We start from the raw sequence: 57,671 nt of genomic DNA, 5'->3' as shown, positions 1-57,671 counted from the left end.
TGCCGGGCATGTGCACGCGGTCGACGCGGGTGGTGGTCTTCGCTCCGCGGTAGGCCTCGCTGCTGCGCTCGACCTCCCAGACCTCCGGGCGGTCGGTGAGCTCGCCGGAGGTCTCCGCCTGGAAGGGGGTGGGCTCGCCGGTCATGCCCGCTCGGCCGTGTCGGCGGACTCGGCGGCCTCCGCGGGCGCCTCGTGCGCGGGCACCGCCTCGGCCGCTGCGGTGTCGGTCCCCGCAGCGTGGTCCAGGGCTGCCGCGACCAGCCCGCGGAACATGGGGCTGGCACGGGTCGGCCGGGAGCGAAGCTCGGGGTGGGCCTGCGTGGCGATGAAGAAGGGGTGCTGCTCACGGGGCAGCTCGATGTACTCCACGAGCCGGCCGTCGGGCGACAGGCCCGAGAAAACCATCCCGGCCTTCTCCAGGCGGGCGCGGTAGGCGTTGCTGACCTCGAAGCGGTGCCTGTGGCGCTCGTGGGCGCGGGCCTCGCCGTAGAGCTCGCGGGCGATGGAGCCCTCGGCCAGCTCGGCCGGGTACAGCCCCAGCCGCATCGTGCCCCCCATGTCGCGCTCACCGGCGACGACGTCCGTCTGGTCGGCCATGGTCGAGATGACCGGGTGCTCGGCCTTGTCGTCGAACTCGGCGCTGTTGGCGCCGGCCAGACCAGCGGCGTTGCGGGCGTACTCGATGACCATGCACTGCAGGCCCAGGCAGATGCCCAGGAGCGGGACCCGGTTCTCGCGGGCGTAGCGGATCGCCCCGAGCTTGCCCTCGATGCCGCGCACACCGAACCCGCCGGGGATCAGCACGCCGTCGGCGCCGCCCAGCTCGCGCTCGGCTCCCTCGGGGGTGGCGCAGTGGTCGCTGGCCACCCAGCGCAGCTCGATCCGCGTGTTCTCGGCGAAGCCTCCGGCACGCATCGCCTCGGTCACCGACAGGTAGGCGTCGGGCAGGTCGATGTACTTGCCGACGAGGGCGATGGTGATCTCGCGCTCGGGCTGGTGGACACGGCGCAGCAGGTTGTCCCACTCGGTCCAGTCGACGTCGCGGAAGGCCAGGCCCAGGCGGCGCACGACGAAGGCGTCCAGGCCTTCGCGGTGCAGGACCTTGGGGATGTCGTAGATCGAGGGGGCGTCGGGGGTGGAGACCACCCCGCCCTCGTCCACGTCGCACATCAGGCTGAGCTTGCTCTTCAGGCTCTGCGGGATGGGCCGGTCCGCGCGGCACACGAGCGCGTCGGCCTGGATGCCGATGTTGCGCAGCGCGGCCACCGAGTGCTGGGTGGGCTTGGTCTTCAGCTCACCGGAGGGGCCCAGGAACGGCAGCAGCGAGACGTGCAGGAAGAAGCAGTTGTCGCGGCCGATCTCGTGGCGGATCTGGCGCACCGCCTCGAGGAAGGGCTGGGATTCGATATCGCCGACCGTGCCGCCGATCTCGGTGATCACCACGTCGACGTCGGCGGAGTCCATCGCGTAGATGCGCGCCTTGATCTCGTTGGTGATGTGCGGGATGACCTGCACGGTGTCCCCGAGATAGGCGCCCTGGCGCTCCTTGGCGATGACGCTTGAGTAGACCTGGCCGGTCGTGACGTTGGCCGAGGCCGACAGCTCGGTGTCGAGGAAGCGCTCGTAGTGGCCGATGTCCAGATCGGTCTCGGCCCCGTCGTCGGTGACGAACACCTCACCGTGCTGGAAGGGGTTCATCGTGCCGGGGTCGACGTTGAGATAAGGGTCGAGCTTCTGCATGGTGACGCGGAGGCCACGCGACTTCAGCAGCCGTCCGAGGCTGGATGCGGTCAGACCCTTGCCGAGGCTGGAGGCGACCCCGCCAGTGACGAAAAGATGTTTGGTGCTCGCGGAGGTTGCCAAAGATTGCTCCCGTGGTCGTACGGCGACGGGCCGCCGGTTCGGCTCGGAGGCCCGTGCGGTGCCCGGCGCCGAAGGGGCTCGGCCCCGTCCGCGACCTCGGACTCCACGGGCCACCAGGATAACAGCGCCCGACCCCCGCCCCGGCACGTGCCTCGCTCGGACCGTGCCGCTCGCCAGCGGGGCTGCCCTGCCGCGACGCCTGCGTGCGGGCGCCGACGGGCTCTGCGCACAGGGGGCCGCGGCGGGGCCGCGGACCCCGGCAGCGCAGCGGCACGGTTCCGCGAAGCGGCGTGCTGCGCCTACCCGTGGTGGACCGCCCCTGCGGCGATCGGTCGCGTGTGCGTGAGGCGCCGCGGAACACGGGCTATCGGCCTGCGGGACCGCCGTGAGGAGGCTGCGGCCGCTGCGGAGCGGGGGCAGACTCCTGCCAGGACTGCTGCTGCCACTGCTGCTGGGGATGGGGCCGCTGCGGGATCGGCTGACCGGGATAGGGCTGCGGACCGACGTAGGGACCGGCCTGCGGGGCGCGCCCCTCGTCACGGCCGAGCAGGAAGGACGTGGAGAGGAACACGAACACCAGGGCGGTCGCCCCGAGGGCACCGTAGAGCAGGCCCACCGGCGGGGCGTCCCGCAGGTTCAACAGTCCTGCCAGGCACATCCCCGAAGCGGTCACCAGCGCGAAGGCGAAGGCGAACCTGCCCGGCCGCCGGATCAGCCACGCCGTGGACCCGGCGAAGACCAGGGCCAGTGCGGGGCCGACGCCGAAGTAGCCGAGGACGTAGCCCGGTTCCTCCTCTCCCGCGGACAGCGCCACCGCGATGGAGACGAGTCCGCGCACGGCGGCCACGGCGACGAAACCCAGGCAGACCGCTTGGGCGACGCGCACTGCAGAAGGGACGGGGGCATCGGGCATGGGGGAGCTCCCGGTGTCGGGGTGGAAAGGCCGCGGTGAACGCGCTCGGACACGCTCCGGCTACAGAGAGGCTACCGACGGTCGCCACCCGGACGCACCCCGCTTGCGCCGAATCCTCGGGGGGCGCCGCCGCGGGCGGACCCCCGGGTCTCAGCCGCGCCCGGCCGGGAACACGCCGGCGCGCCCGAGCAGGGCCGTGGGCGCGGCGCCCAGAACCGAACCGAGCCACATGCCGCTGCGGGCGGTCTCGGTGACGTCGATGCCCGTGTGCCGGCCGCTGCGTTCGAGCTGGAAGACCAGGTCCTCGGTGGCGATGTTGCCCGTCGCGCCGGGGGCGAAGGGGCAGCCGCCGAAACCGCCGACGCTGGAGTCCAGCACGGTGACGCCGTGTGCGACGGCGGTGTGGGCGTTGGCGTAGCCGGTGTTGCGGGTGTTGTGGAAGTGGCAGCGCAGCCGGGCGCCGCCGACGACAGGGCGGACACGCTCGATCAGATCGGCCACCTGGCCGGGCACGCCCACGCCGATGGTGTCGGCCAGGGCGATCTCGACGGCGCCGGCGTCGGCGGCGCGCCGGGCGACCTCCACCACCTGCTCGGGGTCGGTCTCGCCGTCGAACGGGCACCCGAAGGCGGTGGAGACCGTCGCGCTGACGGGCATGCCGGCGTCGGCGGCGACCGCGGCGATGTCGGCGAAGGCGTCGTTCATCTCCTCGACCGAGCAGCCCTGGTTGCGCCGGCAGAAGCCGTCGGTGGCGGGAATGGCGACGTTGACCTCGTCGACTCCGGCTTCCAGCGCCCGGTCCAGGCCGCGGCGGTTGAGCGCAAGACCGATGTAGGAGACGTCCTCGCGGCGCGGGACGCCCGCCATGACCTCCTCGGCACCGGCCATCTGCGGCACCCGGCGCGGGTTGACGAAGCTGACGGCTTCGATCCTGCGGGCGCCGGCGCCGATGAGCTGCTCGATGAGCTCGATCCTGCGGGGCGGCGGCAGCGGGGTCTCCTCGTTCTGCAGCCCGTCCCGCGGTCCGACCTCGACGATCTCCACGTGCTGCGCGGCCATTGCGCCACTTCCCGTCTTCACGACTGCTGGCTGCGCCGCCGGTGCCGGGGCGCCTCACGTGCGCGCGAAGGCGCGCGAGCCGGGTCTGTGCCCGCACCGCCCAGGATAGTGCGGCGACCCGCGCACTGACCCGGAGGCGGTGACGGGATCATCCCATCCGCACGGGCACACGCGTCCAGCCGCCTCCGCATCCGGCTTCAGGCTGTGTCGACGGGGGCACGCGCCGCCCCCGTCCGCACTCAGCGCAGCGCCAGCGCCGGGCGGACCTCCCATGTGGTCCACACCGGCCGGTAGCCCATGCGGTTCCAGAAGGGCCCCGAAAGGGGGTTCATCATGGCGTAGTTGAGGACCGTCACCTGCACGTTGTGGGCGTCCAGCGCCTGATGGGCCTCACTGATCAGGGCCGTGCCGATGCCGCGGCCGCGCTCCTCCTCGGCCACCACGCCGTAGCCGATGTGGGCGGCCGGTGCAGCCCGTACCAGCGGGGCGGCCCAGCGGGCGCGGTCGGGCGGGGAGACCCAGACCAGGCCGACCGGACGCCCGCGCCGCTCGGCCAGCCACACCCACGAGGGCGAGCGGCTCAACGCGCGGGCGGCGACCCGGCGGGTCTGCTCAGGGGTCTCGGGCTGGATGAACACCCCGCCGAAGAACTCCTCGTAGCGGTGCTCCTCCATCAGCAGGCTGACGATCTGAGGGAGGTCCTGCGAGTCGGCCAGGCGGATGGTGACGTCGCGCGGCGGCAGCGAGGGGGGCACCCCGCGGCGCCGCTCGCGCGCGGCCAACACGCTGTAGGGCTGCAGTCCGTGCGCCTGCAGCGCGGGTACGCCCAGGACGTCGCGGGCAGGCCAGGTAAGCTGCGCGGCCGATTCCGAGCCGGTGCCGGTGGGCAGCTGCTGCAGCTGTTCGCGCCAGCTCGACAGCAGCGAGTCCAGCGCGCGCCCGGGATCGGGGCCGCCCACGATGGGCGTCAGCCAGTGCTGGTCGGGCATGCCCCAGGTCCGGCCGATCTCGCCGGGCTGGTACCAGGAGTAGCGCATGGTGCCCGTGGCCACCGGTCGTCCGGCCTCGTCGCTGACCGTCAGCAGTGGATAGGTGCTCTTGCGCGGGCGCGTCGGCGCCGGCAGCAGAGGATCGACCTCTCGCCAGCGCGTGGCGACGGAGTCGACCAGCAGATCGAACTCCGTACCGCTGCCCGGAAGCTCGTCGTTCCGCACCCGGGCGACATAACCGCCCATCCCACCTCCCAGGCCGCGCATCCCGCACACACCCGCCCTCGGCTCGCCGGCGCGGCTGTCGGGAGCCGATCAGTGGTCACGTACCGTCGCAACACGGACACAAAGACCGTAGCGCCTCAGGAGTCGCTCCGCTCGCGATTGCGGCGAGAATTTCCCTGATCGTTTTGAAATTGTCGCTATGCAATTTCATGGCCGCAAAGCCCGATCGGTCCAACAGTAACCGATTCGCCCGAGATCACGACGTGCGGGGTGAACCTGAACACAGGCCACTGACCGCGAAGGATGCGCGTTAAACGGCCGATGCGGCTGCCGTCGGCGATTGCACACTGGCCGCCCGACGGGGGGCGTACGGACGGCCGCGCTGTCGGCGCGCGTGCATCGGCACCGCCGCGATCGCGCGTGCGGCCGCGGGCGAGGCGCCGTCGCCTTCGCCCGGTTTCGACGCCGGCGGCCCCGGCGAGAGCTCAGCTCACCCCTGCGGCGTCCATTCCGCGCAGCTCGCGCTTGAGCTCCTTGATCTCGTCGCGCAGCCGGGCGGCGAGCTCGAACTGCAGATCGGTGGCCGCCTGGTGCATCTGCTCGCTGAGCTGATCGATGAGCTGGGCGAGCTCGGCCCTGGGCATCCGGGTGACGTCCTCGGAGCGCTCGGAGCCGGCCGACTTCAGGTCGGGCACCGGGGTCTTGGCCTGCTGGTCGCCCTGCCGGTAGCCCGAGCCGATCAGCTCCTGGGTGTCGACGTCCTCGCGCGCCAGCGAGTCGAGGATGTCGGCGATCTTCTTGCGCAGCGGCTGCGGGTCGATGCCGTTGGCCTCGTTGTAGGCCAGCTGCTTGGCGCGGCGCCGGTTGGTCTCGTCCAGGGCGTTGCGCATGGAGTCGGTGACGTTGTCGGCGTACATGTGCACCTGGCCGGCGACGTTGCGCGCCGCTCGCCCGATGGTCTGGATCAGCGCGCTGGAGGAGCGCAGGAAGCCCTCCTTGTCGGCGTCGAGGATGGCCACCAGCGACACCTCGGGCAGGTCCAGGCCCTCGCGCAGCAGGTTGATGCCCACGAGGACGTCGAACTCGCCGGTGCGCAGCTCGCGCAGCAGCTCGACCCGGCGCAGCGTGTCGACCTCGCTGTGCAGGTAGCGCACGCGGATGTTCAGCTCGGCGAAGTAGTCGGTGAGGTCCTCGGCCATCTTTTTGGTCAGCGTGGTGACCAGCACGCGCTCCCGGCGCTCGGCGCGCTCGCGGATCTCGTGCACGAGGTCGTCGATCTGGCCCTCGGTCGGCTTGACGACGACCTCGGGATCCACCAGTCCGGTGGGGCGGATGACCTGCTCGACGACGTCGCCGCCGCTGCGGCGCAGCTCGTAGGGACCGGGCGTGGCCGAGAGGTAGACCGTCTGCCCGATGCGCTCGGTGAACTCCTCCCACTTCAGCGGGCGGTTGTCCAGCGCCGAGGGCAACCGGAAACCGTGGTCGACCAGGGTGCGCTTGCGCGAGGCGTCGCCCTCGTACATGCCGCCGATCTGCGGCACCGTCACGTGGGACTCGTCCACGACCAGCAGGAAGTCCTCGGGGAAGTAGTCGAGGAGGGTGTTGGGGGCGCTGCCGGGCTCGCGGCCGTCGAAGTGGCGCGAGTAGTTCTCGATGCCCGAGCAGCTGCCCACCTGGCGCAGCATCTCGACGTCGTAGGTGGTGCGCATGCGCAGACGCTGGGCCTCCAGCAGCTTGCCCTGGTTCTCCAGCTCGGTGAGGCGCTCGCCCAACTCGGTTTCGATCGCTCCGACGGCGCGTTCCAGGCGCTCGGGGCCGGCGACGTAGTGGGAGGCCGGGAAGAGGTAGACGTGTTCGTCCTCGCCCAGCACCTCGCCGGTCAGGGGGTGCAGGGTCAGCAGCCGCTCGATCTCGTCGCCGAACATCTCGATGCGGATGGCGAGTTCCTCGTAGACCGGGATGACCTCGACGGTGTCGCCCCGCACGCGGAAGGTGCCCCGGGTGAAGGACACGTCGTTGCGGCTGTACTGCATCTCGACGAGCTTGCGCAGCAGGTCGTCGCGGTCGACCTGCATGCCGACCTCGAGCTCGGCCATCCTGTCGACGTACTCCTGCGGCGTGCCCAGGCCGTAGATGCAGGAGACCGAGGACACCACGATCGTGTCGCGCCGGGTCAGCAGCGAGTTCGTGGCCGAGTGCCGCAGCCGCTCGACCTCGTCGTTGATCGAGGAGTCCTTCTCGATGTAGGTGTCCGTCTGGGGGACGTAGGCCTCGGGCTGGTAGTAGTCGTAATAGGAGACGAAGTACTCGACCGCGTTGTTGGGCAGCATCTCGCGCAGCTCGTTGGCGAACTGCGCCGCCAGGGTCTTGTTGGGCTGCATGACCAGCGTGGGCCGCTGGAGCTGCTCGGACATCCACGCCACGGTCGCGGTCTTGCCGGTGCCCGTGGCGCCCAGCAGCACGGTGTCGGCGTCGCCCGCCTGCACGCGGCGGGTGAGCTCGGCGATGGCCGCAGGCTGGTCGCCGGCGGGGCTCATGTCCGAGACCACCTCGAACGGCGCCTTCTTGCGCTGAATATCGGTCACCGGCCGCACGTCGCCTCAGCTCCCCTCGCGTTCCGGATGTCTGCCCACGCTATAACCCGCCGGTGACAACACAGCCCGCACGCGGCGGATTCCGAGGTCAGTGGCTGCGTCGTGGGGACCGGGAGGACGGTGTGCACCGTCAACCTACGAGCCTACGCGTGCCGTTCCCAGCGCTCGATCCTGCGGGACCGCGCCGCTGCCGAGGCCCTGGATCGGATCGGGTCGCGCGGCTGCCCACCCGGATCCCCGATCGCTTCGACTCGGGTGAGCTGGTCTTCGACGGGATCACCTGAGGGATGCCGCGCGGGTCAGCACGCTCCTCCGTCGGAGTATCCGCGACGGCCGCGACGCCGAACGGCTGAACCCGCGCCTGCGCCGCCTCGTCGAGGCCTCGCTGACGCAGTACGCGGAGCTGATCCCCGTACGGCGCCACCGACGGAGCGGCCGCCTGATGAACGCTCTGCCCGTGCCCAGAAAGGTCGCCCGGCGGTTCCGGTTCGCCCTCCAAGGTCAGTCGCGCCCCAGTTCGGTGCAGATGCAGGCCTTGTTGCCGTCCGGGTCGGCCAGCACGGTGAAGGCCGGGGCACGGCTCTCGTCGACGACGCGGCCGCCCGCAGCCACCGCTGCGGCGATCCGCCCCTCGGCGGCTTCCGGCGGGACCGTGACGTCCAGGTGGAAGCGCTGCCGATCGGGCGCGGTCGAGTCGGTCGCCTGGAACCACAGCGGCGGAAGCCCTCCCGCCGGGTCGACGACGTCACCGCCTGACTCACCACCGCCGAGAACGGCTGCCCAGAACGGCCGTGCGGTTTCGGTCGCAGGCGTGTCCAGGGCGACCTCCAGCACCTGTACCCGCCCTGGCCGCGGGACCAGCCCATGGTCGGCTGCGAGCGCGCTGATCCGCTCGGCCAGCCGGACGTCCCGCTCGGTGACCCCACCGGCGTCGTGACTGCGCAGGACGAGCTGCACATGCCCAGCACGCAGATCGACGTCGGGACGGTGACCGGCCTCAGCGGCGAGCCGTCCCACTGCCGCGACGAACGCGGCCCCCGCCTCGAACGAAGGGGTCTCGAACCGAGCGCGCAGCGCCCCCAGCAACCACCGCCAATCCGCCAGATCGACCTGCCGTACCCCGAGACGCGTGGTCTGCTGCACCATGACTGCACGGTAGTCCACGGACCCGCCGCCGCGTCGCTCGCGATCCCCTTCCGCGGACCTCGTCGAACACCGCGGCCCGCCTTCAGCACCGCGCCCCGGCGGCGCACTGCCCGGCGGAGCCGCTCCCTCAGGCGCGGGTGCGCAGGTACTCCCACACCTCGGCAACCCGGGCGTCCAGGTCCTCGGGGGTGCCGGAGTTGTCGACGACGATGTCGGCGGCGGCGCGGCGGCGGTCCCGGGCGGCCTGGGCGTTGATGCGGGCGCGGACCTGGTCGGCGTCCATGCCGCGATTGTGCACGACCCGGGCGACCTGCTCCTCCTCGGGCACGTCGACGACCACGACGACGTCGTAGAGGCCGCCGAGGTCGTTCTCCACCAGTAGCGGGACGTCGTAGACGACGACCGCGTCGGCGGAGGCCCCCTTCATCAGCTCCTCGGTGCGTGCGCCTACACGCGGGTGGACGATCGCGTTGAGCTTGGCCAGTTTCGCGGTGTCGGAGAAGACGATCTCGCCCAGTCTGGGCCGGTCCAGCCGGCCCTCCTCGGTGAGCACGTCGTCGCCGAACTCGGCGGCGATCTCCTCCAGTCCGGAGGTGCCCGGCTCCACCACCTCGCGGGATATCTGGTCGGCGTCGACGATCAGCGCGCCGTGGCCCTCCAGCCTCCGGGCCACCGCGCTCTTGCCGGATCCGATTCCTCCGGTGAGTCCCACACGCAGCATGCCGGCGAGCCTAAACGCCGGCCGGGCGGGGCTCGCGGCCGGGGACCGCCTTGCGCATGTGCACCAGCGCCAAATGGTCGGACATGCGCTCGCGGTGGGTCTCGGCGTAGCCCAGGCCGCGGTAGAGGCGCAGGTCGTCCTCGTTCTGCTGCCCGGTGACGACGGCGAACGCGGCGACCTCGGGATGGGCGTGTGCCAGGCGCTCCTCCAGCGACCGCATCAGCGCCCGGGCGATACCCCGGCCGCGCCGGTCGGGTGCCACGCACAGCCGGTTGACCAGCCCGGTACCGCCCTCGACGCGCCCGCGCACCGCGCCGACGATCCGCGTACCCTCAACGGCCGTGAGCACGTGCCCGCGGGTGATCGCGCTGCGGACGTTGTCGAGCGTCTCGGCCAGCGCGAGGACGAACGGGTCGCCGTACAACTGGGCCTCGTCGACGAACGCCGCCCGCTGCAGCGTCCAGATCTCGCCGGCGTCCTCGACCGCTGCGGCCCCGATGGTCGGCTCGGGCGGGGTGGGCATCGCTGCTCCCGTGGTCCATGGACGAACGCGGCTGCGGCGAGCATAGCGAAGGGCCGCCCCCGTTCCCGGGCGCGGCCCTCGGCGATTCGCGTGCCGACCGTGCGGCGGGGGCCTTAGCCCTCGTTGCCGCCGGCGAGCTTCTCGCGCAGCGCGGCCAGCGCCTCGTCGGAGGCGAGGGCGCCACCGGTGTCGGGCTCGGCCGCGGGGGCGCTCGGCGCCGCCGCGGGGGCTGCGGCGGCCTCTTCCTCGCCACCCTCGTACGGTGCCTCGGGGCCGGCCTCGGCCTCGGCGGCCTGGGCCTCCTCGACCTGCTTGCGGTGCGCCTCGAAGCGGGCCTGAGCGAGGGCGTACTGGCGCTCCCACTCGTCGCGCTGAGCCTCGAAGCCCTCGAGCCACTCGCCGCTGTCGGGGTCGAAGCCCTCGGGGTACTTGTAGTTCCCCTGCTCGTCGTAATCGGCCGCCATGCCGTAGAGCGTCGGGTCGAAGTCGACCTGGTCGGGCGAGACGCTCTCGTTGGCCTGCTTCAGCGAAAGGCTGATGCGCCGGCGGTCGAGGTCGATGTCGATGATCTTGACGAAGATCTCGGTGCCGACCTGGACGACCTGCTCAGGGATCTCCACGTGGCGCTCGGCCAGCTCGGAGATGTGCACCAGGCCCTCGATGCCCTCCTCGACACGCACGAACGCGCCGAAGGGGACCAGCTTGGTGACCTTGCCCGGAACGACCTGGCCGATCTGGTGCGTGCGGGCGAACTGCTGCCAGGGGTCTTCCTGGGTCGCCTTGAGCGACAGGGAGACGCGCTCGCGCTCCATGTCGACGTCGAGGACCTCGACCGTGACCTCCTGGCCGACCTCCACGACCTCGCTGGGGTGGTCGATGTGCTTCCAGGACAGCTCCGACACGTGCACGAGGCCGTCGACACCGCCCAGGTCGACGAAGGCGCCGAAGTTCACTATCGACGAAACGACACCCTTGCGGATCTGGCCCTTCTGCAGAGTGTTGAGGAAGGTCTGGCGGACCTCCGACTGGGTCTGCTCCAGCCAGGCGCGGCGGGAAAGCACCACGTTGTTGCGGTTCTTGTCGAGCTCGATGATCTTGGCCTCGAGCTCGCGGCCCACGTAGGGCTGGAGGTCGCGCACACGGCGCATCTCCACGAGCGAGGCCGGAAGGAAGCCGCGGAGTCCGATGTCGAGAATCAGACCGCCCTTGACGACCTCGATCACCGTGCCGGTGACGACGCCCTCCTCTTCCTTGATCTTCTCGATCGTGCCCCAGGCGCGCTCGTACTGCGCGCGCTTCTTGGACAGGATGAGGCGGCCTTCCTTGTCCTCCTTCTGGAGGACGAGGGCCTCGACGTGGTCGCCGACCGCCACGACTTCGCCTGGGTCGACGTCGTGCTTGATCGACAGTTCCCGGGACGGGATAACACCCTCGGTCTTGTAGCCGATATCGAGCAAGACCTCGTCTCGATCGACCTTCACGATGGTGCCTTCGACAATGTCACCGTCGTTGAAGTACTTGATGGTCTCGTCGATCGCCGCGAGGAAGGCTTCCTCGGACCCGATGTCGTTGACCGCTACCTGGGGTGTCGAGGTTACCTCTGTGCTGCTCGTCATGTGTGGGTGGACTCCGGATACGGACATTGGCAGAATAGGTGCGCCGCGGAATCACGCGGCCGAATCACCACCGTCCGAATCGACTTCGGACCCGCAACCGAAGCTCGGGTCTTTCCGCGAATCCCAGGTGCCGACCAGCCACCGCTCCCGAATCCCCGGGGGGTCGAGTCGAGTATGCGATCTGGCTGTCACACCGGCACGATCTCCGAGGTCGAGTTGCGCACGCGAGTCCACAACGCTCTTGCCACAATATGAGACGCGGGCGTCCAGGTCAATCGGAAGCGGCCCGGCGAACCGGCTCCGGACACAGGTCCGACGCGTTTCCGCCGCGCCCCGACGACTGGAGTGCGGGACCGGTTCCGGCCGGCGGCGCACCCATCCCGAGCGATGCGGCCACGGGCGGCCGAGCGGAAACTACTCCTCGCCGCCACGCCCGCGCATGCGTTTGACCTGGCCACGGCGCTTCTTGGACGCCAGGCGACGCTCGGTGGACCCGCGGGTGGGCCGGGTGGGACGCCTTGAGCGAGGGCCGGAGGCGGCTGCCCGGGACAGCAGGGCGGCCAGCCGCTCCCGGGCGAGATCGCGGTTGCGGGCCTGGGAGCGGTGCTCCTCGACGGTGACGGTCAGCACAGTGTCGTTCAGCCGTCCGGCGAGCCGGCCCAGCGCGCGTTCGCGCTGCTGGGGACTGAGCGACTCCGTGGCGGCGACGTCCAGCGACAGCGAGACCCGGGTGTCGGCGGTGTTGGCGTGCTGGCCGCCCGGCCCGCCGGAGCGGGTGAACCTCCAGGCGAGTTCGCTCTCGCGCAGCTCCACCCGCGGGCCGCCGGACCCGCGCTCGGATGCCGGCATCGCCTTCACCTCCGCTGTGCCCGTACCGGTACCCGATCGCCGGGGCCGCGGGCGTTCGGGCGTTCGTCTTCTCGGAGTCGGCCTGCCCGCCGGTGCCGCGGACGACACACGCCGCGGTGCGGGCGGGCCGAGTACTCAGTGCGCGGCGTCGTGCCAGTCGCGCCCCACGCCCACCGAGACGGCGAGCGGCACCCGCAGATCATAGGCGCCCGACATCCTCTCCGACACCAGTTTTCGCACAGCGTCGAGCTCCTCCTCGGTGACCTCCAGCACGAGCTCGTCGTGGACCTGAAGCAGCATGCGGGAGCTGTAGCCGCCCTCGGCCAGTCCGGCCTGGACGTCGAGCATGGCGACCTTGATGATGTCGGCGGCCGAGCCCTGGATGGGCGCGTTCAGCGCCATGCGCTCGGCCATGTCGCGGCGCTGGCGGTTGTCGCTGGTGAGGTCGGGCAGGTAGCGGCGCCGGCCCAGCATGGTCTCGGTGTAGCCGTCGCGGCGGGCGCGCTCGACGACGGCGCGGAGATAGTCGCGGACCCCGCCGAACTGCACGAAGAAGTCGTCCATGAGGCCCTTGGCCTCCTTGGGCGCGATCCCCAGCTGCTGGGAGAGCCCGTACTCGCTGAGCCCGTAGGCCAGGCCGTAGTTCATCGCCTTGATGCGGGCGCGGGCCTTGTCGTCGACCTCGTCGACGCCGATGCCGAACACGCGCGCCGCGATCTCGGCGTGGAAGTCGTGGCCGGTCTGGAAGGCCTCGATGAGCGCCTCGTCTTCGGAGAGGTGGGCCATGATCCGCAGCTCGATCTGGCTGTAGTCGGCCGTGAGGAGGTCGTGGTAGTCCGCGCCGACCACGAAGGCGCGGCGGATGCGCCGCCCGGCCTCGGTGCGCACGGGAATGTTCTGCAGGTTGGGTTCGACCGAGCTGAGCCGGCCGGTGGCCGCCACCGTCTGGTTGTAGGTGGTGTGGATGCGCCCGTCGTCGGCGACGGTTTTGATCAGGCCTTCGACCGTGGTGCGCAGCCGGGTCTGGTCGCGGTGGCGCAGCAGGATGCCCGGCAGCGGGTGGTCGGTGCGCTCGGCCAGCCATGTCAGCGCGTCGGCGTCGGTGGTGTAGCCGGTCTTGATCTTCTTGGTCTTGGGCAGGTCGAGCTCCTCGAAGAGGACCTGCTGGAGCTGCTTGGGCGAGCCGAGGTTGAACTCCCGGCCCACCGCCTGGTGCGCCTCGTCGACCGCCTGGCGCACGGCGGCGGCGAACTCCTGCTCCAAGGAGTCGAGGTAGTCGCGGTCGGCGGCGATGCCGGTGCGCTCCATGCGGGCCAGCACACGCAGCAGCGGCAGCTCCAGGTCGCGCAGCAGCGACGCGCCGCCGCGCTTGTCCAGATCGAGGTCGAGTCCGGCGGCCAGATCGAGCGTGGCACGGGCGTGGGTGGCCAGTTCCACACGCTCGGCGGTACGCGGGTCGGACTCGCCCTCGCCGCCCTCGCCGCCGATGTCCAGGGAGAGCTGGCCGGAGTCGCCCCGTTGTTCGCCGAGCTCGCGGTTGAGGAAGCGCCGGCACAGGTCGGCCAGCTCGAACTTGCGCCCGCCCGGCTGCACGAGGTAGGCGCCCAGCGCCGTGTCGCTGGTGAGTCCGCCCAGTTCGAATCCGTGGGCCCACAGGGCCAGCAGCGGGCCCTTCGCGTCGTGCAGCGCTTTGGGCGCCCCGGGGTCGGCCAGCCAGGCGGCCAGGGCGAAGGTGTCCTCGGCGCCGAGCTCGGCGGGGTCGGCGAAGAGCGCGGGGCCCTGCGCGGTGGCGATCGCGAGTCCGGTGACGGTTCCGGCGCCGGCCCCCCAGGTACCCGCGAGCGCCACGCCGCAGCGGGCGCCGTCGGAGGCATTGGCCTGCAGCCAGGCGCCGAGCTCCCCGGGGGCGGGCACGGTCAGCTCGACGGTGAACTCCTCGTCGGCGACCTGGGCCTCGTCCTCCTGGGTGTCGCCGAGCACGGCGAACAGGCGGTCGCGCAGCGTGGAGGCGAACTCCAGGTTGTCGAAGAGCCCGTGCACGCCGGAGCGGTCGGCCTGGGTGCGCGTGAGCTCGATGACGGGCCGCTCCAGCTCGACGTCGGGGTCGAGGCGGTTCAGCTGCTGGTTGCGCAGGACCTGGTCGAGGTGGTCGCGCAGGTTCTGCCCGGCTTTGCCGGTGAGCTCGTCGGCGCGGGCGACGAGATCGTCCAGCGAGCCGTACTTGGTGATCCACTTGGCGGCGGTCTTGGGGCCGACACCCGGAACGCCGGGCAGGTTGTCGGCCTTCTCGCCGACGAGGGCGGCGAGGTCGCGGTAGCGCTCGGGCGGGACGCCGTACTTGTCCTCGACGGCGTCGGGCGTCATGCGGGTGAGCTCGGAGATGCTCCGGCCGGGGTAGAGCACCGTGCAGGTCTCGTCGACCAGTTGGAAGGCGTCGCGGTCGCCGGAGGCGATGAGGACCTGCATGCCCTCCTCGCGGCCGCGGGCGGTGAGGGTGGCGATGACGTCGTCGGCCTCGTAGCCGGGAGCCGACACGCTGGTGATGCCGAGCATCTTCAGCAGCTCCTGGACGAACTCCACCTGCGAGGGCAGTTCCGGCGGGGTGTCGGCGCGCCCGGCCTTGTAGTCGGAGTAGGAGTCGTGGCGGAAGGTGGGCCCGGACAGGTCCCAGGCCACCGCGATGTGCGTGGGCTGCTCTTCGCGCAGCAGCTTGATCAGCATCGAGGTGAAGCCGTAGATGGCGTTGGTGGATTGGCCCGTGCTGGTCGTGAACTTCTCGGCGGGCAGCGCGAAGAACGCGCGGAACGCCATGGAATGGCCGTCGAGAAGCAGCAGCCGCCCGCACTCGGGCGGGCCCTGCTGCCCCGTCGGCGTACCGTTCTGTCCGGGGGTCTGCTGTGTCGTCGCCACAGTTGAATCCTAGGATGCCGTGCGGACATTTGCGCGTTGCGCCGTTCAGACGGGGACGTCGGCCCCCCTGGCCGGAGCGCCTGCGGCGGTCCGACGGCCGGCGCCGCCAGGCGCGGGCGGCACGACGGCAGGGGCGCGGCGCCCGCCGGCGCCTGGCGCCGGCGGCGGCAGCCCTGACACCACACGGGAGGCGGAGACAGACCATGGCGATCGACGCGGACGGACTCGCTGAGTTGACCGGCAGCGGCAACATGGGCGGCACCCTCGGCGAGCGGATGGGGCTGGAGGTGCTGGAGGCCTCGTCCGAGCGCGTGGTCGGGCGGATGCCGGTCGAGGGCAACACCCAGCCCTACGGGATTCTGCACGGGGGCGCCTCGTGCGTGCTGGCCGAGACGCTGGGCTCGGTGGGGTCGATGATCCACGCGGGCGAGGGCCGGATCGCCATGGGCATCGAGATCAACGCGACCCATCACCGCAGCGCGAGCAAGGGCCACATCACCGGCGTGGCCGAGGCCGTCCACCTCGGCCGCACGCTGGCCACCTGGGACATCTCCATCACCGACGACCAGGGCCGCCGGGTGTGCACCTCGCGCCTGACCTGCATGCTGCGCGACGCGTGACCCGCCGGGACCGTCGCGCGGGTCGCGGCGTTCGGACCGGGCCCCAGCGCCGCGCCCTGTTCCGCAAGGAGCCGGGCGCGGCGGGGGCCGCCGCGCCCGGCTCCTTGCGTGGCGCAGCGGAGGTGCACGCGGCGTGGTCACTGAGGATGAACATCACGGCGCGAATCGTGAAAAGCGGCTCTGAGCAGCGCGTTTCCCTCCGATCTATGACTACGGAGAGATAACGGCATGAATCCGACTCAGCACCGACGTGCCATCCGACCTACCGGAATCCGAGGCCGTGTGTTTAAGCTCCGCTAACGCCCATGGTTAAGCGCGATCACCCTCGCAGCGACCACGGGTGTCCCCAGCGCTACCCAGCCGGTTGAACGGAGAGTCCTCAATGCCAAGCAAGAAGGCCCTCAGCCTCACCGCGGCGGCCGCGGCCCTCACCCTTGGGTTGACCGCCTGCGGCGGCGGCGGAGGCGGAGACGAAGGCGGTGGCGGCGAAGAACCGCTGCAGTACGGATACGTCTTCCCCGAGACGGGGGACCTCTCCCACCTCGGGCCGCCGCAGATCAGCGCCGCCAAGTACGCGCTGTCGGAGATCAACGACGCGGGCGGGGTCCTGGGTTCGGACGTTCCCGACATCCTGTCCGGGGACGAGGCCAACGACGCCGCCCAGGCCAACGACGCCGCCAACCGCCTGATCGACCAGGACGCCGACATCATCCTGGGCGCCGCGGCCTCGGGCATGACCCAGGCCATCATGGACTCCGTCACCGGCGCCGAGGTCGTCCAGTGCTCGGGCTCCAACACCGCGCCCGGCCTGGCCGCCGAAGACGACACGGGCTACTACTGGCGCACCGCGCCCAGCGACACGATGCAGGGCCCCGTGCTCGCCCAGCAGATCGCCCAGGACGGCCACCAGAGCGTCGCCATCTCCTACCGCGCCGACGACTACGGCGAAGGCCTGGCTAACGCGACGGCCGAGGCCCTGAAGCAGAACGGTATCGAGGTCGCCGCCAACGAGGGCTACGACCCCAACACCGCCAACTTCGACTCGGTCGTCGGCGACATCACCAGCGCCGACGCCGACGCGGTCGTGCTGGTCGCCTTCGAGGAGGGCGTCCAGATCATCACCGGCCTGGTCGAGGAGGGTGTCGGCGCCGACCAGATGTACGGCACCGACGGGCTGAACGACGAGACCCTTGCCGAGAAGGTCGACGCCCAGGACCCGGGCACCATCGCCGGCTTCCAGGGCACCGCGCCCGACAACGGCCAGCAGGAGTTCATCGACGGCCTGAGGTCCTTCGACGAGGAGCTGGAGGTCCTCCAGTTCTCCGGCCAGGTCTACGACTGCGGCATCGTCACCGCTCTGGCCGCCGAGCAGGCCGAGAGCACCGACCCCACGGTCTTCGTCGAGGAGATCCGCTCGGTCTCGCGTGAGGGCACCGAGTGCTCCGGCTTCAAGGAGTGCAAGGACCTGATCGCCGACGGCGAGGACATCGACTACCAGGGCGTGAGCGGTCCCTTGAACTTCGACGAGGACGGCAACGTCACCTCGGCGACGTTCCAGATCTACGGCTACGACGACGAGGGCGCCCACAGCAAGCAGGACGAGATCACCGTGGACTCCGAGGCCTAAGGCCACCGACGCGGAGCCGCACCCCTGCAGCACGGCCCCCGGCCGGTCTCCGGACCGACCGGGGGCCTTTTCATGCGCCCTTGCTGTGCCGCAGCCTCTGAGGCGGCCGGTCCCGGCAGGTTCCCATGGCGCCCGGGCGGGTCCCGGAGGGGTGACGGCCGCACCCGGGCCGGGACCCGCCCGGGCGCCACGGCGTAGGCCGCAACACAGCGTCCCCGGTAGGCGGTGGCGGGCGGCACGCGGAAAGCAGGCGACGCGCAGCGACCCCCGGCGGGTGGTGGTGGGTGGCGGGCGGGCTCGCACCTCCAAGCGAGGTCTCCCCACGACAGGCGGGGGCGGTGCGCCGTGCGCACCGCCCCCGCCTGTCGGTTCTTCCGGGCCCTCGCCGCGGCTCCCCCGCTACCCCGCCTTGGCCAGGGTGCCCAGGTAGAGCTCGACGACGTTGGGGTCGTCCAGCAGCTCGCGGCCGGTGCCGGTGTAGGCGTTGCGGCCCTGGTCGAGCACGTAGCCGCGGTCGCACACCTGCAGGCAGCGGCGGGCGTTCTGCTCGACCATGATCACCGAGACTCCCGTGGCGTTGATCTCGCGGACGCGGTGGAAGACCTCGTCCTGGAAGATCGGCGAGAGGCCGGCGGTGGGCTCGTCCAGCAGCAGCACCGACGGCTCCATCATCAGCGCACGGCCCATGGCGACCATCTGGCGCTCGCCGCCCGACAAGGCCCCCGCCTTCGCCTTGCGGCGCTCGCCCAGCAGCGGGAACAGCTCGGACACGACCGCCAGGCGCTTCTGGAAGACCTTGGGTCGCAGGAACACGCCCATCTCCAGGTTCTCCTCGACCGTCAGGCTCGGGAAGATGTTCTGGCTCTGGGGCACGTAGCCCACCCCGTTGGAGACCAGTTCGTGGGCGCTGCAGTTGACGATGCTCCCGCCGCGCAGCGTGATGGTGCCTCCGCGCACCGGAAGCAGTCCGAAGATGGTCTTGATCAGGGTGGACTTGCCGGCGCCGTTGGGCCCGATGATGCCCACGACCTCGCCTTCGCGCAGGGTCAGCGTGCACCCGTCGAGGATGTTGACCTCGGGCACGTAGCCGGCTTTCACCTCGTCGGCGACCAGCAGGTACTGCGAGTAGTCCTCCACGCCCTCGGCCGGTCCGGCGTGCTCCAGGATCTCCTCGCGGTGCTCCTGGAGCAGGCTGGCCTCCGGCGGGTGCTCGGCTTGCTCGGACGGGGCCGAAACCCCCTGGTCGTCGCTGCGCTGCTCGCCGTCCTGGCCGGGCGTACCGGCCGCCTCGGATCCGCTCACGGCTGCCCCTCCTTCCGGTCGCCCTCATCGCCCGCGCCGCCGGCGTCGGGCTCGTCGTGGTGCGCGCCCAGGTAGGCGTCGATGACCTGCTGGTTGGAGCGGATGTCGGCGGGCCGCCCCTCGGCGATCACCTGCCCCTGCGCCAGGACGACGATCCAGTCGCTGATGCCCATGATGACGTCCATGTCGTGCTCGACGAACAGCACCGTGGTGCCCTCGTCGCGCAGGGACGTGATGTGCTCCAGCAGCGACTGCACCAGCGCGGGGTTCACGCCGGCCATCGGCTCGTCGAGCATCACCATGGCCGGCTCGACCATCAGCGATCGGGCCATCTCCAGCAGCTTGCGCTGGCCGCCGGAGAGACTGCCGGCGATGTCGTCCTTCTTGGCGTCGAGCTTGAAGCGGGCCAGCAGCTCCAGGGCGCGCTCGCGGTTGGCGGCCTCCTGGCCGGTCCACATCCAGCGCCCGAAGGCGCCGAAGAAGCGCTCGCCGCGCTGGCCGGGCGCTGCCAGCAGCATGTTCTCCAGCACCGTCAGCCGGGTCAGCGCCTTGGTGAGCTGGAACGTTCGCACCATGCCGCGCTGGGCGACCTTGTGCCCGGCCAGGCCGTTGAACTTGCGGCCCTGGAAGGTCCACTCCCCCGCGTCGGCCCGGTCGAAGCCGGTCAGCACGTTGAACAGTGTGGATTTACCCGCTCCGTTGGGGCCGATCAGCGCCGTGATGGTGCCCCGCTGGACCTCCAGGTGGTCCACGTCCACTGCGGTCAGTCCGCCGAAGGAGCGGCGGACGCCGTCCGCCCGCAGGATCGGGTCGGCCTTGCCCGAGCCGACCGCGGGCTCGGCGCCGGACATCAGGTCCCGGCCCGCCGCGGGCGCGCCGGGCGTCGCGTCACTTGACATTGACCAGCATCTCCTTGCGGTTTCCGACGAGGCCCTGCGGTCGGTAGACGATCAGCACCATCAGGACCACGCCGACGAGGGCGTGGCGCAGCGGGCCGGAATCGGAGGTTGCCAGGAACGGCAGCACATCCATCGAGGCCATACCGCGCAGTGTCTCGTCGAAGAGCGTGAGCAGGAACCACATGATCACCGGGCCCACGACCGGCCCCCACAGAGTGCCGACCCCGCCCAGCAGCAGCATCGCCCACAGATAGAAGGTGACCTGCGGCATGAACTGGTCGGGGTGGATGTTCTGCTGGTTGAGCGCGATCATGGCGCCGGCCAGGCCGCCGAACACGCCGCCGAAGACCAGGCTCTGCAGCTTGTAGGTGAACGCGTCCTTGCCGAGGCTGCGCACGGCGTCCTCGTCCTCGCGGATGCCCTTGATGACACGGCCCCACGGGCTGTTCATCAGCAGCGCCGTCATCACCAGCCCGAGCGCCACCAGACCCCAGCAGGCCAGTGTGAGCCACAGTTCGCCGGCGTTGAAGTCGACGTCGCCCACCCCGTAGGAGCCCGCGGGCAGGGGGTTGGCGTCGTAGAAGGCGTCGGCGAAGCTGTTTCGGCCGTAGACGCCGCCGGTGACCGGGCGGGCGAACTCGGCGCGGTAGACCAGGCGCAGCACTTCGGCCACGGCGATGGTGGAGATCGCCAGGTAGTCGGCGCGCAGCCGCAGGGTGGGAATGCCCAGGATCAGCGCCAGCACCGCCGAGCAGCCCAGGCTGATCACGAAGCCCACCGACAGGGGGAGCCCGAAGGTGGTCACGCTCACCGCAACGCCGTAGGCGCCCACGAGCATGAACCCGACCTGGCCGAAGTTGAGCAGCCCGGTGTAGCCGAAGTGCATGTTCAGCCCGATGGCCGCGAGCACGTAGATCGCCGCGATCGGTCCGATCGCCGTCTCCAGGGACAAGGCGAGGATCGTCATTATGTCCATCGTCCGTCTCCCTTAGCCGACCCGCTCGCGCCGACCGAGGATCCCCTGCGGCCGGACCAACAACACGACGATCATGATGAGCAGCGCCCACACGTTCATCAGCTGCGGAGAGAACCACAGCGTCGACAGCTGGGCGATCAAGCCGATCGCCAGGCCGCCGACCATGGCGCCGTAGGCGGTGCCCAGACCGCCCAGGATCACCGCGGCGAACATGAGCAGCAGCAGGTGGAATCCCATCTGCCAGTACACCGACTGGTTCAGTCCGAGGAAGACGCCGCCCAGGGCCGACAGCGAGCCGCCCAGCACCCAGACGTAGACGGTGACCTTGCCGACGTCGATACCGGAGGACTCGGCGAGGTCGCGGTTGTCGGAGACCGCGCGCATCGCCTTACCGATCCGGGTGAACTGCAGCATGCTCGCAACCAGGACCAGCACCAGGGTGGACAGCACCATGATCGCCAAGTCGCGGGGCGTGAGGGCGACAGGCCCCCACTCGATCATCTCCTGGATGCGGAACTGCACGTACTTCTGCCGGTTGGCGTCGAAGACCACGAGCAGCAGGTGGCGCAGCAGCAGGGCGATGCCGATGCTCACGATGAACATCTGGATCATCGCGACGTTGCGCCTGCGCAGCGGTCGCCACAGGAACCGTTCCAGCAGGCCGCCGAGGAGTCCGCCGCAGACGACGGCGAGCACGGTGGCGACCACGAAGGGGTTGGTCGCCATGCTGAGGACGGGCACGCCCTCGAAGGGTGCGTGCAGTGAGGCCAGCGCCGAGGTCCCGCTGAAGATCATCGCCATGATCGCGCCGAAGGTGACCATGTCGCCGTGGGCGAAGTTGATCAGCCGGGTCGTGCCGAAGATGAGCGAGAGCCCGACCGAGGAGATGGCGATGATCAGACCGAAGAGCAGGCCGGCCACCGTCATCGAGACGACCTGACCGAACATGCCCGAACCCTCGGGTGCGGCGGGGGCGTCGACGCCGCCTTCCTCACCGCCTTCGGCGGATCCTCCGCCCTCGGCGTCGCCGGCCTCCTCGTCGCCGGCCGACTCCGACTCGCTGGGCGAGGCGGAGTTCTGCCCCTGTCCGGCCGGGGCCAGACGGTAGACGACGGCGAAGCGCTGGCCTTCGCGGACCTCGACGTCGCGCTCGGCCCCCGCGGGGACCTGCATGACGTCGTATTCGTCGGGCACCGACTCCTCGTCGAGCACCACGTGGTAGCTGCCCGGATCGGGCAGCTCCACCTCCCAATTGCCGTCGGAGTCGGTGGTCGCTTCGCCGATCTGCTCGCCGTCGCGCGAGACGGTGATGCCGATGTTCTCGACACCTTCGTCATCGTTGTCCGGTTGGCGGATCTGGCCGAAGAGCGACGCACCGCCCTGGGTGTCTGCTGCTGCCGGCCCCGGGATCGCCAGGGTGGCGGCGATCAGGGCGAGCAGCACCGTAACGAGGCGTGTGCGCACGCGCGCTCCTTGCGCATTCGTCAGTGGTCGGAGCCGGTCTGTGTCCGATTCCGACTGGTTGCTGTTCGGTGGCGTGAGTTTAGCCCGCTTTACCGAGTGCGTTCAGCATCTCTTATGCTGCGTGATCCAAACTTCACTGCTTTGTGCGCATCCGTGATCGAAACGGGACATCATTCCTGTTGACCGGGCATGTTTCGACGAGCGGAACGCCGCGCGGCCGCCACCGGGTGCGGGTCGGCCGCCACTCTCGGTGGCGGCCCGCGGTTCACGCATCCGTCGGCGTCGGTTACCGGAGCTGCGGCGGCCGCCTTCGGCGCACACGAAACCCCGGCGCGGAAGGCTCCGCGCCGGGGAACGACCGGATGCGGCCCGCGCCCCGCCCGCGCTGCGGTCGAAATCGGGGCGGGTGCGGGTTCACTGCTCCGTCTGCCCCTGCTCGCCGAGGGTCTCGACGACGGTCTCGGCCACCTTGCGCATGGTCAGCCGGCGGTCCATGGAGTTCTTCTGGATCCAGCGGAACGCCTCGGGTTCGCTCAGCCCGTGCCTGCTCTGCAGCAGGCCCTTGGCGCGCTCGACCAGTTTGCGGGTGTCCAGCCGCTCTTGGAGCCCGCTGACTTCGGCTTCCAGGGCCGAAAGCTCGGTGTAGCGGCTGACGGCCATCTCGATGGCCGGGGTCAGGTCGGCCTTGTTGAACGGCTTGACCAGGTAGGCCATCGCTCCGGCGTCGCGGGCGCGCTCGACCAGCTCGCGCTGGGAGAACGCGGTCAGTATGACGACGGGCGCGATGCGCTCGGCGGCGATGCGCTCGGCCGCCGACAGCCCGTCGAGGACGGGCATCTTGATATCGAGGATGACGAGGTCGGGCCGGTGCTCGGTGGCAAGGCGTATCGCGGTCTCGCCGTCTCCGGCTTCGCCCACGACGGCATAACCGTCCTCTTCAAGCATCTCCTTGAGGTCGAGCCTGATCAGGGCCTCGTCTTCCGCGATCACCACGCGGCTCTGCGTCGTCGTCACCGTTCCTCCCGAAGGATGCCCCGGCCCTCGGACCGGGGAGGAATCCGGGCCGCGTGTCCCCGGAATCGCTTACTCACGTGGTTCCCTTCTGCAAAGCTGGAGGCATACGGGCGGCCGACCGGTGCCGGGCCTCCCCGGACCTGAACAATCGGTGCAGGTGAACCGCACGTCGGAGTGCGTCGCCTGGTGCGGACCAAGATCCCCGCCGACCGGCACCACGCCTACCATATCGAGACCGGCACGACCTCCTGAAGCAGGCCGATACAGTCCCGGCCCGTTGCGCGGAGACCGCGGGGCTTGCACCAGCGCCGACTGCGGGCCCAGGTCCGACGGCGGTGTCGAAGCGGTCCGCGGTTCCGCAGGCCCCGCGGACGGCGAGGCCGAGCGGTTCCGCTCTCCCGGGCGGTGCGGCCAAGCCGCTGACCGGCCGCGCCAGAGCGGAACGCGGAGCACGGCGCGGGCTCACGGCACGGCTTCCCGCATTCACCGCACGGTACCGAGATCCGCTACGATGGAGCGGCGGCCACGGGAATCCCCGCCGAGGCGTCGCCTCGGCCGCGACGCGCGGGCGAGGTTTCGGCCGGGGTCACTGTGTTTCCGCTGCACAGCCCTGATACGCCAACCGGTAGAGCGAGCGAGCTCAAACCTCGTACAGTGTGGGTTCGAATCCCACTCAGGGCACCCTCGTCTACGCCTCCCGCTCCGGCGCCCCAGGCGCCGCCATGCGGTCGAGGACCGGCGGGGACCGCGCACCCCGTCCTTCTCGGATTCCCGTCGCCGGCCCTGTCTCGGCGGCGTTTCGCGCTGCCCCCACTGCCGCTCGGCGCCGGTCACATTGCGGCCACAACACGAGCACAACCTGTAAGTTCGGTCGCCATGACCGCTGCGGGTCGCCGATCCTGGATTACGGGCGGATACGTGGACAGCGGCGCGGGCGGTGCCTTTTGCCGCCGCGGGCAGCTGTCGGCAGCGACGTAAAAGGAGAGCCTGGTGCTGACCGCGGTGGCGGCGATCGCCGGGGCGCTGACGATAGGCGCCTGGATCCTGGTGTCGTGGGGATCCCAGCGCCGGCAGCCGTGGCTGATGGCCCCGCTCGCTCTGGCCGTCGTGCTGCTGCTTGTGCTGGGCCCTGCCGGGTGGACGTTCGCACCTGCGGTACTGCTGGCGGCGGGCACCTTCGCGGAGCTGGTGGTGGGCTCGCGCGAGCCCCCGGGGCTGCACACCGCCGATCCCGATGCCGCGCTCAGCACCGAGCGCTGGGCCGCCGCTGTGGCCGCGCCCTTCCGCACCGCGCTGTCCGAACCCTGGGACGAGATCGAGCGCCCGCAACTGCGCCGCCGCTATCGGCGCGCTCTGGAGCGCGAATGGGGCGTCGTCGACCGCGCCTCCCTACTGGCGGTGGTCGAGCAGCTGTGGGAGGAACTGCACAGCGGCGAGGACGCCGACCTGTACGTCGACTTCACCGCCGCGACGCTGCGCGGCCGGCCCCACCCCGACGCCCCCCGCGAGCGGGTGGTGCGGCTCTCCGCCGAGCAGGTGGCGCGGCTGCGCGCCGTCACCGGCGCCGGGGAGGAGACCCCTGCCGTGGCCATCGCCGCCCACCAGTGGTGGCGCTCGGCGCAGATCATCCGGTTGGCCTGCGGCGGGGCGACCCTGGAGTGGCTCAGCCGGGTGGAGACCCGCTGCCTGCTCCACCGCACCGCCGCCGACCTCCAGCGCCGCTACACGAGCTGGCAGCAGCTGGCCGAGGCTTTCCACGGCGGGTACCTGCTCACCTACGCCCAACGGGGCCCGGGGTGGGAGCGCACGTGGACCGCGCTGGGCCTGCTCGCCTTCGACCCGGCGAGCCCGTGGCAGCGGCTGCCCTGGGACATGCCGCTGGAGCGGGTGCCCTACGAGGGCGGGCTGCCCGGCGCGCTGCTGAGCTGAAAGCGCGGGCGGGCCCGCTCGGCCCTCCCCGCCCAAGCCCGGTGGGCCTGGCGGGGCGAGGGCCGGTGTGGGGAGGCGGTACCCGCCTCGACCCGGGGCCGGATCAGCGTCCGTGGGTGATGGCGTCGCCGATGCGGTGCACACGCAGCGAGTTGGTGGAACCGGGCGTTCCGGGCGGACTGCCGGAGACGAGGACGATCTTGTCGCCCTTCTGGTAGATGCCCATTTCCAGCAACTCCCCCTCGACCTGGCGCACCATGTCGTCGGTGTGGTCGACCCACGGCACGAGGTGGGTGTCCACACCCCAGGTCAGGGCCAGCTGCGACCGCGTGGAGCCCTGGGTGCTGAACGCCAGCAGCGGGATCGGCGAGCGGTAGCGGGCCAGGCGCCGCGCCGTCTCGCCGGACATGGTGAAGGCGATCAGGGCCTTGGCGCCGACGGTGGCTCCGACTTCGGCGGCGGCGCGGGCGATCGCCCCACCGGTGGTCTCGGGGACCCGGTTGAGGACGTGGGACGCCCGCAGGGACTCCTGCTCGGCGGCCGCCACGATGCGGGCCATGGTCTCAAGCGTCTCGATGGGGTAGTCCCCCACGCTGGTCTCGCCCGAGAGCATGACCGCGTCGGCGCCGTCCAGGACGGCGTTGGCGACGTCGGAGGCCTCGGCGCGGGTGGGCCGGGCCGAGTTGATCATGGACTCCAGCATCTGGGTGGCCACGATCACCGGCTTGGCCTTGTCCCGGCACCGCTCGACGGCGCGCTTCTGCACCATCGGGACGTTCTCGAGGGGAAGTTCGACGCCCAGGTCGCCGCGGGCCACCATGACGCCGTCGAAGACCTCGATGATGTCCTGGAGCCGCTCGACGGCCTGCGGTTTCTCGATCTTGGCGATGAGCGGGACCCGCACACCGACGTCGTCCATGATCTGGTGGACGTCGTCGGCGTCGGCCGGACTGCGGACGAAGGACAGCGCGACCATGTCGACGCCCTCCTCCAGAGCCCAGCGCAGGTCGTCCTCGTCCTTTTCGGTCAGGGCGGGCACGCTTACCGAGACGCCGGGCAGGTTGAGGCCCTTGTGGTCGGAGACGGTGCCGCCGATGAGGACCCGTGTCTGGACCTCGGTGCTGGTGGCCTTGGTGCACTCGAGGACCACGTTGCCGTCGTCGATGAGGACGCGGTCGCCGGGGCGGACGTCCCCGGGCAGGCCCTTGTAGGTGGTGGAGGCCCGGTGCCGGTCGCCGGGGACGTCCTCGACGGTCACCGTGAACTGGTCGCCGGCCGACAGTTCGATCGGTCCTTCGGGGAAGCTGCCCAGGCGGATCTTGGGCCCTTGCAGGTCGGCGAGGATCCCTACGCTGCGTCCGGTGGCCTCGGCGGCCGCCCGGACGTTGACGTAGCTGGAGTGGTGGTCCTCATGGGTTCCGTGGCTGAGATTGAGTCGCGCTACGTCGAGTCCCGCGTCGACGAGCGCGCGGATACTCTCCGGGCTCGAAGTCGCGGGACCGAGGGTCGCGACGATTTTTGCTCGACGTGTCACGCTTAACACTCTAAAGCGTCTGGGCAGTGCAGTGGTCTAAACCAGGTTGCGAGTGGGCGTACGCCGGGTCGCTACTCGGCGAACGCGCTGAGCATCGCGTCGTTGAAGGCCGGAATGTCGTCGGGCTTGCGGCTGGTGACCAGCTTGTTCGGCCCCATGGAGCAGACGACGACCTCTTCGTCGACCCACTCCCCGCCGGCGTTGGTGATGTCGGTCTTCAGGCTCGGGAACGAGGTCAGGCGCCGCCCGGAGACGGCGTCGGCCTCGATGAGGGCCCAGGGCGCGTGGCAGATGGCGGCGACCGGCTTGGCCTTGTCGAAGAACTCCTTGACGAAGGAGACCGCGGCCGGGACGGTGCGCAGGAAGTCGGGATTGGCCACGCCGCCGGGCAGCACGAGCCCGCCGAAGTCGGCGGCCCCCACGTCTTCGACGGTGGCGTGCACCGTGAAGGTGTCGCCCTTGTCGAGGTGCTTGAACGCCTGGATCTGCCCGGAGGAGGTCGAGATCAGCTGCGGGCGGCCGCCGGCCTTTTCCACCGCCTCCCAGGGATCGGTGAGCTCGACCTGCTCGGTCCCCTCGGGCGCGGCGAGAAAGGCGATGACGGAGCCGTTGAGGTCGGTTGCCATGGGTTCGGGTCCCTTTCGTTTCGTGCGACTGCGTGCCCGGTGCGCCCGCGACGCCGTACGGCGCGGCGGGCGTGCCGGGGCCTGCCGTGTCTCCGCTGCCCACGATGCGGGGGGTTACGCGTGGCCGACCGGGCTCGCAGCACCGCCTGCCCTCGGTGCGGTCGGCGCGCACCGACCGCCTCGGGGCGGGCGGGCTTCAGCCGCTGCGGACCGCGGGGACGTCGGCGGACAGGCGGCCGTAGGCGCACAGCGTCTTCAGGTGGCGCACGGTCAGCAGGCCGCGCCACTCGTTGCGGGCGCTGCGGGCCCAGCTGTCCCAGGTGATGTCCCAACCGCCGTCCTCACGGCGGCGCTGCAGGAGCCCGTCGAGGTCGGCGGCTATCTCCTCGTCGGTGAACAGGCGCCGCGCGATGTGATCGGGGTGGTCGGCCAGATCCAGCGGCCGGTGGACCTGCCCGTGTACATCCGGGTCGGTCTCGATGACGGCGCGGATGGCCGGGGAGAGCCGGTCGAACTCCTGCCCGGCGCGACGGCGGTCGGGCACGTGCTGCAGGAACGTGCACACGGCGATGGCCTCGTCGGGCGTGGTCCAGCTCAGCGCGGCGATGCGGGTCCAGCAGAAGGCCGTGGCGCGGTCGCGCCAGGCGGTGCAGATGCGGTGCCGGTGCATGAGCCCCACCAGTGCCGCCGTGGGGTCGAGCGCCCCGCCGAAGTCGCTGCGCTCGCGCCACCACGGCGCCGCCTCGGTGTGGCGGGCGCTGGGCAGCACGGGCGGCACTCCCCCGCTCTCGCGGGTGATGCTGGTGAGGTAGCGGCCGATGCCGTCGACGATGTCGCCGGGGATCGAGCCGAGTTCGTCGAGGTAGCGCAGGGCCAGCACGACGGCGGCGGGTTGGCTGCCGTGGCCGCGCAGGTCGGGTTCGAGGCCGTTGCCGAATCCGCCGTCGACGTTGCGGTAGGAGTCCAGAGCCGAGCGGATCGGCCCGTCGGAACCGGCACGGAAGTGGTAGGCGAAGCGGTGGCGGTCGATCAGTCGGGCGTCGCGCGAGACGAAGTGCTCCGCGGAGCGGAGGGCTTCCGGGGTCACCATGCTCATACTTCGAATGTACGCCCGGACCTCGGGGTCCAAACAAAGGGGAAATGCCAGCAATGCCCCGTTATTACGCTTCTTTACTCCGCTGAATGTCCGTTTCGCGGGCTTCGCCGGGCCGAAATCCACACGGCCTCTTAACGGGAACCGGTCTCCTCGTCGCGCTCGCGCGCGGTGCGGCGCCGCCGCACCACCAGGTACAGGGCTCCCAGCCACGACAGCGCCACCACCGCCCCCACGGCGAACTGGACCTCCACCAGGTAGCGCTCGGGATAAACCACGCCGGTCAGGTAGTGGTCGATGAAGCCGCTCGGCGGCAGGCCCTGCAGCCCGGCCTGCTCGCGCGCCCAGTTCTCGACTCCGGTGAGCGGGCACTGCCACTGGAAGTCGATGATGCCCAGGGAGTAGGCGCACACGGCCAGGTGCGGCCAGATCGCATGCGGCCACCGCCACACCAAAAATCCGCCCAGGGCCACGTAGCACAGGAAGCCCACGTGCAGCAGCATTGCCGCGTCGGCGAGCAGGCGGTAAGCCATACCGGATCCCTACCCGCCGACACGCCGAAAGTACCGCCCAATCCGGCGATCCGGGCGTTTCGCGGCCCGCGGGGGCGCCGTGGGGCCCCGACGTGCGAGGGGCCGCCGGCGCGTGCCGGCGGCCCCTCGCGGACGGCCGAGTGCGCGGGCGGGCCCTTGGACCGCGCCCGCCCTCAAACGCGGGTCAGCTCGCGGTCAGCGGCCGCTCCGTGGGCGGAATGGCGGTGGGCAGAACCGTGTCCTCGCCGCCGCTGAGGAAGCGGTCCACGCTTGCGGCCGCCGAGCGGCCCTCGGCGATCGCCCACACGATCAGCGACTGGCCGCGGCCCATGTCCCCGGCGCAGAAGACGCCGTCGACGGTGGTCGTGTAGTCGCCGTCGCGCACGACGTTGCCGCGCCCGTCCAGCTCCACGCCCAGGTCCTCGACCATGCCCTCCTTCTGCGGGCCCACGAAGCCCATGGCCAGCGTGACCAGGCCGGCGGGGATCTCGCGCTCGGAGCCGGGCACCGGCTCGAACCCGTTGTCGGTGCGCTGCACGTCGACCAGCTTCAGCGCGCGTACGCGCCCCTGGTCGTCGCCGAGGAACTCCAGGGTGTTGACCGAGTAGAGCCGCTCACCGCCCTCCTCGTGGGCGGTGGAGACCTTGTAGACCATCGGCATGGTCGGCCACGGCTGGTTCTCGGGCCGCTCCCGGGGCGGTTTGGCCATGATCTCCAGCTGCGTGACCGACAGGGCGCCCTGGCGGTGGGCCGTACCCACGCAGTCCGCGCCGGTGTCGCCGCCGCCGATGACGATGACGTGCTTGTCCTGGGCGCTGATCGCGGGCTCGTCGATGTCGCCCTCCTGCACCCGGTTGGCCAGAGGCAGGTACTCCATGGCCTGGTGGACGCCGTCGAGCTCGCGCCCGGCCACCGGCAGGTCGCGCCAGGCGGTGGCCCCGCCGGCCAGCAGCACGGCGTCGTGCTGGGCGCGCAGCTCGTCGACGGAGACGTCCACGCCCACGTTCACGCCGGTGCGGAAGGCCGTGCCCTCGGCGCGCATCTGGCCCAGGCGGCGCTCGATGTGGCGCTTCTCCATCTTGAACTCGGGGATACCGTAGCGCAGCAGCCCTCCGATGCGGTCGGAGCGCTCGAAGACGGTGACGTCGTGCCCGGCGCGCGTAAGCTGCTGGGCGGCTGCCAGCCCGGCCGGACCCGACCCCACCACGGCGACCTTCCGGCCGGTGCGGACCTCGGGCGGCTGAGGGCGCACCCAGCCCTCCTCCCAGGCCCGGTCGATGATGGAGTTCTCCACGTTCTTGATGGTCACGGCGGGCTGGTTGATGCCCAGCACACACGCCGACTCGCACGGAGCCGGGCACAGCCGCCCGGTGAACTCCGGGAAGTTGTTGGTGGCGTGCAGCCGCTCGATGGCCTCGCCCCAGTCGTGGCGGTAGACCAGGTCGTTCCACTCGGGGATGAGATTGCCCAGCGGGCAGCCGTTGTGGCAGAACGGAATGCCGCAGTCCATGCAGCGCGAGGCCTGCTTGACGACGGTGCCGCGGTCGGCCTCTTCGTAGACCTCGTTCCAGTCCTGGATACGCACGTCGACCGGGCGCCGGGTGGGCAGCTCCCGCTCGGTGATCTTGAGGAACCCCTTCGGGTCAGCCATGTCGTGTCTCCCTCCTTTCGTGTCCGGCCGACGAATCAGGACTGCGCCGCGGCCATGATTGCCTCGCCGACGTCGCGGCCCGCACGCTCGGCCTCGGCCCGGGCGGCCAGGACCCGTTTGAAGTCGCGCGGCATGACCTTGCCGAACCGGGTGACCGCGTTGTCGAAGTCGGCCAGCAGCCCGGCCGCGACGGTGGAACCGGTGGCCTCGCGGTGGCGGTCGAGGATGTCGCGCAGGAACACGCGGTCGTCGTCGTCGAGCGGGTCGAGGTCGACCATCCCGCTGTTGACCCGCTCGGGGTCGAGGTCCAGGACGTAGGCGATGCCGCCGGACATGCCCGCGGCGAAGTTGCGCCCGATCGTGCCCAGGATGACGGCGCGCCCGCCGGTCATGTACTCGCACCCGTGGTCGCCCACGCCCTCGGCGACGGCCACCGCCCCGGAGTTGCGCACGCAGAACCGCTCGCCCACGACCCCGCGCAGGAACACCTCGCCGGAGGTGGCACCGTAGCCGATGACGTTGCCGGCGATGATGTGCTGCTCGGGCGCGTAGGGCACGTCCTCGGGCGGGCGGACCGTGACCCGGCCGCCCGAGAGCCCCTTGCCCACGTAGTCGTTGGCGTCGCCGACCAGCCGCAGGGTCACGCCCCGCGGCACGAAGGCGCCGAAGGACTGGCCGGCCGAACCGGTGAAGGTGATGTCGACGGTGTCGTCGGGCAGACCCTCTGCGCCGTAGCGCTGGGTGATCTCGTGGCCCAGCATCGTGCCGACAGTGCGGTTGACGTTGCGCACCGGCAGGTCCAGCTTCAGCGGCTCGCCGAACTCCAGCGCACCCTCGGCCAGCTGGATCAGCGTGTTGTCCAGCGCCTTCTCCAGGCCGTGCTCCTGGGCGCGCACGCGGTGGCGGTGGTCGCTCGGCCACGGCTCGATCTCCTGCAGGACCGGCGAAAGGTCCAGCCCCGAGGCCTTCCAGTGGTCCACGGCGTCGGCGGTGTCGAGCAGCTCGACGGCCCCGACTGCCTCGTCCAGGCTGCGGAAGCCCAGCGCGGCCAGGTACTCGCGGACCTCCTGGGCGACGAACTCGAAGAAGTTCACCACGAAGTCGGCCTGGCCGGAGTAGCGCTTGCGCAGCTCCGGGTTCTGGGTGGCCACACCCACCGGGCAGGTGTCCAGGTGGCATACGCGCATCATCACGCAGCCCGAGACCACCAGCGGAGCGGTGGCGAAGCCGTACTCCTCGGCGCCCAGCAGCGCGGCCACGACCACGTCGCGCCCCGTCTTCATCTGCCCGTCGGCCTGCACGGAGATGCGGTCGCGCAGTCCGTTGCGCAGCAGGGTCTGCTGGGTCTCGGCCAGGCCGAGCTCCCAGGGCGTCCCCGCGTGCTTGAGCGAGGTCAGCGGCGAGGCGCCGGTGCCGCCGTCGTGGCCGGAGATCAGCACGACGTCGGCGTGGGCCTTGGAAACGCCCGCGGCCACGGTCCCCACCCCGGCCTCGGACACCAGCTTGACGTGCACCCGCGCCTGAGGGTTGGCGTTCTTCAGGTCGTGGATGAGCTGGGCCAGGTCCTCGATGGAGTAGATGTCGTGGTGGGGCGGCGGCGAGATCAGCCCGACGCCGGGCGTGGAGTGCCGGGTGTCGGCGATCCACGGGTAGACCTTGTGGCCGGGCAGCTGGCCGCCCTCGCCGGGCTTGGCGCCCTGGGCCATCTTGATCTGGATGTCGTCGGCGTTGGTGAGGTAGTGCGAGGTCACCCCGAACCGCCCGGACGCGACCTGCTTGATGGCGCTGCGGCGCAGGTCGCCGTTGTCGTCGGGCGTGAAACGGTTCGGGTCCTCGCCGCCCTCGCCGGTGTTGGACTTGCCGCCGAGACGGTTCATCGCGACGGCCAGGGTCTCGTGCGCCTCGGCGGAGATGGAGCCGTAGGACATCGCGCCGGTGGAGAACCGCTTGACGATCTCGGAGACCGGCTCGACCTCCTCGATCGGCACCGGCTCGCGGACGCCCTCCTTGAGGCGGAACAGCCCGCGCAGGGTCATCAGCTCGCCGGCCTGGTCGTCGATCTGGGAGGTGTAGTCCTTGAAGATCTCGTAGCGCCGCGAGCGCGTGGCGTGCTGCAGCTTGAAGACGGTGTCGGGGTTGAACAGGTGCGGCTCGCCCTCGCGGCGCCACTGGTACTCGCCGCCGATGGCCAGCCGCCGGTGGTCGGCGGGGTTGGCGGAGTAGGCGACCGCGTGGCGCGTGGCGACCTCCTCGGCCAGCACGTCGAATCCGACGCCGCCCAGCGGCGAGGGGGTGCCGGCGAAGCACCGGTCGACGACCTCCGGGCCCAGGCCCAGCGCCTCGAAGATCTGAGCGCCGGTGTAGGAGCTCACCGTGGACACGCCCATCTTGGACATGATCTTCAGGACGCCCTTGCCGAAGGCCTTGACGGTGTTGCCTACGGCGTCCTCGGCGCTGATGCCGCCGATGACCCCGCGCTCGACCATGTCGCGCACCGTGGCCAGGGTCATGTAGGGCGAGACCGCCGAGGCGCCGTAGCCCAGCAGCAGCGCGATGTGGTGGCACTCGCGGGCGTCGCCGGACTCGACCACCAGGCCGACCTCGGTGCGGGTCTTCTCGCGCACCAGGTGGTGGTGGACGGCGCCGGTGAGCAGGAGCGAGGGGATCGGCGCCCGGTCGGGGCCGGCACCGCGGTCGGAGAGCACGACGATGTGCGCGCCCTCGGCGATGGCCGCCGAGACCTCGGCGCAGATCTCGTCCAGGCGCCGCGACAGCGCCGCCCCGCCGCCGGCGACCTCGTAGGTGCCGTTGGCGACGAAGGTGCGGAAGGCCGGGTCGCCGTCCTCGGCGGTGCCGGCGCGCACGATCGCGGACAGGCCCGCCTCGTCGACGACAGGGGTGGGCAGCACGATGCGCCGGCAGTCCTCCGGGTCGGGCGAGAGCACGTTCTCCTCGGCGCCCAGCGCAGTGTGCAGACTGGTGACCAGCTCCTCGCGGATGGCGTCCAGCGGCGGGTTGGTCACCTGCGCGAAGCCCTGCGAGAAGTAGTCGAACAGTTGGCGCGACCGCGACGACAGCGCCGCGACCGGGGTATCGGTGCCCATGGAGCCGATCGGCTCGGCGCCGGTGCCGGCCATCGGCTCCAGGATGATGCGCAGCTCTTCCTCGGTGTAGCCGAAGACCTGCTGCTGGCGCATGAGGTCCTCGACCGGCGCGGGCTTGCCCGGCTCCAGGTCCGACAGCGCCACCACGCCGCGCTCGAGCCACTCGGCGTAGGGATGCTCGGCCGCGAGTTCGCCCTTGATCTCCTCGTCCTCGATGATGCGGCCCTGCTCGGTGTCGACCACGAAGATGCGGCCGGGCTGCAGACGCCCCTTGCGCACGATGCGCGAGGGGTCGGCGTCGAGCACGCCGGCCTCGCTGGCCAGCACGACGACGCCGTCGTCGGTGACCCAGTAGCGGCCGGGGCGCAGGCCGTTGCGGTCCAGCACCGCGCCGATGACCGAGCCGTCGGTGAAGGACACCGAAGCGGGGCCGTCCCAGGGCTCCATGAGCATGGAGTGGAACTCGTAGAAGGCCCGCACCTGCGGGTCCATCTCGGTGTGGTTCTCCCAGGGCTCGGGGATCATCATCAGCACCGCGTGCGGCAGCGAGCGCCCGCCCAGGTGCAGCAGCTCCAAGGCGGCGTCGAAGGACGCGGTGTCGGAGTCGTCGGGGTCGACGATGGGGCACACGCGCGAGATGTCGCCGGGCAGCAGGTCGCTGGCCAGCGTGGCCTCGCGGGCCCGCATCATGTTGCGGTTGCCCTTGACGGTGTTGATCTCGCCGTTGTGGGCGACGTAGCGGAAGGGATGGGCCAGCGGCCACGAGGGGAAGGTGTTGGTGGAGAACCGCGAGTGCACCAGGGCCAGTCCGCTGGCGTAGCGCCGGTCGGACAGGTCGGCGTAGAAGGGCTCCAGCTGGGGCGTGGTGAGCATGCCCTTGTAGGTGATCGTGCGCGGCGACAGGCTCGGGAAGTACACGCCCGTCTCGTGCTGGGCGCGCTTGCGCAGGCAGTAGGCGTAGCGCTCCAGCGCGATGCCGCCCAGGCCTTCGGCGGCGGTGCCCTGCCGCCCGGCCACGAACAGCTGGGCGAAGTGCGGCATGGACTCGCGGGCGGCGGGGCCGCAGAAGTGCGGGTCGACCGGGACGTCGCGCCAGCCCACTACGCGCAGGTCCTCCTCGCCGGCGACGGCCTCGATGGCCGCTACGGCCGAGGAACGCTCGGCCTCGTCGGCGGGCAGGAAGGCGATGCCGGTCGCATAGCGGCCCGCCTCGGGCAGCTCGAAATCGCAGACCTCGCGGTAGAGGAGGTCGGGAACCTGGGTGATGATCCCCGCGCCGTCGCCGTCCTCGGGGTCGGCGCCGGCGGCACCCCGGTGGTCGAGGTTGCGCAGTACCGTCAGCGCCTTCTCGACGATCTCGTGGCTGCGACGGCCGGAGAGGTCGGCCACGAATCCGACACCGCAGGCGTCGTGTTCGTAGGCGGTGTCGTACAGGCCCTCGCGGGTGGAATCGGCGTCGGTCCGAACGGACGAACGCTGCACCTGGCCAGCAGGCATCTACCCTCCTGTCGTCGTACGTATGGGCTTCGGGTAAAGCGCATCCGGGACGACATTGGCCCTGCTGCGTCAGCATGCGAAGGCGGCCCCGCCTGGTACCGGTTCCACAACCGTCGGCGCCGGGCGCCCAGCTGCGTCACGTCCTCGTGTTAACCGGTGTCGGCCCAGGTCGGTGGCCACACTCGTAAGTAGTCAGTTGTACAAGGGTCCAGCCCCGACACGAAATCGGAGGTCTAGACCTCGAACCGCACCATTGCGGTGCGGCAGGCCGAGGAGGGTCGGCGTCGACCCTCCCTTCGGGGCTAGCCGTGATGATTCCAAGCGACACAGCCCCGCAAACCTCCCTTTTGCCCCGAGCTCCACAGAGCGTGGCAAAGGAGACCGCAAGAACCGTACATCGCCCCCTGACGCCGCTGTGCACCGGGGGCGACTTCTCTTCACACCCAGCGTACCCGCGGGCAACACGGACGACATAAAGCCGCGGTGAGAAAAACGTGCGACCCGCGCCACACCCGGTGCCGCGCCTGTGCGGACTCCGGCACCGGCGCAGGAGGCGGGGCGGGTGCGCGATCATCGAAGGGTGAACGACCACACCGGCGACGACCGCTTCGAACCGCAGACCCCCGGCGGCCCCTCCCCCGCCGAGCCGCCCCCGGCTCTGACCGACCTCCTGACCGGCCACGGCGTCGGCGCCGCGCGGCTGCACCGGGTGCTCGCCGCGCTCGCCGACGGCGGCTGGTGGTCGCCGCGGGAACTGGTGCGCCGCACCGCCGTGGCCCATCGCGGGGTGCAGGCCGTACTCGACGCGCTGGCCGGCGAGGTCGCGTGGGACACCGAGGGTGCGCGCGTGCGGCTGCTGCGGCCTGAGGACTACGCCGCATCCGAGCGCCCCGAGCCCGCCGACCCCGTCGCCCACCTGCTGGACGGATTCGCCGAGGCCGCCGCCGAACTGGGCCGGCTGGTCGACGAGGCCCCCGCGTCCCGTACCGACCTGGACCACGTCGCCGCCACGGCCGGGACCGCGCTGCGCCGCGCACTGCTGCTGCACAGCCGCTTCGCGCTGGAGGGAGCGCAGCTGCTGTGCGTGGGCGACCACGATCTCACCTCACTGGCGGCCACCCTGGTGCATCCGGGACTGCGCGCCGTCGTGGTCGACATCGACGAGCGGATGCTGGCCTACATCGACGACGCCGCGCGGCGCCTCGGCCTTCCGGTGCACTGCCACTTCGCCGACCTTCGGCTGGGCCTGCCCGAAGCCGTACGCGGCCAGGCCGATCTGGCCTTCACCGACCCGCCCTACACCCCCGACGGCGTCGAGCTGTTCGTGCGCCGCGGCCTGGAAGGGCTGGCTTCTCCGCAGCTCGGACGCCTGCTGCTGGCCTACGGCGCCAGCGAGACCACCCCGGCGCTGACCGCCAAGACCCAGTCGCGGCTGAGCGCACTGGGGCTGGTCACCGAGGCGCTGTGGCCCGACTTCAACCGGTACCTGGGCGCCGAGGCGATCGGCGCGGCCAGCGACATGTACGTGCTGCGGCCGACCGGCCGCACGCCCTCGGCGGGGCGCGGCACGGGCGCGAAGGCGCGGCTCTACAGCCGCGGCTCCAACGCCGCCGAGGCGACGGGCGCGCTGGGCGCGTCCGAAGCGCGGGCCGTCCTGCAACGCACCGGGGCCGAGACCGCCGTGGGCGAGTGGCCGCGCGCCGCGCTGGAACCGGCGGCGGGCCCGGACGGCGGCCGGGAGTCGCCGGCGCCGCACCGGGTGCGGTTGGAGACCTGGCTGGAGAGCCCCGCCGAGGCCGGGCACGCCGCGGTGAATCTCACCGGCGGGTGGGACGACCTGCTGGGGCGGGCTCTGCTGGCCGCACCCGGCCCCGAGGCGGCCGCGGTGGTGCCCGCCTCCCACACCTGCGTCCGCGATCAGGCGGGCCAGCGCGAGCTGGCCGACCTGCTGGCCCCGCGCTTTCGCGTGCGCTTCTTGCGCGGAACCCCGCAACCGCGGTTGACCACGGTGCAGGCCGTGGAGAACACGGAAGGCGACGGGTGGGCCGAGGAGCTGCTCCTGCACTGCCAGCGCCGGGCCCACGGCCGGCTCACCGCCACCTTGCGCGCAGGACTGGTGCGGGTGTCGTCCGCTGCCGGTCGCCCGGTCAACAAGCGCACCGCCCGCCAGGCGGTCGCCGCGGCTGTGCCGTGGATCAGCGGGCACACGCTGCTCGACCTGCCGGCTCACCGCATGCCCCGGCTGCGCGCGGCGGCCGCGGACCTCGTCGCTCGGACGATCACGACCGAAGACGAGACGCAGGCGGGCTGAACGGGCCGCCGGACGAGCCGTCAGGACGCCGGGAGGGAGCCTTCCTGGGCCTCCTGGTTCTGCTGGAAGTTCTCCAGCTGGACCTCGCGGCTGTAGAGGGGGTCGCGGAAGTTGTTCAGCGCGATCAGCGGGGAGACCAGACTCGTGCGTTCGGCCGGGTCCTCGGCGTCGAGCGGCTGCACCCACACGACGCTCAGGTAGTGGCCGCTGACGGTGGCCTCCGCGGCGCTGTAGCCGCCTCCGAGGCGGGAGAAGGGGTCCTCCTCGGCTTTGGGGACGGTGATGAACCCGGAGGGCTCGGCGTCGGGGTCCTTGGGCGGCTGCAGCGCCGTCGCCACGGACTGGGCGGCCTCGGCGTCGCGGAGGTTGAACATCACGGCAGCGCCCACGTAGCCGTCGGAGGTGTAGCCGGCCCGCGCCGCCTGAGTGCAGTCGGCTTCGGTCAGGGCGGTGCGCACGCCCTCGCCCCACACGGCCGAGGCGCAGTCCTTGCTCAGCGACGAGGTCTGCAGGTCGAAGGTGATGCCCTGGCTCGAACTGTCGATCTGCTCGGCGTCGCCGCCGAACAGTTCGCGCTTGTTGAGGGGACGGGAGTCGTTCTCGCGCGTGGCCAGGACCTCGCTGCCCGAGTCGTGGGTCTCATAGGCGGAGGGGACCGGGTTCTCCGGCGCATCGACGCCGCCGGTGGCGAACTGCAGGACGAGCACGACCACCAGGGCCACGACGGCCACGCCGAGGGCGCCGAGCAGGAGGCGCAGCAGTCTGCCGCCGGGCGCTTTGGCGCGGGCGCCCTTACTCCGGCGCCGGGCTCCCTTGCGGCGGGCGGAAGGCGCGCCGAGACCCTCGATGGAGTCGGCTTCGTCGGGTTTCCTCCGCCGGCCGGGGACACCGGACACGGACGACTTAGAAGACACCAGAACCTCTCGGACGGTCACGGGGGCTGTGTTCTCATATGGCGGGGGTGGCGGCGGCTCCGTGTGCCCATGCCGCCGGTGCGCAAATCCTAGCTTGCGCCCACGACCGCCCGATGCCCGCTACCGCCCGCAAAGCGGGGCGCTTCGTACGGCACCGCATCCGAAGCGTCGCCGCTGCAGGCAGGCGCCCGCTACGCCCTGCGGGGCGCCGCCGCCCGTGTGCTGCGGCGCCCCGCACCGGATCTACTTCTGCTCGGCCTCGCCGACCTGGCGGTAGACCCACGTCGAGGCGTTCATCGCCGCCACGTTCAGCGTGGAGAGCGTGTCGTCGTCGCCGGGCTCGGCGCCGTCGGTGCGCGCCACCCAGTACACCGCGAGGTAGTGTCCCATGACCTGGGCGGTGGCCTGGCTGTAGTCCTTGTGCAGCCCGTCGACGCCGCCCTTCTGCGGCAGCAGGAACCCGGGGGCCGTGGAGGCCTCGTCGGGGTTGAGCGCCTCCGCGACGGATGCGGCGGAGTCCTGCGAGGAGAGGTCGAACAGGTTGAACTGCGCGATGTACTCCGTGTCGGAGTCCAGGTAGACGGCGCTGGCGGCCGAGGTGCATTCACCCTCGACCAGCGACTCCGCGACTCCCTCGCCCCAGACCATGGAGGTGCAGGTGTCGGTGGTCTGCGACTGGTCGCGGACCAGCTTCTGGCCGTCCAGCTCCAGTTCCTCCGTGTCGGAGCCGAACAGGTCGTCCTCGGGGATCGGGCCTGCGCCTTCGGGCCGCTCGGCGATGGGCTCGAACGCGTCGTCCTGGGGCTGGGCCTGGTAGAGCTCCGGCACGAGGGTGCTGTGCCCCTCCGGCGGGGCGACGATGGCGCTGCTGCCGCCGCTGCCGGTCCCCTCGACCGTGTCGGTGGCCAGCTGATAGGTCAGCACGCCCAGCAGCGCCACCAGAGCGGTCAGGCACAGCACCAGCAGAATGGCCAGGATTCTGGTGCCGTAGGTGCGGGTGCTCTGCTCGGCGAGGTTGTAGACGACCTGGGAGGGCCGGTCGCCGAGCACGCTCACGCGCCGAAGCGCCGAGGCGGAGAACTTCGCGACGGGGTCGACCGGAGAGCCCGATCGGCCGCCGCGGCGGCTCTGGCCCGCTCCGCCGCGCCGCCCGCGGCCTGCGGACCTCCCGCCGCGCGCGCCCTCGCTCTCGGCCTCCTCGGTGTCGGGCCGTGCCGCGGTGGCCACACCTCCGCCGCGCGAAGCGGTACTGCGACCGCCCCGGCGCGAAGGCCCGGCGTCGGCGTCGAAATCGCTGTCGGTGCGGACGTCGTCGGCCTCGTAGCGCTCCCGGGGCGCGCGGGTGGGCGCGTCCCGGCGCGCACGCCTTCGGCCGCGTCCGGTGTGGTCGGATTTGCTCACGTGGTCATCCATCCTCGGGCGGCGCAGGGCCTGTGCCCCGGGGCCGCCCGGCTGTGCCTGTCTCCTGGTCCGCGGCCTCCGTGCCGCTGTCGCCGGATTCGGCGCTGTCCTGGGAGGTGGCGGGGTCGGTGTCGAAGACCTCGGTCCCGACGTCGTGGCCTGCGGGGACCACCCGGCTCGAGAAGGCGTCCAGCCGCCGTCCGGCCCACACGAAGTAGGCGAGCGCGGCGGCGAACACCAGCACGGAGGTCCAGTTGTTCAACCGCAGGCCCAGGATCTCGTTCGCGGGGTCGACCCGCAGGTACTCGATCCAGAACCGACCCACACAGTAGCCCATAACATAGACCGCGAAGAGCCGCCCGCCGTCCAGCCGGTCGCCATAACGCCTGCCCAGCCAGGCGAGCAGCACCGCGAGTGCGAGGCACCACAGTGACTCGTAGAGGAACGTCGGGTGGTAGGTGCTGTAGTACTCCGTGGGGTTGCCGGGCAGCGGCTGCATGCCCGGTCGGGGCGCGCCCTCGGCGTTGTAGGTGTAGTCCAGGGAGATGTGCACGGCCCAGGGCAGGTCGGTGGGCTTGCCGAACAGCTCCTGGTTGAAGTAGTTGCCCCAGCGGCCCAGCGCTTGGGCCAGCGGGACGGTGGGGGCGATGGCGAAGGACAGCTTCGACAGCGAGAGGCCGCGCCGCCGGGCGACCCACCACACGCCCAGGGCCCCCAGCGGGATGGCGCCCCAGATGCCCAGCCCGCCGTTGGTGATGTAGAGGGCCTCGACGGGGTTGCGGCCCGGTCCGAAGTAGAGCTGGTAGTCGCTGACGACGTGGTAGATGCGGCCGCCGAGGAGCCCCAGCAGCACAGCGGGCACCGCGAGGTCGATGACGGTGCCCTTTTCGCCGCCCATCGCGGCCCACCGGCGCTCGGCCCAGAACACGGCGACGAAGACGCCCGCGAGGATGCACAGCGCGTAGAAGTGGATGGTCACGGGTCCGAGCGAGATCGAACTCACCTCGGGGCTGGGAAAGGCCGCGAGGGCGCGGCCGGTCGCGGCCGCGCCCTCGGGGGCGATCAGCGGATTCGTCATCGCTCGGATCTGTCCTTGGGGTCAGGGTGACACTTCTGGCTCGGGCGAGGCACCGGCGTCGGCCCCCGCGCCCGCGGCGAGCGGTTCGGTGCTCACCTCGCCGGGTTCGGCCTGCTGGACGGCGTCGCGGACGCCGTCGCCGGAGAATGCGGCGTCGCCCATCTTCTCGCCGTTGACATAGACCGACGGTGTACCACCGAACGCGTTCGCTCCGGAAGAGTACCTGTCCTTGACCGCCGCCGTGGCATCGATGACCTCCTTGACATAGGTGTCCTGGAGGAACGAGCCGTCCACGCCGTTGTCGCCGCCCCATTCGATCAGCCCGGCCAGGCCCATCTCCTGGATCTCCGACTCGTTCAGCTGCTCCTGCGCCGCGGAGCGGAGCCGGGGCATGTAGTCGTCGGTGAAGGTCGCGACGACCTTGCTTTCGGCCTCGACCCGCTCGGCGAACTCGGGGTCGTCGATGCCGGCGTCCTCGCCCCACTGCTTCAGGTCTTCGACCGCGAAGCCCTCCGAGCCCTCGGGAGGCTGGTTCTCGAACAGCAGGTCGTTGTACTGGACGAACGCGTCGTGGTCGGCTGCCGCGCGGGCGGCCGCGGCGCCGCGCAGCGAGTTGGCGCTCAGCGGCGCCTCGGCCTGGGCGAAGATGCTGACCGGCCGGTAGTGCACGATCGCTTCGCCCTCGGCCGCCAGTTGCTGCAGCGTGGGGCCGCTGGCGTTCTCGAACTGCTTGCAGGCCGGGCACTGGAAGTCGGCGTAGACCTCGACGGCGGGGGCCTCGACGCCCTTGCCCGCCAGCACGACACTGCCGTCCTGCTGCAGCGTCTGCGGCGGCAGGTCCTCGTAGCGGTCGGCGAACTCCTGCTCCTGCGCCCGCTGCTGGGACAGGAAGAGGTAGCCGCCGCCCACCACGACCAGCACCACGGCCAGCGCGGCACCGACCACGCCGAGCATCTTGGCGCGCGCCGCCCGCTTCTTGGCCCTCTCCCGTTCCTGCTTGAGTCGTTCGCGGGACGCCTCCCGCGCAGCCTTGCCCATCAGCCGATCACCGTGATCCGTCGTGTCTTGGTCGGTTCGGCCGCCCTGCCCGGGCGGCCGGCTGCGGATGCCCCGCCGGAGTGCACGACCGCGGAGACCGCGGCGCCTGCGCACCGCTCGGCGCCGTGTTCAGCGGTAGAGGCCGAACAGCCGGTCAAGCGCCAGGGGCGAGCGCGGCCGGATCGCGATGAGCGCCGCCAGCGCGAGGAAGCCGAGGTCGCGCGCGATGTCGAGCCCGTAGCTGGTCTCGCCCTCGGCGACCTGGCCGCCGGTGCCGAAGCACCCGCAGTCGATGTCGAGTCCGCGCGCCCATGCCGAGACGATCCCCGCGATGAACACCACCATCAGCAGGCCCGAAGCCGCTCCGACGTAGCGCGTGGCCAGCCCGAGGAGCAGCAGCAGCGCGAACGCCAACTCCAGCAGCGGCAGCGTGAAGCCGATGAACTCGGCGACGCCGGGTGAGAAGAGCTGGTAGGCCTCGACGGACTGCACCGACAGGGCCGGAGGCAGCTTACTCACCGCCGCCCAGGCCAGTACTCCGGCCAAGGCGAGGCGGGCGAGCAGGGTCAGCCAGGGCTGGATGGCCGCCCAGCGGCGGGGCGCCGCGGCCGGCTCGGTCGGTGTCGCCGAGTGGTGTGTGGTGTCCAAGGAGGATTCCCGTGGGGGCAAGCGGTATCTGCGGTCAGGGCACCGGTACCGGTACACCCTGCGGATACTACTCTAGGTGAAAGCAGCGGCACCCGCGGTTCCGGTGTGCCTTCGCCGCGGGGGCGACCGCCCGGCGTCCTCGACGAACTGTAACGGCGCGGCCCCCGGCCGCCATGCCCCCCGACGGCCTCCGGGGCCGCACTCTCACGGGATTCTTACCCGTACCCGCCAAGGACGCCCCGGCATGAAGGCCGGCGAGGGCTTCGGTGTCCCGCGTAAACGGGTCGGGGGCGCCGATTCGCCTCCCGGACGAATCGGCGCCCCCGGCTGCTGCGCTCGGCGGTCGATCGGGATTTCGGGGAAGACTCCCCGAACGCCTGCCAAGACGGTGTGCGACCCGCCCACCGGCCGCGGCCGGTGGGCGGGCGGGAACCGGTGGGAGCCGGGCGCGCTCAGGACCGGCCGGCTCGCACGCCCAGGGCCAGCTCCTCGGCGAAGGAGCGCACGGCGCTGATGCCGGTCTCCAGGTCGGGGGCGTCCAGCACACGCTGGCAGAAGCCGGCGCCGGCGATGACACCGTCGGCGTAGGCGGCCACCTCGGCGGCCTGGGAGCGGTTGGAGATGCCCAGGCCCACGCACACCGGCAGCCCGCCGCCGTCGCCGATCGCGTCGCGGGTGCGCGCGACCAGTTTCTCGGCGGTGCCCGAGACCTGGGCCCGGGTGCCGGTGACGCCCATGAGCGAGGCGGCGTAGACGAAGCCGCGCGAGGCCCGTGCGGTCAGCCGCAGCCGTTCGTCGGAGGAGGAGGGCGCGACCAGGAAAACGCGGTCCAGCCCGGCCGCGTCGGTGGCCGCCAACCACTCGTCGGCCTCTTCGGGGATGAGGTCGGGGGTGATCGCCCCGGCTCCCCCGGCGGCGGCGAGGTCGGCGCAGAACCGGTCCGGACCGTAGCGCTCGACGGGGTTCCAGTAGGTCATCACCAGAGCCGCGGCGCCGGTGGCGGCGGTGGCCTCCACGACCCGCAGCACGTCGGGCGGCGTTGTGCCCGCGGCCAGGGCCGTGTCGGCGGCCCGCTGGATGGTGGGGCCGTCCATGGTGGGGTCGGAGTAGGGCAGGCCGACTTCGACGACGTCGCAGCCGCCCTCGACCATGGCCTCGATGACCTTGATCGAGGAGTCCGGGTCGGGGAAGCCCGCCGGCAGGTAGCCGATGAGGGCCGCCCGCCCGTCGGCCTTCGTGCGGGCCAGCGCGGCCTGCAGTGTCGTCTGGCTCATCGTCTCTCGCCCTCGCTCGTCTCTCCCGCCGGGTTGCGCGCCCGCGCTCTCGCTCGCCGTCCCGCTCACGCCGACTCCCCGCTGCCGTCTTCGCCGCCGTCGACCAGCCCGAAGTAGGTCGCCGCGGTGTCGACGTCCTTGTCCCCGCGCCCGGAGAGGTTGACCACGATGACGCCCTCGGGCCCCAGTTCGGCGCCGAGCTCGCGCACTCCGGCCAGCGCGTGGGCGCTCTCGATGGCGGGGATGATGCCCTCGGTGCGGCTCAGCAGCCGGAACGCCTCCATGGCCTGGGCGTCGGTGACGGCCCGGTAGGTGACCCGGCCGCTGTCGGCCAGCCAGGCGTGCTCGGGGCCCACCGCCGGGTAGTCCAGGCCGGCCGAGATCGAGTGGCTGGGCAGGGTCTGGCCGTAGGTGTCCTGCAGCACGTAGGTGCGCGCGCCGTGGAAGACGCCGGGGGCCCCGCCGGAGATCGCGGCGGCGTGGCGGGTGGTGGTCACGCCGTCGCCGCCGGCCTCGAACCCGTAGAGGCCGACGCCGGTGTCGGGGATGAACGCGGCGAAGGCGCCCATCGCGTTGGATCCGCCGCCCACGCAGGCCGCCACCGCGTCCGGCAGCCGCCCGGTGAGGTCGAGTACCTGGGAGCGGGCCTCTTCGCCGATGACGTAGTGCAGGTCGCGCACGAGCGCCGGGAACGGGTGCGGACCGGCCACGGTGCCGAAGAGGTAGTGGGTGTTCTCGACGTTGGCCACCCAGTCGCGGAACGCCTCGTTGATGGCGTCCTTGAGGGTGCGGCTGCCGACGGAGACGGGGACGACCTCGGCGCCCAGCAGCCGCATGCGGGCGACGTTGAGCGCCTGGCGCCGGGTGTCCTCCTCGCCCATGTAGATGACGCAGCTCAGCCCCATGAGGGCGCACGCCGTGGCGGTGGCCACCCCGTGCTGGCCGGCGCCGGTCTCGGCGATGACCCGGGTCTTTCCCATACGCTTGGTCAGCAGCGCCTGGCCGAGCACGTTGTTGATCTTGTGGGAGCCGGTGTGGTTGAGGTCCTCGCGCTTGAGCAGCACGCGGGCGCCGCCGCAGTGCTCGGCGAAGCGCGGTGCCTCGGTCAGCAGGCTGGGGCGGCCGGTGTAGTCACGCAGCAGGGCGTCCAGCTCAGCGCGGAAGCCCGGGTCGTTCTTGGCCTTCTCCCACTCCTCGGCCACCTGGTCGAGCGCGGCGACCAGCGCCTCGGGGCTGAAGCGGCCGCCGTAGCGGCCGAAGTGCCCGCGTGCGTCGGGGTGTTCGGAACGGCTGGGATCCGGTGTCTCGGATGGCATGTGGTTCTTCTCCATGTCGGCGCGCGGCGCGCGCCTCGGCGGTCGGAAGGCCGGCGCCGGGCGAGCGCGTCCCGGGTCCGCCGGCCGGCTGAAGGTCAGCGCGGCAGCGGGGGCCGTCACGCGAAAGCGCGAGGGCCCCCTAGAACCATCGCCCGTCGGAGCGGCGGCCGGGGTGGGGCCGATGCGGGACCGCCCGGGCGCTCACGTTCAGCCCCGGTCCCGCAGCGCGGGATGTGCGCCCGCCGTGACCAGGTCGGCGACGGCGTCGCGGGGATGGCGGCCGCTGACGAGGCTCTCGCCGACCAGTACCGCGTCGGCCCCGTGGCCCGCGTAGGCGAGCAGGTCGTGGGGCCCGCGCACGCCGGACTCGGCGATGCGGACGCGGTCGGCGGGGATCAGCGGCGCCAGGCGCGCGAACGTGTCCCGGTCGACCTCCAGTGTCCGCAGGTCGCGTGCGTTGACGCCGACCACGGTGGCGCCGGCCGCGAGTGCGCGGCCGACCTCGTCCTCGGTGTGCACCTCGACCAGCGGTGTCAGGCCCAGCGAGTGGGCCCGCTCGACCAGCGAGACCAGGGCCTGCTGCTCCAGCGCCGCGACGATCAGCAGCACGGCGTCGGCGCCGTGCACGCGGGCCTCCCACAGCTGGTAGGAGCTGATGATGAAGTCCTTGCGCAGCAGCGCGGTGGGGACCGCCGCGCGGACCGCGTCGAGGTCCTCAAGGCTGCCGCCGAAGCGGCGCTGCTCGGTGAGGACGCTGACGACGGCCGCCCCGCCGGCGGCGTAGTCGCGGGCGAGAGCGGCGGGGTCGGTGATCGCGGCCAGGGAGCCCTTGGAGGGGCTGGAGCGCTTGACCTCGGCGATGACCTGCACACCGGGGCGGCGCAACGCGGCAGCCGCATCCTGGGGCCAGGGCGCGGACTCGGCCGCCTCCTTGAGCCGCTCCAGGGGTGTGGCCGCCTGCCGATCGGCGAGATCGGCGCGCACTCCCTCGACAATCTCGTCGAGCACGCTCACGTGGGACTGCCCCCTCATGTCGCCGGTGTATGGACCTGGGCCATCCCCGCGCCTGCGGGTAAGCACCGGGATCCCGGTTCCCGCGGCCGAAGCGGTCGTGGCGTGCTCGGGCGGGGCTCGCCCGCAGCGGTTGCGCGCGGGGCCGGGCACCGGACCGCGGGGACCGCCCCGCGTTCGGGTACTACCGATCGTATCGAGTCCGGGCGGGGCCGTGGCCATCTCCCCCGGGTTGCGGGACCCCGTTGCGGGGCCCGGAGCCTATCCCGGCGCCAGGACCTGGCCGAAGGGCAGGTTGCGGACCACCCAGTAGGCCACGAGCGCGCCCAGGAAGAGGTAGAGCCACACCGGGCGGACGGCCTTCTTGGGCGTGGTGCGCGGCGGCGGCGGACGCAAGGACCGGTAGAGCCACCGGAAGTAGCCGTAGGCGACGAACGGGGCCAGCGCCATCGCCGCGGGATTCATCTGCAGGGCGCCGAGGAGGTCCAGCTCGGTCAGCGCGTGGATCGCGCGCATGGTGCCGCAGCCCGGGCACCAGGTACCGGTCATCAGCAACCAGGGGCAGGTGGGGTACTGCCCGGGCTGGTTGGGGTCGACGAAGTGCAGCAGTGTCGCACCGGCGAGTCCGGCGGCGCCCAAGAGCAGCGGCGCCGCCGCAGGATGCAGGCGGCGCCGCGGAGCTTGGACGTTCTCGGGCGTCATCAGTAGGTGGTGGTCGGCGTGTTACTCATGATCGAGGCGATGATCCCGAAGTAGCCGATGGTCCAGACGATGTACCAGACCACGCCGACGATGACGGCGATGAGCGTGAACCGCTTGGCCTTGGCCGCCCGCTCCTGAGCGCCGGCGTAGTCGCCGAGGTTCCACTGCGCGTTGACCTTGGCCGCCGAGAGGATGGCGGGAATGGCGAAGGGGAAGCAGCAGAACATCGACAGGATGGCCGGAACCAGGAAGTCGTTGGGCGGCTCGGTGCCGCCGGCGGCGCCGCCGGGGTAGCCGCCCGAGCCTCCGGGAGGCGGGCCGTAGCCTCCGGGCGGTTGGTTGGGAGGCGGCTGATTGGGGGGCGGCTGGTTCGGAGGCTGCTGCCCCGGGGGTGGACCGTAGCTCATGACGATGCGGCTTCCTGGTGTCGGTTGCAGAGACGGAGCCGCCGCAGCGCGGCGGCGTTCGCGCCGACGGCCTCGTGCCGCGGGCGCCACCGCCGCTGAGCGACAGGCGGGCCGTGGGCACGACGCCGGATCGGCGCTGCGGGTACCGGTCTTTCACTCCGCGGCGGCGTGCGCGGCAATCTACTCTCCCACCGGCGGCGCGTCCACGCATCCTCGGTTACCGGCGTGGATGCGGAGAGGGGGAGATCGGCGGTACGCCGACCGGGGGTCAGTGGGCCGCGGCGGTCTCCTGCTCCTCGCCGGCTTCGGTCTTCGCCCGGTCCTGGGCTCCCGCGGCGTCGGCGCGCTCGGCCCGGAGCGCCTCCCACGCCTCGCGCGTGAGCGGAGTCGGGCGCGGGTGCTTGCGGCCCATCCCGGCCTTCTTCAGCAGTCCGGCGACGGCGGCGCAGAGGATGCTCGCACCGAGGCCGACGGCGGTCCACTGCACCACGTTCTCGTCGAACATGATCGCCAGTCCCGCGGCGGTCCACACGACGATCCAGGACAAGGTCAGAAACCACGCAGCGACAGTGTTGCCGTGGTCCTCGTGGTGTTCGTCGGCCATCAAGGCTCCTTCTGGTTTTCGTGGCGGGGGCGGGGCGCGGGCCGTCCGTCGCCGGCGGGGCCGGAGCCGCCGACGGCCTCGTGCCCGGGGTCCAGGGTGGGGTCGGCGCCGCTGTCCAGCGACTTCCACAGCTCGGCGGGATCGCTGGGGCGGGCCGTGCCGGGGGCGCTGTGGCGATCGTACCTGCTGCCCATGGCGGGCCAGGCAGCACCCCGCACCAGCGTGTAGGCGCCTGCGGCCACCAGCAGCGCGGCGCCGGCTGCGGCCAGTCCGGGCCACAGCGCGACCAGGTGCAGCGCCTCGATCCCGCCGTGGGCGGTGGAGCGCTCGGCGGCCGCCTGCTCCACCGCGGCGGTGCGGGTGCCGCGCCAGACCGAGCCCAGGGCGGCGGCGCCGAACAGCGCGATGATCGCGCCCAGGACGCGGCGCGGAGCGCCTCGGGTGGCCGCCAGCGCGGCAACCGCCGCCAGCCCGGCCATGCCCATGGCGAAGGCGGTCGGGGCGATGTCGCCGCCGGTCAGCTCGACGGGTGCGGCGGCGACAGGGCCGCCGAGGTCGACCTCCGCCCGCGCCCAGGTGCGCCCGGAGGCGCCGGTGAGTGCCGCCGCCCCGGCCGTCACGGCGCCCAGCGCGGCGGCGAACTCGGCGCGGCGCGCGGTCACGGGGCCTCCCGGTCTGCGGCGCTCGCGTCGGCGCCCAGGGGGAGCTCTCCGCCCTCGTCGAAGCAGGTGCGGGCACCGGTGTGGCAGGCCGCGCCGGTCTGGTCGACCCGGATGAGCAGGGTGTCGCCGTCGCAGTCCAGCGCGGCGCCGACGACCCGCTGCACGTTGCCGGAGGTGGCGCCCTTGACCCAGTACTCCCGGCGGCTGCGCGACCAGTAGGTGGCGCTGCCGGTCTCCAGAGTGCGGCGCAGCGCCTCGTCGTCCATCCAGGCCAACATCAGCACCTCGCCGGTGTCGTACTGCTGCACGACGGCCGGCAGCAGGCCGTCGGGATTGCGGTCGAGCCGGGCGGCGATCTCGGGGGCCAGACGGGCCCCGGAGGCGCCGGCGGGAGGGCTGGTGCTCATGGTTCCAGCCTAGGGGGACGCCGGGGCCGGTCGCGGCGGGGGCCGCCGCCCCCGGCGGAGGGGAACGAGCCCCGGAAAGCGCGCCTGGAACCGCCGCACACGACCGCTTCGGCGATGGGGCGTGTGCGAACGAAGCCCTGTGAGTCGGCGTGCCGCCGAGCGGCGGTGCACCGTGCAGAAGCGGTCGCCCGCGCTCGGCGGCGAAGCGAAAGCACGCGACGCGTCCCGGCGGCCGGTGGGACCGTCCGGTTCGGGGCCCGGAGTCCCCGCGTGTGCCCTGGTGCCGCTCCCCCGCCCGGTCGGCGCGGCGCGTAAGGTTTCTGGCGCCGCGTCTCCCCACGCCGATTCTCAGGAGTGCCGTGTCCGCCGATCTGCTCACCGCCGACCTGGCCGGCAAACCCGACGCGCTGACCGCGCTCGCCGACCGCCTCGCCCGCAACGACCCCTACCGGGCGCTGCCGGCGCTGCTCGACGACGAGCCCGCGGGGATCCTGCTGCTGGGCGTGGGCGGTGCGCGCCACGCCTGCGCGGCCGCGGCGGCGCGGATGCGCCTGGCGGGCTTGGGCGCGGTGGCCGAGTACGCGTCGGCGGAGCGCTCGCTGCCGCCGGGGCCCGACACGCTCGTGGTGGCGGTGTCCGCGGGCGGCGGCGACCGCGAGCTGTGCACGATCCTGGACACCTACGTCGAGCGGTCGGCGGTCATCGTGCTGACCGACGCGGTGGAGGGGCCGGTGGCGCGCTACGCCGACATCCTCGTGCCGCTGCTGGCCGGGAGCGAGCGCAGCGGGCTTTCCTGCCGCGCCGTCCAGCACGCGCTGGCGCTGTTGCTGCTGCTGGGCTACCGGCTGGGGGCGCCGCCGCAGGGCGGCGACGTGTCGGTGAGCCTGCGGCGCTGCGCCAACGCCACCGCGGGTCTGCTGGAGCAGGCGCCGCAGTGGGTGCCGCGGGCGGCCGCCGCGCTGCGCTCGCCCGACGGGCTGCACCTGGTGGCCCCGGCCGAGCGGCTGTGCTCGGCGCAGCTGGGCGCGCTGGCGCTGCGGCAGGGGCCGGTCGTGGCCGCTCATGCGGTGGAGTCGGGCGAATGGTCGCACACCGACCGCTATCTGGCGGCGGTCGTGGACTACCGGGCGCTGCTGTTCGCCGGCTCCCACTACGACGAGCGCACCGTCGAGCACCTGCTGCAGCTGCGGGGCAGGGCGGTGGCCGTGGGCGGCGAGGTTCCCGGCGCGGAGATGTCGGTGCGCTACCCCGGCGACGGCGATCCCGACGTCAGCCTGCTCACCGAGCCGGTGGCGGCCGAGCTGCTGGCCGCTCACTGGTGGAGCGAGCGCGAGGGCGGCGGGCGCGCCGCCGACTCCTGAAGGGGCCGAAGCGGGCGCGGGGCCGGCCCCTTCAGGCGGAGCTGCGCACCCAGGAGGCGTACAGGTCGGCGTAGACGCCCGGCCGGGCGGCGAGTTCGTGGTGACTGCCGCGCTGGACGACGCGCCCGGCGTCGAAGACCAGGACCTCGTCGGCGGCCTCGGCGGTGGAGAGCCGGTGGGCGATGGCCACGGAGGTGCGCCCGCGGGTGAGCCGGTCCAGGGCGCGCTGGATGCGCACCTCGGTGTCGGGGTCCACGGCCGAGGTCGCCTCGTCCAGCACCAGCAGATCGGGGTCGGCGATGTAGGCCCGCACCAGCGCCACCAGCTGGCGCTCCCCGGCCGACAGCGATTCGCCGCGCTGCCCTACGGGGGTGTCCAAGCCGTGGGCCAGGCCCGAGAGCCAGTCGGCCAGGCCGAGTTCGGTGACGGCGGCCTCCAGTTCGGCGTCGGTGGCCTCGGGCCGGGCGAAGCGGATGTTGGCGCCCAGCGAGCTGTCGAAGAGGAAGCCTTCCTGAGGCACCATCACCATGCGGGCGCGCAGCGAGGAGAAGGCGACCTCGCGCAGGTCGGTGCCGTCGACGAGCACGCGGCCCTCGCCGGGGTCCATCAGCCTGGTCAGCAGCTTGACGAAGGTGGTCTTGCCCGAGCCCGTCTCGCCGACCACGGCCACCCGGGTACCGGGCGCGATCTCCTCGTCGACGGAGTCGAGCACGGTCGGACCGCCGGGGTAGGCGTAGGAGACGCCGTCGAAGCGCACCGCCACCGGGCCGCGCGGCAGTTCGGCGCCGGCCTCGCCGGGGTCGGCGATGTCGGGGACGGTGTCGAGGATGCCCAGCACCCGCCGCCACCCGGCGATGGCGTTCTGGGCCTCGTTGAAGATCTCGGTGGCCATCATCATCGGCTGGATGAACAGCGTCATCAGGAACAGGAACGCCACCAGCTCGCCCGCGGTGATGCCGCCGCCGATGCCCAGCAGCACACCCGCCACGACGACGGCGGCGTTGCCCACGGCAGCGATCATCTCGGCGAAGGGCGAGACGGCCATGGACAGCCGCTGGGCCTTGACCTGGGCGGTGCGGGTGGCCAGCACCGTGGTGTCGACGCGGCGGGCGGTGCGCTCCTCGGTGGCGTGGGCGCGGATGACCGAGGCGCCCATGACGGTCTCGCCGATGGCGCCCAGCATGTCGCCGGTGCGTTCGCGGACCGTGAGGTAGGCGCGGGAGAGCCGCTTCTGCAGCCAGCGGGCGCCCAGCAGCAGCGGGATGAAGCACACCCACACCAGCAGGGTGAGTTCCCAGGAGTAGACCGCCATGAGCGCGGTGGCCACCACCAGCTGGCCGACGCTGACGATGAGCTGCAGGCCGCCCCATTGCATGAAGGTGCTGATCTGGTCGACGTCGGCGGTGACGCGGGCGACCAGGGAGCCCTTGCGCTCGCTGTTCTGGGTCAGCACGGACAGGTCGTGCACGTGGCGGAAGGCCTTGCGGCGCAGGGTGGCCAGCGCCGACTCGGTGGCGCGGTAGAGCCGCACGTTCATCAGGTACGCGCAGGCCATGGTGACCACAAGCGTGCCGGCGCACAGCGCCACCGTCGCGGCGACGAAATCCATGTCGGGGCGGCCGGAGGAGTCCATGCCGCGGTCGATGATCTGCTGGATGGCGATGGGCACGATGACCTTGCCCGCCGTGGCCACGACGGCCAGCAGCAGGGTCAGCCCCAGTCCGCGCGCGAACTCCGGCGACAGCCGCAGGCCGCGCCGGATGGTGGCGATCGCGCCGTCGCGGCTGCGCTCCAGCCCGCCCTGCGTCGGGCCGGCTTCGGCCGCCTCGGCGCCGTCGCTGCTGCTCTGATCGGCTGCGGTGGCGCTCAACGCACGGCCTCCTCGGTCTCGTCGGTCTCCTCGTCGCCGGCGGCGCCCTCTGGGCCTCGGGAAGGGCGCAGGCCGTGCGGTTCGGGGCCGCCCTCGCCGGCCTCGGGCTCGCCTGCCCGCTCGGCGGCGGCGCGCTCATAGGCGGTGACCAGGCGCCGGTAGCCCGGGGAGCGCTCCAGCAGCTCGGTGTGGGTGCCGCGGTCGCGCACGGTGCCTGCCTCCAGCAGGACCACCTCGTCGGCGAGTTCGATGGTGGCGCGGCGGTAGGCGACCACAAGCACGGTGGCGGCCAGGTCGGTCTCGCGCAGGCCGGCGAGGATCTGCGCCTCGACCTGCGGATCGACCGCGGAGGTGGCGTCGTCGAGGATGAGCAGGCGGGGCTTGCGCACCACGGCGCGGGCCAGGGCCAGCCGCTGGCGCTGGCCGCCGGAGAGGCTGGTGCCGCGCTCGCCCAGAGGCGTGTCGAGCCCTTCGGGCAGGGCGGCGACGAAGGAGTCGGCGCGGGCCAGCCGCAGGGCGGCCCATACCTCGGCGTCGTCGACGTCGGCACCCAAGCTGACATTGCCGCGCACCGTGTCCTCGAAGACGAACGTCGTCTGCGGCACGAGGGCGGCGACGCGGGCGATCTCGCCCTTCTCCAGCTCGCACACATCGGTGCCTTCGAGGGCGACGGTGCCGGTGTCGGGGTCGACCAGGCGCGTGAGCACGGTGGTCAGGGTGGACTTGCCCGCACCCGTGGGGCCCACCAGCGCGACGGTGCGTCCGGGGGCGATGTCCAGGTCGACGTCGCGCAGCACCGTGCTGCGCTGGGCGGCGACGGTGTCCTCGGCGTCGGAGAGGTCGCGACCGCCGCCGGCGTAGGCGTCCTCGTAGGAGAATCCGACGCCGTGGGCGGTGAGCCGGACACCGCCGCGGCCGTCGGGTACGCGCCGCTCGCCGTAGGGCATCGACCCCGGCGCGGTGAGGACGGCCTGGACGCGGTTCCAGGCCACGACGGTGCGGGGCAGGTCGCCCAGCAGCCAGCCGAAGGAGCGGATGGGCATGCTGAGCAGGGTGAACAGGTAGGAGATCTGCACCAGCTCGCCTGGGGTGATGGCGCCGCCGGCCAGCCGCCACATCCCCAGTACGAGTACGGCCAGGATGCCGAAGTTGGGCAGGTGCTCCATCACGGGGTCGAAGGCGGCGCGCATCCGGCCGACGCGGATCTGGGCGTCGCGCAGACGGTGGGCGGCCTCGGTGAAGCGCTCGGTCTCGTTGTCCTCGCGGCCCAGGCTCTTGACCACCAGAGCGCCGTCGAAGGACTCGTGGGCGACCTCGCTGACCTCGGCGCGCAGCGCCTGGGCGCGCGTGGCCGCCGGTGACACGCGGCGCTGGAAGACGACGTTGGCCACGGCCAGCGCCGGGAAGACCACGAACGCGACGAGCGCGAGGACCGGGTCGGTGATCACCATCGCGACGGCGGCGATGACGAGCATGGCGGCGCTGCCGATCGCCATGGGCAGCGGGGCCAGCGGGCGCCAGGCCTCCTCGACGTCGGCGTTGGCGTTGGACAGCAGTTGGCCGGTGGCGTGGCTGTGGTGCCAGGCCAGCGGCAGGCGCAGGTAGGTCCGCGAGACGCTGCGGCGATAGCGCGCCTGCATCCGGAACTGCATCAGCCCGGCGAACAGCCGCCGGGCGGCCAGCCCGATCGCCTTGGCCACGCCCACGCCCAGCAGCAGGCCGGCGGCCGCCATCAGGGCCGCGGCGGTGGTGGAGCCGTTCTCGAACGCGGGCAGGATGACCCGGTCGGTGATGCCGCCCATCACCGAGGCCGAACCGACGCTGACGACGGCGTGCAGGGCGGCGCCGGCGACGGCGACGGCGAAGACGAGCGGCTCGGTGCGGATGGCCACCCACAGCACGTACATTCCGCGCCTGAACACCGGGTGGTGCTGCTTGCGGCTGTCCGTACTGTCGTGCGGCATCGGTCCCCCTGCCCGTAGGCCCCGTGAATCGCAGCGGTTCTCGGCCGTCCCATGACCGGACGGATCCGCCGCTACAACCTACTCCGACGCGCGGGGCAGGCCGTAGCCGACTAGCTTCAGCGGTCGGCGCGGGCGGACTATTCCGCGGTGCGACGGTCGTCCGTATGCTGGGCGTGTCCGGATCCGGACATGCCGCATGCACGCATCTGCTCTTCGTCTCATCCCGGTTCTAACGTCGGCGCCGGCCGATGAACCGCGACAGCCCCTGCTGCGACCGCTTGGTGGAGCAGACCGCGCTTTTCGCAGCGCACCTCGACGGCGCCGACCTCGCCCTCCCCGTAGCCGCATGCCCCGGCTGGACGCTGCGTAACCTGGTGCGCCATGTGGCGGGCGGGCACCGCTGGGCCGAGGAGACGGTACGCACACGCTCGGCTGAACCGCTTCCCGCCGGCCTGCTGCGGGGGTCGGGGACGCTTCACGGGCCCCTGTCCCGGCAGGGGTTCCGACGAGGGTGCGGCGCTGGGCGCCTGGCTGGCCACCGCGCGGCGCGTCAGGTCACCAGGCCGCGACGGTAGGCGTAGACCACCGCCTGGACGCGGTCGCGCAGGTCCAGCTTGGTCAGGATGCGCGACACGAAGGTCTTGACGGTCTCCGGGCTCAGCACGAGGGCCGCGGCGATCTCGCTGTTGGACAGGCCGTCGGCGATCAGGCGCAGGACCTCCAGTTCGCGCGGGGTCAGCGGGGTGTCCGTCTCCGCGCCGACGGCGGGTCGGATGCGCGTGGCGTACTTGCCCACGAGTCGCCGCGTCACCTCGGGGTCCAGCAGTGCCGCGCCCGCGGCCACGGTCCGGATCCCGTGCAGCAGCCGGTCCGGTGGCGCGTCCTTGAGCAGGAATCCGCTCGCGCCGGCGCGCAGCGCCTCGTAGACGTACTCGTCCAGGTTGAACGTCGTCACCACGAGCACCTTGACGGGGCGGTCCACACCGGCGCCGGCCAGCAGGCGGGTGGCCTCGATGCCGTCGAGCACCGGCATGCGCACGTCCATCACCACCACGTCCGGGCTCAGCCTGCCGCCGAGGTCGACCGCGGCGCGGCCGTCCTCGCACTCGCCCGCCACCTCCATGTCGGGTTGGGCGTCGATGACGGTCACCAGCCCGGTGCGCACCAGCATCTGGTCGTCGCAGACCAGGACCCTGATGGGCGCGCTCACGACACGCCGCCCGCGGGGATGCGCGCCCACACGAGGAAGCCTCCGCCGGGGCGCCGCTCGGCGCTGAAGTCGCCGCCCAGGACGTCGACCCGCTCGCGCAGGCCGGCCAGCCCCCGCCCGCCGCCGGCAGCCGCGCCGATGGCGGCCGCGCCGCCGGCCCCGGAACCTTCCGCGCCGCCGCCTTCGGTGCCCACCTCCACGGTGATCTGCGTCTCGCCGTGGCACACCCGGACCGAGGTGGGGCTGCCGGCGGCGTGCTTGAGGGCGTTGGTCAGCGCCTCCTGTACGACCCGGTAGGCCACGAGGTCGGCGCTGCCGGTCGACTCCGCCGGCGTGCCCTCCTCGGAGAACTCCACCGGCTGGCCCGAGCGGCGCGTCTGCTCCACCAGTGTCAGCAGGCGTCCCGCGGGCGGCGTCCTGGCCTCGGTGCCGTGATCGGGGTGGAGCAGGTCGAGCAGGTGGCGCAGGTCGGTGGTCGCCCGCCGGCCGGTGTCGCTGACGGCGCTCAGGGCCTGGTCGAGGCGCTCGGGTGCGGCGGTCAGATACCGCGCCGCCTCCGCTTGGACGACCATCGCCGTCACGTGGTGGGTCACCACGTCGTGCAGCTCGCGGGCGATGCTCGTGCGTTCGGCGGTGCGGGTCTGCTCGGCGAGGCGGCGGCGGTGCTCGGCTTCGGCGGCCCGGGTGGAGCGCAGCCACGCCCCCATGCCCCACGGGATGGCCAGCGCGATGTAGAAGGTGGCGAACTCGGCCGGGGACTCGCCGGGGCCGAGCCGGTGCAGCGCGACCGCGAACGGCACGTAGGCCGCCGACAGCAGGAGCATGGTCAGGCGCCGGCGCCACTCCAGGTGGGCGCCCGCGCTCAGCAGCGCGAGGGCCAGCCCGGTGCCCGCGAACAGGTGGTAGCCGCGCAGCTGGTCCAGGCCGAAGCCCAGTACCACCAGGATCAGGCACAGGGCCGGCCATCGCCGGCGTACGGCCAGCGGCAGGCACTGCAGGAGGACCGCCGCGGCAGCCAGGGCGTCGAACGGGCGGTCCGGCAGGCTGCCGATTTCGGTTCCCGAGCCGTGCAGCGACGGCACGAGCGACCCGGCCAGCAGCAGCAGCGCCAAGGGGAGGTCGCGGACCGTGACGTCGAGCCGGTGCCACAGCCGGAGAATCCGCTGGGGATCGGTCGCCGCGGGCGTATCGGTCACCGGGGCAGCTTAGCCTCGGCGCCGGCCCGATCGGTGCGGCGGAAGGGCACCAGGCGGCCGCGGCGGTGCGCGATCCACAGGAAAACCAGCATGGTCAGCAGGCAGAACGCGAGCGAGTACAGGCTGGCCTCGGGCCCGAATTCGCCGCCGCTGATCAGCGCCGGTCCCGACACTTCGGCTTCCAGGAGCCCGCTGCTGGCACCGTTGCCCGAGACCTCGGTGCTGAAGACGCCGGCCGCGGTGAAGTTCCAGCCGAAGTGGATGCCGATCGGCAGCCACAGGTTGCGGCCGGCGGCGTATGCGGCGGCGAACATGCCGCCGGCCACGGCCACTACGGCGATACCCATCGCGGTGGCGTTCGGGTTGGGCACGTGCCCAAGGGCGAACACCACGCTTGTCAGTACCAGCGAGATCCAGGTACCGGTCTTCTCCTCGATGATGCGGTACAGGACGCCGCGGAACAGCACCTCCTCGGCCACAGCGGCGGCGCCCATGAAGCCGACGAATCCGATCGCGCCGACAACCGAGCCGACCCCTTGGATCTCGTAGAACTCCAGGAAGTAGATGTTCAGGATGACCATCACGAAGAGGGCGAAGCCGATCACCGTACCCAGCGCGGTCTGGGAAACCAGCCCCGCCCGGGCGACCTCCGTGACGACCCGCTTCTCGGTGCGCCGCACCACCCAGGCATAGACCAGCACGGTCAGCGCGGCCGTCAGGGTTCCCAGCGCCAGGGTGAGCCACGGGTTGCTCTCCACCAGCAGGACGATGTTGCCTCCGACGAGGCTGATCGCCACGACGGCCAGAAGCTGCCAGACGAATCTCACGGTTTCCCCTTCCCGACACCCCGCGGCCGGACTGCCGCGGACAACGGGAACGCTACGGATCCGGCGCTGCCGAATCGTCACCGTGCGGTGGACACTCGCACGTAGCTCGCACGGGGGACGGCGGCGTCCGGCGGGCCCTCGGGCGCAGAGACGAGGGGACGGCACCGCGACGGCTCGCACCGGGCCCGGTCGG

47 protein-coding genes and 1 tRNA gene (1 of these 48 running past the window's edge) are annotated in these 57,671 nt (G+C 72.0%); 7 read left to right on the top strand and 41 right to left on the bottom strand.

Annotation, left to right across the window (positions count from 1 at the left end):
* The 12 genes from LP52_RS19825 to polA form a co-directional block, all read right to left on the bottom strand.
* Nucleotides 1-145: part of an NUDIX domain-containing protein coding region (locus tag LP52_RS19825; protein ID WP_040275762.1), annotated on the bottom strand (this coding region is incomplete at its 3' end). The annotated region extends 499 nt beyond the left edge of the window; the window shows 145 of its 644 annotated nt.
* Nucleotides 142-1,863, bottom strand: coding sequence for a CTP synthase (locus LP52_RS19820; RefSeq protein WP_084723349.1), 1,722 nt, complete (start codon nt 1,861-1,863; stop codon nt 142-144). The genes LP52_RS19820 and LP52_RS19825, both read right to left, overlap by 4 nt.
* Nucleotides 1,864-2,227: 364 nt before the next feature.
* Nucleotides 2,228-2,776 carry a hypothetical protein gene (locus tag LP52_RS19815; RefSeq protein ID WP_157036405.1) on the bottom strand — a complete coding sequence of 183 codons (549 nt, stop codon included), beginning with the start codon at nt 2,774-2,776 and terminating at the stop codon, nt 2,228-2,230.
* Between the two features lie 150 nt (nt 2,777-2,926).
* Nucleotides 2,927-3,835 (bottom strand): hydroxymethylglutaryl-CoA lyase, encoded by a 909-nt coding sequence (locus LP52_RS19810; RefSeq protein WP_040275758.1) that lies wholly within the window; start codon nt 3,833-3,835, stop codon nt 2,927-2,929.
* 239 nt (nt 3,836-4,074) lie between these two features.
* Nucleotides 4,075-5,070, bottom strand: a complete 996-nt coding sequence (locus tag LP52_RS19805; RefSeq protein ID WP_040275756.1) for a GNAT family N-acetyltransferase — start codon at nt 5,068-5,070, stop codon at nt 4,075-4,077.
* A 464-nt stretch (nt 5,071-5,534) separates the two neighbouring features.
* Nucleotides 5,535-7,643, bottom strand: a complete 2,109-nt coding sequence (gene uvrB / locus LP52_RS19800) for an excinuclease ABC subunit UvrB (RefSeq protein ID WP_040275754.1) — start codon at nt 7,641-7,643, stop codon at nt 5,535-5,537.
* 501 nt (nt 7,644-8,144) lie between these two features.
* A complete protein-coding gene (locus LP52_RS19795) occupies nt 8,145-8,789 on the bottom strand; it encodes a VOC family protein (protein WP_040275792.1) in 645 nt (214 codons plus the stop codon).
* Between the two features lie 127 nt (nt 8,790-8,916).
* Nucleotides 8,917-9,510: a dephospho-CoA kinase gene (gene coaE, locus LP52_RS19790; protein ID WP_193790017.1), complete on the bottom strand. Its 594-nt coding sequence runs from the start codon at nt 9,508-9,510 to the stop codon at nt 8,917-8,919.
* A 10-nt stretch (nt 9,511-9,520) separates the two neighbouring features.
* Nucleotides 9,521-10,033 (bottom strand): GNAT family N-acetyltransferase, encoded by a 513-nt coding sequence (locus tag LP52_RS19785; RefSeq protein WP_040275752.1) that lies wholly within the window; start codon nt 10,031-10,033, stop codon nt 9,521-9,523.
* A gap of 113 nt (nt 10,034-10,146) precedes the next feature.
* Nucleotides 10,147-11,649 carry a 30S ribosomal protein S1 gene (rpsA, locus tag LP52_RS19780; protein ID WP_040275750.1) on the bottom strand — a complete coding sequence of 501 codons (1,503 nt, stop codon included), beginning with the start codon at nt 11,647-11,649 and terminating at the stop codon, nt 10,147-10,149.
* Between the two features lie 414 nt (nt 11,650-12,063).
* On the bottom strand, nt 12,064-12,498 hold the full coding sequence (gene arfB / locus LP52_RS19775) for an alternative ribosome rescue aminoacyl-tRNA hydrolase ArfB (protein ID WP_040275748.1): 435 nt from the start codon (nt 12,496-12,498) through the stop codon (nt 12,064-12,066).
* A gap of 135 nt (nt 12,499-12,633) precedes the next feature.
* Nucleotides 12,634-15,408 (bottom strand): DNA polymerase I, encoded by a 2,775-nt coding sequence (polA, locus tag LP52_RS19770; protein WP_040275747.1) that lies wholly within the window; start codon nt 15,406-15,408, stop codon nt 12,634-12,636.
* A gap of 203 nt (nt 15,409-15,611) precedes the next feature.
* Between polA and LP52_RS19765 the strand changes: the two genes are divergently transcribed.
* Nucleotides 15,612-16,028, top strand: a complete 417-nt coding sequence (locus tag LP52_RS19765) for a PaaI family thioesterase (protein WP_040275746.1) — start codon at nt 15,612-15,614, stop codon at nt 16,026-16,028.
* 382 nt (nt 16,029-16,410) lie between these two features.
* Nucleotides 16,411-17,655: an ABC transporter substrate-binding protein gene (locus tag LP52_RS19760; RefSeq protein ID WP_040275745.1), complete on the top strand. Its 1,245-nt coding sequence runs from the start codon at nt 16,411-16,413 to the stop codon at nt 17,653-17,655.
* 399 nt (nt 17,656-18,054) lie between these two features.
* Here the strand turns inward: LP52_RS19760 and LP52_RS19755 are convergent, their stop codons facing one another.
* The 5 genes from LP52_RS19755 to LP52_RS19735 form a co-directional block, all read right to left on the bottom strand.
* Nucleotides 18,055-18,846 carry an ABC transporter ATP-binding protein gene (locus LP52_RS19755; RefSeq protein ID WP_040275789.1) on the bottom strand — a complete coding sequence of 264 codons (792 nt, stop codon included), beginning with the start codon at nt 18,844-18,846 and terminating at the stop codon, nt 18,055-18,057.
* 107 nt (nt 18,847-18,953) lie between these two features.
* Nucleotides 18,954-19,856 (bottom strand): ABC transporter ATP-binding protein, encoded by a 903-nt coding sequence (locus LP52_RS19750; RefSeq protein ID WP_394298217.1) that lies wholly within the window; start codon nt 19,854-19,856, stop codon nt 18,954-18,956.
* Nucleotides 19,846-20,832: a branched-chain amino acid ABC transporter permease gene (locus LP52_RS19745; protein ID WP_040275744.1), complete on the bottom strand. Its 987-nt coding sequence runs from the start codon at nt 20,830-20,832 to the stop codon at nt 19,846-19,848. Before LP52_RS19745 ends, LP52_RS19750 begins: the two co-directional genes overlap by 11 nt.
* Before the next feature lie 12 nt (nt 20,833-20,844).
* The gene (locus LP52_RS19740) at nt 20,845-22,296 is read right to left on the bottom strand and encodes a branched-chain amino acid ABC transporter permease (RefSeq protein WP_193790015.1); all 1,452 of its coding nucleotides are present in this window, start codon (nt 22,294-22,296) and stop codon (nt 20,845-20,847) included.
* 414 nt (nt 22,297-22,710) lie between these two features.
* Nucleotides 22,711-23,289 carry an ANTAR domain-containing response regulator gene (locus LP52_RS19735; RefSeq protein ID WP_040275743.1) on the bottom strand — a complete coding sequence of 193 codons (579 nt, stop codon included), beginning with the start codon at nt 23,287-23,289 and terminating at the stop codon, nt 22,711-22,713.
* Between the two features lie 628 nt (nt 23,290-23,917).
* Between LP52_RS19735 and LP52_RS19730 the strand changes: the two genes are divergently transcribed.
* Nucleotides 23,918-23,991 (top strand) — tRNA-Leu (locus tag LP52_RS19730).
* A 309-nt stretch (nt 23,992-24,300) separates the two neighbouring features.
* Nucleotides 24,301-25,239 (top strand): DUF1266 domain-containing protein, encoded by a 939-nt coding sequence (locus tag LP52_RS19725; RefSeq protein WP_040275742.1) that lies wholly within the window; start codon nt 24,301-24,303, stop codon nt 25,237-25,239.
* A gap of 103 nt (nt 25,240-25,342) precedes the next feature.
* On the opposite strand, the gene pyk is transcribed toward LP52_RS19725, so the two are convergent.
* From pyk to gltB, 6 genes are all read right to left on the bottom strand, one after another.
* Nucleotides 25,343-26,773 carry a pyruvate kinase gene (gene pyk, locus LP52_RS19720; RefSeq protein ID WP_040275741.1) on the bottom strand — a complete coding sequence of 477 codons (1,431 nt, stop codon included), beginning with the start codon at nt 26,771-26,773 and terminating at the stop codon, nt 25,343-25,345.
* A 71-nt stretch (nt 26,774-26,844) separates the two neighbouring features.
* A complete protein-coding gene (locus LP52_RS19715) occupies nt 26,845-27,399 on the bottom strand; it encodes a type 1 glutamine amidotransferase domain-containing protein (protein WP_040275740.1) in 555 nt (184 codons plus the stop codon).
* 196 nt (nt 27,400-27,595) lie between these two features.
* Nucleotides 27,596-28,495, bottom strand: a complete 900-nt coding sequence (locus LP52_RS19710; protein WP_040275739.1) for a hypothetical protein — start codon at nt 28,493-28,495, stop codon at nt 27,596-27,598.
* Between the two features lie 131 nt (nt 28,496-28,626).
* Complete coding sequence (locus LP52_RS19705; RefSeq protein WP_040275738.1) at nt 28,627-29,025, bottom strand: DUF2784 domain-containing protein; 399 nt, start codon at nt 29,023-29,025, stop codon at nt 28,627-28,629.
* Nucleotides 29,026-29,209: 184 nt separating this feature from the next.
* Entirely contained in the window at nt 29,210-30,676 is a 1,467-nt protein-coding gene (locus tag LP52_RS19700) for a glutamate synthase subunit beta (protein WP_040275737.1), read from the bottom strand.
* Nucleotides 30,677-30,711: 35 nt separating this feature from the next.
* Nucleotides 30,712-35,277, bottom strand: coding sequence for a glutamate synthase large subunit (gene gltB, locus LP52_RS19695; RefSeq protein ID WP_040275736.1), 4,566 nt, complete (start codon nt 35,275-35,277; stop codon nt 30,712-30,714).
* Between the two features lie 580 nt (nt 35,278-35,857).
* Here gltB and LP52_RS19690 point away from each other — a divergent pair.
* Nucleotides 35,858-37,588 (top strand): bis-aminopropyl spermidine synthase family protein, encoded by a 1,731-nt coding sequence (locus LP52_RS19690; protein ID WP_052810052.1) that lies wholly within the window; start codon nt 35,858-35,860, stop codon nt 37,586-37,588.
* A 20-nt stretch (nt 37,589-37,608) separates the two neighbouring features.
* On the opposite strand, the gene LP52_RS19685 is transcribed toward LP52_RS19690, so the two are convergent.
* The 13 genes from LP52_RS19685 to hisI form a co-directional block, all read right to left on the bottom strand.
* The gene (locus tag LP52_RS19685; RefSeq protein WP_052810051.1) at nt 37,609-38,484 is read right to left on the bottom strand and encodes a hypothetical protein; all 876 of its coding nucleotides are present in this window, start codon (nt 38,482-38,484) and stop codon (nt 37,609-37,611) included.
* A gap of 261 nt (nt 38,485-38,745) precedes the next feature.
* On the bottom strand, nt 38,746-39,903 hold the full coding sequence (locus LP52_RS19680; RefSeq protein WP_040275735.1) for a hypothetical protein: 1,158 nt from the start codon (nt 39,901-39,903) through the stop codon (nt 38,746-38,748).
* Between the two features lie 4 nt (nt 39,904-39,907).
* Nucleotides 39,908-40,981 (bottom strand): prolipoprotein diacylglyceryl transferase, encoded by a 1,074-nt coding sequence (lgt, locus tag LP52_RS19675; RefSeq protein ID WP_084723348.1) that lies wholly within the window; start codon nt 40,979-40,981, stop codon nt 39,908-39,910.
* 21 nt (nt 40,982-41,002) lie between these two features.
* Nucleotides 41,003-42,019 carry a DsbA family protein gene (locus LP52_RS19670; RefSeq protein WP_040275734.1) on the bottom strand — a complete coding sequence of 339 codons (1,017 nt, stop codon included), beginning with the start codon at nt 42,017-42,019 and terminating at the stop codon, nt 41,003-41,005.
* 129 nt (nt 42,020-42,148) lie between these two features.
* Nucleotides 42,149-42,667 carry a MauE/DoxX family redox-associated membrane protein gene (locus tag LP52_RS19665; protein WP_040275732.1) on the bottom strand — a complete coding sequence of 173 codons (519 nt, stop codon included), beginning with the start codon at nt 42,665-42,667 and terminating at the stop codon, nt 42,149-42,151.
* A gap of 452 nt (nt 42,668-43,119) precedes the next feature.
* On the bottom strand, nt 43,120-43,941 hold the full coding sequence (trpA, locus tag LP52_RS19660) for a tryptophan synthase subunit alpha (protein ID WP_040275730.1): 822 nt from the start codon (nt 43,939-43,941) through the stop codon (nt 43,120-43,122).
* A 65-nt stretch (nt 43,942-44,006) separates the two neighbouring features.
* Nucleotides 44,007-45,257, bottom strand: a complete 1,251-nt coding sequence (gene trpB / locus LP52_RS19655) for a tryptophan synthase subunit beta (RefSeq protein WP_040275771.1) — start codon at nt 45,255-45,257, stop codon at nt 44,007-44,009.
* Nucleotides 45,258-45,464: 207 nt separating this feature from the next.
* Nucleotides 45,465-46,271: an indole-3-glycerol phosphate synthase TrpC gene (gene trpC, locus LP52_RS19650; RefSeq protein WP_040275729.1), complete on the bottom strand. Its 807-nt coding sequence runs from the start codon at nt 46,269-46,271 to the stop codon at nt 45,465-45,467.
* 258 nt (nt 46,272-46,529) lie between these two features.
* Nucleotides 46,530-46,970, bottom strand: a complete 441-nt coding sequence (locus tag LP52_RS19645; protein ID WP_040275728.1) for a DUF2752 domain-containing protein — start codon at nt 46,968-46,970, stop codon at nt 46,530-46,532.
* Nucleotides 46,970-47,377, bottom strand: coding sequence for a CD225/dispanin family protein (locus LP52_RS19640; RefSeq protein WP_040275727.1), 408 nt, complete (start codon nt 47,375-47,377; stop codon nt 46,970-46,972). The genes LP52_RS19645 and LP52_RS19640 overlap by 1 nt, the downstream gene beginning before the upstream one ends.
* 268 nt (nt 47,378-47,645) lie before the next feature.
* Nucleotides 47,646-47,981 (bottom strand): HGxxPAAW family protein, encoded by a 336-nt coding sequence (locus tag LP52_RS19635; protein ID WP_040275726.1) that lies wholly within the window; start codon nt 47,979-47,981, stop codon nt 47,646-47,648.
* Nucleotides 47,981-48,643 carry a Trp biosynthesis-associated membrane protein gene (locus LP52_RS19630; protein ID WP_052810050.1) on the bottom strand — a complete coding sequence of 221 codons (663 nt, stop codon included), beginning with the start codon at nt 48,641-48,643 and terminating at the stop codon, nt 47,981-47,983. Before LP52_RS19630 ends, LP52_RS19635 begins: the two co-directional genes overlap by 1 nt.
* Entirely contained in the window at nt 48,640-49,050 is a 411-nt protein-coding gene (gene hisI, locus LP52_RS19625) for a phosphoribosyl-AMP cyclohydrolase (protein WP_052810049.1), read from the bottom strand. The genes LP52_RS19630 and hisI overlap by 4 nt, the downstream gene beginning before the upstream one ends.
* A gap of 359 nt (nt 49,051-49,409) precedes the next feature.
* On the opposite strand from hisI, the gene LP52_RS19620 reads away from it, so the two are divergent.
* Nucleotides 49,410-50,411: an SIS domain-containing protein gene (locus LP52_RS19620; RefSeq protein ID WP_040275725.1), complete on the top strand. Its 1,002-nt coding sequence runs from the start codon at nt 49,410-49,412 to the stop codon at nt 50,409-50,411.
* A 31-nt stretch (nt 50,412-50,442) separates the two neighbouring features.
* On the opposite strand, the gene LP52_RS19615 is transcribed toward LP52_RS19620, so the two are convergent.
* Both LP52_RS19615 and LP52_RS19610 read right to left on the bottom strand, forming a co-directional pair.
* Nucleotides 50,443-52,281: an ABC transporter ATP-binding protein gene (locus LP52_RS19615; RefSeq protein ID WP_040275723.1), complete on the bottom strand. Its 1,839-nt coding sequence runs from the start codon at nt 52,279-52,281 to the stop codon at nt 50,443-50,445.
* A complete protein-coding gene (locus LP52_RS19610; protein ID WP_052810048.1) occupies nt 52,278-54,245 on the bottom strand; it encodes an ABC transporter ATP-binding protein in 1,968 nt (655 codons plus the stop codon). Before LP52_RS19610 ends, LP52_RS19615 begins: the two co-directional genes overlap by 4 nt.
* 248 nt (nt 54,246-54,493) lie before the next feature.
* Here LP52_RS19610 and LP52_RS29020 point away from each other — a divergent pair, with 248 nt between their 5' ends.
* Nucleotides 54,494-54,820, top strand: a complete 327-nt coding sequence (locus LP52_RS29020; RefSeq protein ID WP_084723347.1) for a maleylpyruvate isomerase N-terminal domain-containing protein — start codon at nt 54,494-54,496, stop codon at nt 54,818-54,820.
* Here LP52_RS29020 and LP52_RS19605 read toward each other — a convergent pair.
* The 3 genes from LP52_RS19605 to LP52_RS19595 are packed head-to-tail and all read right to left on the bottom strand — an operon-like array spanning nt 54,796 to nt 57,478.
* Nucleotides 54,796-55,455, bottom strand: coding sequence for a response regulator (locus LP52_RS19605; RefSeq protein ID WP_040275763.1), 660 nt, complete (start codon nt 55,453-55,455; stop codon nt 54,796-54,798). The genes LP52_RS29020 and LP52_RS19605 overlap by 25 nt on opposite strands.
* Nucleotides 55,452-56,651, bottom strand: a complete 1,200-nt coding sequence (locus LP52_RS19600) for a sensor histidine kinase (RefSeq protein WP_040275722.1) — start codon at nt 56,649-56,651, stop codon at nt 55,452-55,454. Before LP52_RS19600 ends, LP52_RS19605 begins: the two co-directional genes overlap by 4 nt.
* Complete coding sequence (locus LP52_RS19595; RefSeq protein ID WP_040275721.1) at nt 56,648-57,478, bottom strand: CPBP family intramembrane glutamic endopeptidase; 831 nt, start codon at nt 57,476-57,478, stop codon at nt 56,648-56,650. The genes LP52_RS19600 and LP52_RS19595 overlap by 4 nt, the downstream gene beginning before the upstream one ends.
* Nucleotides 57,479-57,671: the final 193 nt, after the last annotated feature.

Origin of the sequence: Streptomonospora alba (assembly GCF_000826685.1) — a bacterium.
In the GTDB taxonomy this organism is placed as follows: domain Bacteria; phylum Actinomycetota; class Actinomycetes; order Streptosporangiales; family Streptosporangiaceae; genus Streptomonospora; species Streptomonospora alba.
Note: the sequence above shows the minus strand (reverse complement) of the source record. Positions and strands in the feature narration are given on the sequence as shown.

Coding starts and splice junctions, on each gene's coding strand:
- LP52_RS19815 (WP_157036405.1), bottom strand. CDS start 2,776: ATGCCCGATGCCCCCGTCCCTTCTGCAGTGCGCGTCGCCCAAGCGGTC.
- LP52_RS19810 (WP_040275758.1), bottom strand. CDS start 3,835: ATGGCCGCGCAGCACGTGGAGATCGTCGAGGTCGGACCGCGGGACGGG.
- LP52_RS19805 (WP_040275756.1), bottom strand. CDS start 5,070: ATGGGCGGTTATGTCGCCCGGGTGCGGAACGACGAGCTTCCGGGCAGC.
- LP52_RS19795 (WP_040275792.1), bottom strand. CDS start 8,789: ATGGTGCAGCAGACCACGCGTCTCGGGGTACGGCAGGTCGATCTGGCG.
- coaE (WP_193790017.1), bottom strand. CDS start 9,510: ATGCTGCGTGTGGGACTCACCGGAGGAATCGGATCCGGCAAGAGCGCG.
- LP52_RS19785 (WP_040275752.1), bottom strand. CDS start 10,033: ATGCCCACCCCGCCCGAGCCGACCATCGGGGCCGCAGCGGTCGAGGAC.
- rpsA (WP_040275750.1), bottom strand. CDS start 11,649: ATGACGAGCAGCACAGAGGTAACCTCGACACCCCAGGTAGCGGTCAAC.
- arfB (WP_040275748.1), bottom strand. CDS start 12,498: ATGCCGGCATCCGAGCGCGGGTCCGGCGGCCCGCGGGTGGAGCTGCGC.
- LP52_RS19765 (WP_040275746.1), top strand. CDS start 15,612: ATGGCGATCGACGCGGACGGACTCGCTGAGTTGACCGGCAGCGGCAAC.
- LP52_RS19760 (WP_040275745.1), top strand. CDS start 16,411: ATGCCAAGCAAGAAGGCCCTCAGCCTCACCGCGGCGGCCGCGGCCCTC.
- LP52_RS19750 (WP_394298217.1), bottom strand. CDS start 19,856: ATGTCAAGTGACGCGACGCCCGGCGCGCCCGCGGCGGGCCGGGACCTG.
- LP52_RS19745 (WP_040275744.1), bottom strand. CDS start 20,832: ATGGACATAATGACGATCCTCGCCTTGTCCCTGGAGACGGCGATCGGA.
- LP52_RS19715 (WP_040275740.1), bottom strand. CDS start 27,399: ATGGCAACCGACCTCAACGGCTCCGTCATCGCCTTTCTCGCCGCGCCC.
- LP52_RS19710 (WP_040275739.1), bottom strand. CDS start 28,495: ATGAGCATGGTGACCCCGGAAGCCCTCCGCTCCGCGGAGCACTTCGTC.
- LP52_RS19705 (WP_040275738.1), bottom strand. CDS start 29,025: ATGGCTTACCGCCTGCTCGCCGACGCGGCAATGCTGCTGCACGTGGGC.
- LP52_RS19700 (WP_040275737.1), bottom strand. CDS start 30,676: ATGGCTGACCCGAAGGGGTTCCTCAAGATCACCGAGCGGGAGCTGCCC.
- gltB (WP_040275736.1), bottom strand. CDS start 35,277: ATGCCTGCTGGCCAGGTGCAGCGTTCGTCCGTTCGGACCGACGCCGAT.
- lgt (WP_084723348.1), bottom strand. CDS start 40,981: ATGACGAATCCGCTGATCGCCCCCGAGGGCGCGGCCGCGACCGGCCGC.
- LP52_RS19670 (WP_040275734.1), bottom strand. CDS start 42,019: ATGGGCAAGGCTGCGCGGGAGGCGTCCCGCGAACGACTCAAGCAGGAA.
- trpA (WP_040275730.1), bottom strand. CDS start 43,941: ATGAGCCAGACGACACTGCAGGCCGCGCTGGCCCGCACGAAGGCCGAC.
- trpB (WP_040275771.1), bottom strand. CDS start 45,257: ATGCCATCCGAGACACCGGATCCCAGCCGTTCCGAACACCCCGACGCA.
- LP52_RS19645 (WP_040275728.1), bottom strand. CDS start 46,970: ATGACGCCCGAGAACGTCCAAGCTCCGCGGCGCCGCCTGCATCCTGCG.
- LP52_RS19640 (WP_040275727.1), bottom strand. CDS start 47,377: ATGAGCTACGGTCCACCCCCGGGGCAGCAGCCTCCGAACCAGCCGCCC.
- LP52_RS19635 (WP_040275726.1), bottom strand. CDS start 47,981: ATGGCCGACGAACACCACGAGGACCACGGCAACACTGTCGCTGCGTGG.
- hisI (WP_052810049.1), bottom strand. CDS start 49,050: ATGAGCACCAGCCCTCCCGCCGGCGCCTCCGGGGCCCGTCTGGCCCCC.
- LP52_RS19610 (WP_052810048.1), bottom strand. CDS start 54,245: ATGCCGCACGACAGTACGGACAGCCGCAAGCAGCACCACCCGGTGTTC.
- LP52_RS29020 (WP_084723347.1), top strand. CDS start 54,494: ATGAACCGCGACAGCCCCTGCTGCGACCGCTTGGTGGAGCAGACCGCG.